Below are 57,671 nucleotides of genomic sequence, written 5' to 3' on the forward strand. Positions count from 1 at the left end.
TGCAGCGCCAGTTTATACGGTTTTTGTCGCGATGTCACTGTGGATTGGAATTGGTGCAGCGACCCGTTATTCCGCAATGATGGGAGCTAAACGACCTGATAAGGCGCGTGTTATTTTTTCACATGCCATTGTCTCTATATTTATTTTAACGCTGATTGTCGGGCTTACTGCCTTTGTTTTTAGGACGGAACTTGCGTATTTATTGGGCGCGAATGCCGACACATTTCAGTACACTGCAGGTTATATGAAGGTCATGTTGCTATTTGGATTCATCTTCACTGTTGAAAATGCATTCAGTATTTTGGTGCGAAATGACGGTGGACCGAACTTATCAATGATTGCACTTGTTGCTACGGCAGTCGTCAATATCGGATTGAATTATGTGTTTTTATTCATACTTGATTATGGTGTAGAGGGTGCTGCAGCGGCAACGGTCATTGGTGCATTTGTGGGGCTTGTCATATTGAGCACGCATTTTTTCAGAAAGAAAAGTAATTTGCGTTTTGTTCGCTTTAAGTTCAATCGAAAGCTTTTTCTATTAATATTAGTGATTGGATTTCCGAGTTTTCTTGCGGAAGTTGGATTTTCGGTCTTTACAATCTCGCATAATATTACGTTTGAATACCTCGCTGGAACCGCAGGCGTGTCTGCATTTACGATATTGAATTATGTTCACAGTGTTATGTTGCTGTTATTTTTAGGTATGGGTGCGGCGATTCAACCGCTGATTAGCTATTACCGTGGGGCAGGTAGCGAAATCAAGATGAAAAAGACTGTTCGTATGGCTATTGGGACAGCACTCGGGGCCGGCATCTTCTTTCTGCTTGTCGGCCAATTTGCAGCCGCTCCAATTGCAAGTTTGTTCGGCGATTTTCCAGAAGAAGTAATGAAAATTGCGGTTCCGGGTATTAAACTGTTCTTTATCGCCTATCTTTTTATGGGCACAAACTTTGTCATGATGACGTATTATCAATCCATCGGACAGATCCGAATGGCAACGTGGATTACTGCAGCAAGGGAAATTGTTGTTTTGCTAATCTTGCTCGCCATCATGCCACGACTATTTGGATTAACAGGTGTCTGGCTCGCTATACCAATATCGGAATTCATCGTTCTGATGACAATTTATTATTACCACAAAAAATGGAACAATTGAGATGTGACTTTATAAGGAATGTTGTAAGAGAAATAACCTATATATGTTGAATTAAAGAATCCTATTGAATCTGCCGTGGCGCTCAATAATAAGAGAGGTGTAATTCGGGGTGTGGATTGTAGAACGCTTAGCGCTTCGGCGACCCCTTTGCCGCGCCTGCGCTAGGATATTCATTATCGAGAGAAATATGATTTTGAGATGTATATGCCAAGATTATAATGTGTTTATTTTTTGCTACTAATTCTATTCAAGAAAGACACATTCCAGATTGCAGTTTTCATCACAGCTAATGAAATGCTCTTTCTCACATAGACCATCCAGCGCAGGCGCGTCTTCGTGGTAGCCGGAGCAATAAGACTAAGGAGGGATGCAGTTCAATCCCTCCCAAGTGGTCTCCTTTCTGGCTTATCGCGGGAGGCATCCACAAAGCGTCGAAGCGGTATTAGTGGGAATCCTAATTCATTCCAATTACTAGGGATTTTTCAGTGGCCTCCTAAAATCCCTTGTAAAGCGCATACGCCGTATTCATTTGTTTAACATATCTAGAAGGTATTGGGGGATAAATATAAAAAAAGTAGTGCAGACTAAGTGATTGGTCTGTACTACTTTTTTGTTGTAAGAAGAACAATTTCTTTAGGGTTATTTTTTCTAGTGAGTACATATAATTTATTTTATTAAATTATAAACTGGTATAGACAACTATACCGATTGAGTGTATAGTGAAAATTAAGAATACTAGACATGTTGAACAAATAATACCTATATAAACCAGCGAAGGCGCTGTAAGCGGCGGATTTGAATGGGATTTATTTCTATTTATACAGGATATTCAAAAGGGATGAGGAATTTGATGAAGACATTGTTGATTTCAAATATTACAATTGCCAATGCAACAAAGGATGGTATATCGGGAGACATTTATATAGAAAATGGCGAAATTATAGAAATCGCTACTTCTATAAATAAAGTTGCAGATATACGAATCGATGCGGCGGGTAAGGATTGGATTGTTGTGCCTGGTTTTATTGACATTCACATTCACGGTTCTTCAGGTTTTGATGTAATGGATGCGACGCCGGAAGCATTAAATGGTTTGGCGAGCGCGCTTCCCCGTGAAGGGACGACGAGTTTTTTAGCAACAACAATGACGCAGTCGGATGAAGCGATAGCAGGGGCGTTACGCAATGCGGGTTTATTCAATGCGGATGAAAGGCAAGCTGAAATGTTGGGGGTTCATTTGGAAGGGCCTTTTATTTCAGCTATACGAGCGGGTGCACAACCGGTTGAGCATATTACAACACCGTCTTTTGCCCTTTTTGAACAATGGCAAGAGCTGAGTGGTAACCGCATTAAAATTGTAACTGTTGCTCCTGAGGTGGAAAACGGTCTTGCTTTCATTGAAAAGGTAACGACGAGTGGTGTGATTGCATCTATTGGACATACGGATGCAACATCGGATATCGTTCGTAATGCGGTTGAGGAGGGTGCTACTCATGTGACTCATTTATACAACCAAATGAGTCCGTTACATCATAGAGAACCAGGGGTTGTTGGAGCTGCTTTTTTAGAGGATTCACTTCTCGTTGAAATTATCGTCGATTGCATTCATAGTCATCCGAAATCGGTTGAACTCGCTTATCGTCAAAAGACTTCCAATCGAATTATTCTTATTACGGATGCAATGCGTGCGAAAGGGCTTCCACCTGGCATTTATGATTTAGGAGGCCAAGATGTAGAAGTATCACACAAAGATGCGCGGCTTCGCGATGGAACGCTTGCAGGAAGCATATTAACGATGGAACAAGCGGCGCAGAATATGAAGGCTATTACAAATTGTTCATTAGCTGAATTAGTTGCAATGACCTCAACAAATGCTGCCGAACAACTTGGCCTATCCAATAAAGGCAGGATTGAGCCTGGAAAAGATGCGGATCTTACCATCATCGATGGGGAGTGGAATGTCCAGATGACTATTTGTAGGGGGGAAATTGCTTATACTAAGGAGGTAATGGGATGAAGGTAGTCGTATGTTCTAATTATGATGAAGTAAGCGTAAAGGCCGCACAATTGGTAGAAGCACAAATTCTTGGAAATGATCACTCGGTGCTTGGACTTGCAACAGGATCAACGCCACTAGGGCTTTATGAACGATTAGTTGAAGGTGTTAAATTACGTGGGATATCGTATAAAAATGTGTGCACGATTAATCTAGATGAATACCTAGGTCTAGATAAAGGGCATCCGGAAAGTTACCGCACATTTATGACTGAAAACTTATTTGATAAGATTGACATTGTAATTGGAAATACGTATATTCCGGATGGGACATCTGATTCAGCAGAAGAATGTCTGCGTTATGAACAAGTAATTGATAGCGTAGGGCCGATTGATCTGCAGGTATTGGGGATAGGAAGAAATGGGCATATCGGCTTTAACGAACCGGGAACGGATTCAAACAGTCTGACACATGTCGTTGAACTTGTTGCATCTACCCGAGAAAGTAACGCACGCTTCTTTACTTCCATTGATGAAGTTCCAACACATGCGATTACAACGGGCATCAAATCGATATTAAAAAGTAAGGAAATTATTTTACTGGCATCCGGAAAAGATAAAGCAGAAGCTGTGAGAACATTATTAAATAAAGATGTGACTGAAAGTTTTCCAGCATCAATTTTATGGAATCACGATAATGTTACACTTATTGTTGATAGGGATGCATATGAACTGGTTAAATCATAAGGGAAGTGAGTATTATGCTAGATAAACAGTCACCGATACCCATGTACGTCCAAATCGAGGACTATTTGAAAAATCAAATTCTGCAAGGGGATTTTGTAATTGGAGAGGCAATCCCTTCCGAACGTGAACTGACGGATACGTTTGACGTAAGTCGCATGACTGTCCGCCAATCCATAACGAATCTAGTAAATGAGGGGCTCCTTTATCGTGAAAAGGGGCGCGGAACATATGTAGCGACACCCAAGATTGAACAGCCTCTTAGTGGTCTTACAAGCTTTACGGAAGATATGCTGTCACGTGGGATGAAACCTAGTAACAAACTTATTAGTTTTGAAAAAATGATACCTGAAATAGATATTATGCATGAGTTACAGTTGGCTAAAGATGAAGAAGTATTCGTCGTTAAGCGAATTAGGTATGCGGACGACAAACCGATGGCGATCGAAAGGTCATATCTTCCTGTTAAGCTCGTCCCAAATCTTGAATTGAATGACATAGAAGGATCACTGTATTCGTTTATAGAGAAGGATAAACGGCTAATAATTAGCCATGCCTCGCAACGCATGGAAGCTGTGTTAGTGAAAAAGGAAGATGCAGAGTTCCTTCAAATTTTTATGCCTTCAGCAGTTTTGTTGATAGAACGAATCAGTTATTTAACGAACGATGTTCCGATTGAAATTGTTCGAAGTACATATCGGGCAGATCGTTATAAATTTATCAGCGAGATTCGGAGATGATTGAATGAATGCGTATTTCAAGGAAATCGAATCATTGATGAAAAAAGTTATTCAAGAAGAACAGCAATCTGTTGAAAAGATTGCAGCAGAGATAATGAAACGCCTTTCGCGTGGTGGTATTGTTCAGTTATTCGGCTCAGGTCATTCTCACTTAATAGCGGAGGAGCCGTTTTTCCGTGCGGGCGGTTTAGTACCAGTACGACCAATTATTGTCGAGACTTTGATGCTTCATAATGGGGCTTCACAGGCATCTACGAATGAAAAAGACCCTGAATTTACCCAAACATTTGCGGGTCAGCTAGACATTCGTTCTGAAGATGTAGTCATTATTATTTCAACTTCTGGACGAAATGTGGTACCAATAGATGTGGCGTATATTGCAAAAGAGTCCGGGGCTTATGTTGTTTCTCTCCAGTCTCTTTACTACAATGCGTCTGAACAGCCATCTAAACACCATTCAGGAAATAGACTTGAAGATGTTGCGGAAGCAGTTTTGAATACGCATGTAACGGTTGGGGATGGGCTTCTGCTATCGGAGGGAACACCTTATGCACCGGCTTCTGGCGTCATTGGGAATATGCTTCTTCATGCGACATTCAGTCGTGTGATTGGTATGATGATTGAAAGTGGGATAGAACCTCCAATATTTAAAAGCGCAAATTTGGATGGAAGCTCAGCACATAATGAGCAAATGATTGCTACTTATGGCAAGCGAATTAAGTTTTAACTTGATTCGACTAATCTATTAAAAGGGAGAGTTTAAAATGATTGAGAAAAATTACAAAGTTACTAGCAACGAGGGACTTCACGCCCGTCCATCATCCGTATTAGTTTCAGCGGTGACACCATTTACGTCAGATGTGAAACTTGCATACATGGAAAAGACAGTGAACTTGAAATCGATTATGGGTGTTATGTCACTGGGAATTTCAGCTGGGGCAGACATTAAAATCATCGCTGATGGTGAGGATGAAGAAGCATTAATGGCTAAAGTGGATGAAGTAATAAAATCAGAAGGAATCGGTGAGTGATTTCAACGATTTAAGGCATTCCACTTTTGCATGCTTTTAGCGTTTTGAATGCATCTATATATTGAACTACTAAAAACTATATAAACTAAGCGAAGGCGCCTTACAAGGGGTAGCCGAAGCGAAGTCAATGGGATTATTTATTTCGTCAAATATAAAACAAAGATGTTTCAAGTCCTTGTGAAAGCGTCACCGAGCTCTAGTCGGGTGACGCTTTACTGTTTTACGGGATAGCTCATCGACTTTTTTTACCTAATTGACCAATTATCAATGTTAAAACAGAAATCGCTGTGATATAGTGGGAAATGATGAAAGAAGGTGTGCGTATTGAGAAAGAAATACGGAAGACTCAGGAAAAAAGAAAATGTTATCGTCTTTCCAGGAACATTTGAAAAGCTTGTTGAAAATGGCCATGTAGCCGTCGAACAGGAGAACTATGAGTTAGCGGTGGAAGCATTTGACCAAGCTATTGTATATGAACCTGACAATCCGGAATTTCTGGGACCATACGCGGTTGCCCTTTATGAGACAAAAGACTTTCAACGTGCAAAAGAAATTGCAGCAAGGCTCCTTCATAGCGGAACCGCCGATTACGTCGATGCAATGGAGCTGTATTTGACAATTAGCATTCAACTGCAGGAGTACGATGAAGTTGAAATGACAATTGATGCGCTAATTGATGAAGGAATCGTTCCGCCTGATATGCTGAACAAATTCAATTATCTGCGGGAATTGAATGGTCGTTTGTCTGACCGCTATGCACAGGACGAGCCCAGCTATCGAATGGAATTATTCACACTAGACGAATTCATGAAGATGGATGCTTTGGCACAACAGTATGCACTGGCTTCACTTGAAGGTAGTGATTTAACTGATTTAGTCCCTTTACTTGCGATAATTGTAGCGCGGGACGATGTGGCACCATTAGCAATTACGTTCGCATTAACGCTACTGCATCAGACAGGGCACTCTGATGAACTTACAGTGCGGAAATTCGGCTGGGAGAAGCGTATTGTTCCAGCAGCTATGACATTACCTGGGCAAGATGATTTAACGAAACAAGTTCTTGAAGAAGTGGATCGTCGGTTACTGCAGGATCCATCTAGATTAGAAATGGCTCAAGGTCTCATTGAGAAATTTGCAATTACTGCTTTCCCTTTCGGCTGGGGGACTCATCAAGCAGAAGAAGTCGCAACAGCCTATGTAAACTACATAGAAAGTCTGTTTTCAGGTGAGCAGTTACCCGAGACAGCACTGAACTTACTTATTCAACAGATTGACAACGATTCGGACCTTTAACAAAGTGTGAAATCTGTTGAAAGATGAAGAGACTATGATATACTGAAATGGTTGTCAATGGAGTATATACGGAACAAAAGATATTGGCCAAAACGATTCGGAGGTATTTAATTATGTCAGTTAAATGGGAAAAGCAAGAAGGGAACACAGGGATTCTAACAGTAGAAGTACCTGCAGAAGCAGTAACGGTAGGTCTTGATAAAGCATTCAAGAAAGTTGTGAAAACAATACAAGCACCAGGATTCCGTAAAGGGAAAATGCCACGTCAAATGTTTGAAAAAATGTATGGCGTAGAATCACTTTACAATGAAGCACTTGATTTCATCCTTCCAGAAGCATATTCAAATGCTCTTGACGAAGCAGGCGTTGAACCAATCGATCGTCCTGAAATTGACATCGAGCAAATGGAAAAAGGAAAAGACCTTATTTTCAAAGCGGTTGTTACATTGAAACCAGAAGTGAAACTTGGCGATTATAAAGGCCTTGAAGTAACACGTCAGGAAACAACAGTTACTGACGAAGAAATCGAAGAGCAACTGAAAGATCGTCAACAAAAATTCGCTGAATTAGCTATTAAAGAAGATGGCGCAGTTGAAAATGGCGACACAGTGAAAATCGATTTCGAAGGTTCTGTTGATGGAGAAGTTTTCGACGGCGGAAAATCTGAAGGGTACGACCTTGAAATCGGTTCAGGTTCATTTATCCCTGGATTCGAAGAACAATTGGTTGGCATGAAACAAGACGAAGAAAAAGACGTCGAAGTGAATTTCCCTGAAGAATACCATGCAGCAGAACTTGCTGGTAAACCAGCGATTTTCAAAGTGAAAATTCATGAAATCAAGTCAAAAGAAGTTCCAGCACTTGATGACGAACTTGCAAAAGAAATTGATGAAGAAGTAGAAAGTCTTGAAGCATTACGTACGAAGCTGAAAGAAACTACTTTGGAAGAGAAGAAATCGGCATCTGAAGTAGCACTTCGCGACGATCTTGTCGAAGCGGCTGCGAGAAATATGGAAGTCGAAATTCCTGAAGTAATGATCAATTCTGAAATTGAACGTATGATGGAAGAGTTCGGACAACGTCTTCAATCACAAGGTATGAACCTTGAGCTTTACTTCCAGTTCTCTGGACAAGATGAAGAAGCACTTCGTTCACAAATGAAAGACGATGCACAAAACCGTGTTCGCGTTTCACTTGTACTTGAAGCGATTGGTAAAGCTGAAAACATCGTAGTTGAAGAAGCTGATATTAACGCAGAACTTGAAAAAATGTCCGCGCAATTCGGTATGGATGTTGAGCAAATTAAAACAACACTTGGTGGAACTTCTGTTCTTGAAAATGACCTTCGTTTCAATAAAACAGTTGAATTCCTTGTTGAAAATGCAAAGATTACTGAATAATAAAGTGAAATAAGGACAAGGTACGGAAGACCGTACCTTGTTTTTCATAGAAAGACATAGAATTACCTTCTTGAATAGGGAAGAATTCTAATTAGTTGATAAAAACGGGGGAATCTTGTAAGATTGTCACTTGAATAGGGGTGAGCATAATGTTCAAATTTAACGATGAAAAAGATAACTTGAACTGTTCTTTTTGCGGGAAATCCCAGGAACAGGTTCGTAAGTTAGTCGCTGGTCAAGGCGTCTATATTTGTGATGAATGTGTTGAACTTTGTGCTGAAATCGTTGAAGAGGAAGTCGGACTTGAAGAAGGTTTCGAGCTTAAAGACGTTCCGAAGCCGAAAGAAATACAAAGTATACTCGATGAATACCTTATTGGACAGGACCGTGCAAAGAAATCACTTTCAGTTGCTGTCTATAATCACTATAAACGTGTTAATTCGAACAGTAAGATTGATGATGTCGAGCTATCGAAATCCAATATCGTCTTAATCGGACCAACAGGGAGCGGTAAAACATTACTTGCTCAAACGCTTGCTAGAATCCTCGATGTACCTTTCGCGATTGCAGATGCTACATCTTTGACGGAAGCGGGATATGTTGGTGAAGACGTAGAAAATATTCTATTGAAACTGATTCAGGCTGCAGATTATGATGTAGATCGTGCGGAAAAAGGGATCATCTATATTGATGAAATCGATAAAGTCGCGCGTAAATCCGAAAATGCGTCCATTACACGTGACGTGTCAGGGGAAGGTGTCCAACAGGCACTTCTTAAAATTCTTGAAGGGACAGTTGCGAGCGTGCCACCACAAGGCGGACGTAAACATCCACATCAAGAATTTATCCAAATCGACACGACGAATATTCTCTTTATTGTTGGGGGAGCATTCGACGGAATTGAAGAAATCATTAAACGCCGCATCGGACAAAAAGTAATTGGTTTCGGTGCTGAGCCGAACTTGGTTATTGAAGAGGAGTCTTACCTTGCTAAACTGATTCCGGAAGATCTTCAACGTTTTGGTCTGATACCAGAGTTCGTAGGTCGTTTACCTGTTCTTGCAAGTTTGGAGCAGTTGAGCGAAGATACGCTGTATCAGATTTTGACGCTTCCGAAAAATGCGATTGTAAAACAATACCAAAAAATGTTTGGGCTGGACAATGTTGAACTGCGATTCGAAGATGATGCCTTGCTTGAAATTGCAAAAGAGGCAATCACACGAAAAACAGGTGCTCGTGGTCTGCGTTCAATCATTGAGAATATCATGCTCGACGTAATGTATGAACTGCCTTCACTTGAAGAAGTGACTGAGTGTGTCATTACTAAAGACTCCGTCTTGGGGCAATCAAATCCAATTCTTTTAACAGCGGACGGTACCCGAGTTCATCTGGATAATGAGAAAGACTCGGCGTAACGCCTGAAGGATGAAGCTGACTCCGATGACGCGCGTGAAAATGCGCTCTTCGGATGTCAGCTTTTTTTAAATATTTGATTGAACTAAAAGTTGGATATACATAATTAATGGAGGTGACTTCCGCATGTTAACTAATGAATTGAACAATATACCATTGTTGCCGCTGCGTGGGCTGCTCGTATACCCTACGATGATTTTACATATTGATGTTGGAAGAGAGCGCTCCGTATTTGCCATTGAACACGCAATCGCACAGGATAACCTTATTTTTCTTGCTACGCAGAAAGATATAAGTATAGAAAATCCGGAACCGGAGGATCTGTATAAAGTAGGGACATTGGCGTTTGTTAAATCGATGACACAACTACCAAACGGGACGTATCGTATACTTATTGAAGGAATTGAACGTGCAGAATGGTCGGATTATGAGGAAGCGGATCTTTATCCCGTGGTTAAAGTAATTGGTTATCCAGATGATGAGGAAATTGATGCTGAATCAGAAGCGCTAATGAGAACGCTACTTACATATTTCAAAAAGTACTCAAAAATCTCGAAAAAAGTGACAGAAGAAACATATGATTCTGTCGCTTCAATTATAGAACCGGGAAGACTGGCAGATACGGTCGCTTCTCATTTACCGCTGAAATTGGTTGCAAAGCAAGAAGTACTTGAAATAAAAGATGTCAATGAACGCCTTGAATGGCTTATGAGTAGACTTTATAATGAGCAAGAAGTGCTGAACCTTGAAAAGAAAATTAATGAACGTGTCAGGGAAGCCATGGAGCGAACGCAAAAAGAGTTTTATTTGCGTGAGCAGATGAAGGCGATTCAGACTGAACTCGGTGATAAAGACGGTAAAGGTCTAGAAGTAATAGACTTGACTGAAAAAATTGAGAGTTCCGGTATGCCGGCAGGTGTTAGAGAAGCCGCGTTGCGTGAACTCGACAGATATGAAAAACTACCATCTGCTGCAGCTGAAAGCGGAATCATCCGTAATTATATCGAGTGGCTCGTTACGTTGCCATGGTCCGATGCATCAACAGATCAGCTTGACATTAATCGCTCGGAAGAAATCTTAAATCGCGACCACGATGGACTAGAAGCTGTTAAAGAACGTATACTTGAATATTTGGCAGTTCGTCAATTAACGAATTCATTACGGGGACCAATCCTTTGTCTTGCGGGTCCACCAGGTGTCGGAAAAACGTCTTTAGCTAGGTCTATTGCAGAATCTCTAGGTAGGAAGTTTGTTCGAATCTCACTTGGCGGAGTGCGTGACGAGTCGGAAATTCGTGGTCATAGACGGACATATGTGGGCGCAATGCCTGGGCGAATTATTCAAGGTATGAAAAAAGCTGGCAAGATTAACCCCGTGTTCTTACTGGATGAAATCGATAAGATGTCGAATGACTTCCGTGGGGATCCATCGTCCGCGATGCTTGAGGTGCTTGACCCAGAACAAAACAATAAATTTAGTGATCATTACATCGAAGAGCCTTATAACTTATCGAATGTTTTGTTCATTGCGACTGCCAATGATTTAAGTGCAATTCCGGGACCACTTCGTGACCGGATGGAAATCATTTCAATTGCCGGTTACACAGAAATTGAGAAGCACGCTATTGCGAAAAATCACTTGATCCCGAAACAGTTGAAAGAGCACGGACTGACAAAATCGCAGGTTCGTATCAATGATCCTGCGATTCAGGACATTGTAAGGTATTATACACGCGAGGCAGGTGTACGTGGCCTAGAACGACAAATTGCTGGTATTTGCCGTAAAGCTGCGAAACTGATTGTCACGGGAGAGAAGAAAAGTATAACGGTTAGTTCTAAAACACTTGAATCTCTTATTGGTAAAAAGAAATACAGGTATGGACAGGCGGAGACAGTGAATCAAATAGGCGTCGCGACAGGACTTGCTTATACGCAAGTTGGTGGAGATACATTGCAGATTGAGGTTTCTTTATCGCCAGGAAAAGGTAAACTTATACTGACGGGTAAACTTGGAGATGTTATGAAAGAGTCTGCCCAAACTGCATTGTCCTACGTGCGTTCGAAAACGGTGGAATTCGGTATTGATCCAGATTTCCATGAAAAGTGTGATATTCATATCCATGTACCTGAAGGTGCGATCCCTAAAGATGGTCCTTCAGCCGGTGTGACGATTGCTACATCACTGGTCTCTGCATTGACTTCACGGCCAGTACGCCGTGAGGTCGGGATGACTGGTGAAATTACACTGCGCGGTAGAGTTTTACCGATTGGTGGCGTGAAAGAAAAAACATTAAGTGCCCATCGAGCTGGCTTGACGACGATTATCTTGCCAAAAGAAAATGAGCGCGACATCGAAGATATTCCAGAAAGCGTCCGAGAGGAACTGACATTTAAACTCGTTTCTGACGCAGAAGAGGTCCTCGAAATTGCATTGGAGGAGACTTCCAAATGAAAGTCCATAACGTAGAAATGATAATGAGTGCTGTACGCCCCGAACAATATCCGGCGGAAGGGTATCCGGAATTTGCGTTAGCAGGCCGGTCGAACGTCGGTAAATCATCTTTCATAAACAAGATGATTGGTAGAAAAAGCCTTGCTCGAACTTCTTCGAAGCCAGGTAAGACACAAACATTAAACTTTTATAAAATTGAAGAGCAATTATTTTTCGTCGATGTACCGGGATACGGGTATGCAAAAGTATCCAAGTCTTCTCGTGAAACATGGGGGAAATTCATTCAACAATATATGACTGAACGGGAGCCACTTCGAGCTGTCATTCAAATTGTAGATTTACGCCACGCTCCAAGTGCTGATGATTGTGCAATGTACGATTTCCTTGTAGAGAATAATATGCCTGCAATCATCATTGCGACGAAAGCGGACAAGATTCCAAAAGGGAAATGGGAAAAGCATAAAAAAGTCGTTCGTGAAACGCTTGCAATGCGACCATACGATGCATTAATTGTCTTTTCATCTGAAAAGGGAATCGGAATGGACGAAGCATGGAAAGAGATTGAAAGCAGAATGTAATTGTAGAATTGGAAAATCCGGAAGACGAGATATACATCGTTTTCCGTTTTTTTATAGTGTGCTGGCGCACAGTTTAGTAATTCAGTCGTATACTATAATAATTTGTTCTTCAGTTTTCTTATCCAGTCGTATAGTTTAGCCAATCTGTCGTATAGTATTAGTAATCGGTAATGCAGTTCCAATAAATTTGATTTAGGATTGCACATTAATTGCATGTGAAATCGAAGGCTGTTAGGATTAGATTATAATCATTATAAATAGTTACGTTTAACCGTTCGTAGTCATAGGTTGTTCACAATTTCCAACAAGAAAAGTGATAACTATATGGTATAATGGGAAGCGTGAAATAGAACGTGAGAGGTGTGAACACCTGATGCATACAATCGTAATCGGTGTCAATCACCGGACAGCACCTGTTGAAATAAGAGAGAAATTATCTTTTATTGAAACAGAACTGCCGCAGGCGATGCAAACATTGCAACAGCAAAAAAGTATATTAGAAAATATTATTATATCAACTTGTAATCGAACTGAAATTTATGCAGTTGTTGATCAGTTGCATACGGGTCGTTATTACGTGAAGAATTTCTTGGCTGAGTGGTTCGATTTGCCACTTGAGTCTTTCTCTTCTCATTTAATTATCATGGAAAATGATGGTGCGATTGAGCATCTGATGCGCGTATCGGCAGGCATCGATTCTATGGTACTTGGTGAGACACAGATTTTAGGTCAAGTGAGGGACAGTTTCCTTGAAGGCCAAACAATTGGTACAACAGGTACTGTTTTCAATGAGCTATTTAAACAAGCCGTAACGCTTGCGAAAAAAGCACACACTGAAACTGCAATTGGCGATAACGCTGTCTCAGTTTCCTATGCTGCTGTAGAACTCGGTAAAAAGATCTTCGGTACATTGGACCAAAAGCATGTGGCCATTCTTGGAGCAGGCGAAATGGGTGAACTTGCCGTTAAGAACTTGCACGGAAGCGGTGCAAGCAAAGTGACTGTTGTTAACAGGACACTGTCGAAAGCGGAAGTCCTTGCCGATAAATTCGGAGGTGTTGCGAAGTCGATGCAAGAACTGCAATGTACACTTCTTGAAGCAGATGTACTGATTAGTTCAACAGGTGCAAACGACTTCGTTATCGATTTTGAACTTATGCAGTTAGTAGGTCGGTTGCGTAAAGGAAGACCAATATTTATGGTAGATATCGCAGTACCGCGGGATCTGGATCCACGTATCGGCGATCTTCCAAATGTTTTCCTTTACGATATCGATGATTTACAAGGAATTGTGGAAGCGAATCTCGCGGAAAGAAAGCGAGCAGCCGAAGAAATTGGCCTTATGATTGAGCAGGAACTTGTCGTATTTAAAGAATGGGTTGCTACACTTGGAGTGGTTCCGATTATATCGGCACTTCGTCAAAAAGCGAATCGCATCCAATCGGAGACAATGGCGAGTATTGAAAACAAAATGCCAAATTTAACTGAACGTGAAAAGAAAGTATTAAGCAAGCATACGAAATCTATCGTTAATCAATTATTGAAAGATCCTATTCTACAGGCGAAAGAGCTGTCAATGGATCCGAAAGCATCCGAAAAGCTGGAATTGTTCCAGCAAATATTCGGTATTGATGAAGATGTAGTAAATGAGAAAGAAACGCTTGCAAAACAGGCGAAACAACGGTTAAAAGTCAGAGCTGAAAGACATGCGACGGCACAACCGGATTTGACATTTTGAACGTTTGTCAAAGGGGCGTTTCCGCATCAGTGTGATACACTATAGATGCAGAAACGCCCCTATTAGTTCGGAAAGGCAGAGAGGTTATCATGGCTGAAATGATGATGGCGAGACTGCATGAAGTAATGGTCGTACTCTATGCAGTAAGCCTTGTTTTTTATTTTATAGATTACTTGAATAAGGATACGTTTGCACACCGAAGCGCTTTTTGGATTTTAACCGTCGTCTACTTTCTACAAACATTCTTTCTTGTGATGTATATAATCGAATGGCAAAGGTTCCCTGTACTCACTCTTTTTGAGGGGATTTACTTTTACGCTTGGTTGTTGATTACTTTATCAATTGTCATGCATCTGTTTTACAAAGTTGGTCACGCCGTCTTTTTCTTAAATGTGATTGGATTCATATTTATGACAATTCATACATTTGGACCTGAACAAATTGAACAGTCGCCGATAGGGGAAGCGCTTATTTCAGAGCTGCTATTCATCCATATTACATTCGCGATTTTGTCTTATGCAGCGTTTGCGATGTCATTCGTTTTTTCGATACTCTATCTTCTTGTTTATAAAGTTTTAAAGAAGAAGAAATGGTCAAAACAATTTAATAGGCTTCCTTCTCTTCATCAAACAGAGATAGGCATGAAGGCGTCTCTTTATACAGGTATTCCGTTTCTGCTCGTCAGTTTAATTCTCGGCATGCAGTGGGCGATAGTTGCACTCGATGTATGGTCCTTTTTTGATATGAAGATTATTGGTTCATTTATCCTTCTTGCCATTTACGGTTCTGTATTATTCTTGAAGCGAAGTGGCAAGCTAACAGGAAACGACTTTGCATGGGCGAACGTATTTGCATTCCTTTTTGTTATCATCAATTTTTTTCTTGGAAGTAAGTTATCCGGGTTCCATTTTTGGTTATAACTTAATACAGCTTGGTTTCAAACCCCGGCTGTATTAAGTTAAAGCCTCTGGCGGATGCTACAGATTTTTTGGGGATTTATTATCAAGCAAACTCGAAAAAATCTGAACACAAATACGCCAAGGTGTATTCGATTAAGAAAGGTTGGATTAATTAATATGAGAAAAATAATCGTAGGTTCAAGAAGAAGTAAACTTGCATTGACACAAACAAACTGGTTTATAGACCAGATGAAAGCTGCCGGTGCTCCATTTGAATTCGAAGTGAAAGAAATCGTTACAAAAGGAGATCAAATCCTAGATGTAATGCTATCGAAAGTTGGCGGTAAAGGGCTTTTCGTGAAAGAGATTGAGCAGGCATTATTTGATAAAGAAATCGATTTCGCAGTACATAGCATGAAAGACATGCCAGCTGTTCTTCCAGAAGGACTTGTTATCGGTTGTATTCCTCCGCGTGAAGATGCGCGCGATGCATTCATTTCGAATGGTCATGTGAAATTCATGGACTTACCAGTAGGTGCTAAAGTTGGAACGTCTAGTTTACGTCGTAGTTCACAATTACTGCTTCTGCGTCCCGATCTTGACATCCAATGGATTCGTGGCAATATCGATACACGTCTGAAAAAAATGGTTGACGGTGAATACGATGCGATTCTTCTTGCGGCTGCCGGCATGAAGCGAATGGGCTGGAGCGCGGATGTGACTACGGAATATATGTCCGTTGAAGATTGTATTCCAGCAGTAGGACAAGGGGCACTAGCAATTGAATGCCGTTTTGATGATAAAGAGTTACTTGCAGAACTTGCGAAATTAACGGATGAAAAAACATGGAAAGAAGTTGAAGCAGAGCGTACTTTCCTAACTGAAATGGATGGTTCGTGCCAAGTTCCGATTGCCGGATTTGCGCAATATAACGGTAGCGAAGTCGAATTGACGGGCTATATTGCTTCTCCAGACGCAACACAAGTGTTTAAAAAGACTTTCTCAAGCACGGATCCCGTTGAAGCGGGTATGGAAGTTGCAAAAATATTGCGTGCCGAAGGGGCTTCAGAAGTGATTGAGAAAGTGAAGGCGGATATGGATGCGTGATCGTCAACCGCTGTTAGCTGAAACGGTCATCTTTACAGGGACTCCGAAGTCTAAAGATGTCTTTGAATTGGTAAAGCGCTACGGAGGGACGCCTGTTTCATTGCCGCTTATCCAAGTGGCGGAGTTAGTGGAACAGACAGATGAACTTCGTTTGACCGCTTGTCCGATGTATGATTGGTTAATATTCACAAGTCAAAGTGCGGTTGCGGCGTTTGGTGCAAAACTCAATCGTCATGGTGTTTCTTCGGAATCAATTCCAGCGAAAATAGCAGCCGTAGGCACTCGAACTGCAGAAGCGCTTGAAAAAATTGGTTTTACAGTCGATTTCATCCCAACCGTGTTCAGTGCAGATACATTCGTAAAGGAATTTAATCCTGCTGAAACAGATATTCGACGTATTCTTTTTCTACGCGGATCAATTGCAGGCGTCACCATCAAAGAGGAAATTCCTTTTGAAGTGGATGAATGGACAGTTTATGCGACAGAGCGTGCAAATGATTCCATCGATTCACTAGTAGATTTATTGCAACAACAACAGCATTTGAGCGTTTTATTCGCAAGTCCTTCGGCGGTTGAAGTTTTTGCTGAAGAAGTGGCTCCGCGGACAGGTTGGAACGGCTTTACAATCGGGGCTATCGGACATGTGACGGAAAAAGCATTGCTAGAAGTTGGTGCGGTCGTTCATGTTAGACCCGATACATACACACTTATGGATCTCGTCGAGAAATTGGCGGGGCGAAAGGAAGGGTAATTTTGGATACTTTACAATTCAGACGCAACAGACGTTTGCGCACATCAACTACATTGCGTTCTATGGTGAGAGAAACTGTTCTGAGGAAAGAGGACTTCATCTATCCGATTTTTGTTATAGATGGGGAAGACATCAATAATCCAATCGCTTCTATGCCGGGTGTGTTCCAGAAATCACTCGACCATTTTACAATTGAACTCGATGAAGTTGTGTCACTTGGAATTCCATCAATTATTTTATTTGGTCTTCCGGCAACTAAGGACGAATTGGGGTCGGAAGCTTATTCTGATCAAGGGATTGTCCAAAAAGCCACTCGTTTAGCGAAAGAACGTTATCCTGAACTTGTCGTCATTGCGGATACTTGCCTGTGCCAATATACAGATCACGGACATTGCGGTGTTCTAGAAGACGGTAACGTATTAAACGACCCATCATTGGAACTGTTGACGCGTACTGCAGTAAGCCAGGCGAAGGCAGGCGCGGACATCATTGCGCCGTCGAATATGATGGACGGTTTTGTAGCAGCTATTCGCCAAGGGTTAGACGCAACTGGTTTTGAGCATATCCCGATTATGTCATATGCAGTGAAATATGCATCCGCTTATTACGGACCATTCCGTGACGCTGCGGAATCTACTCCTCAATCAGGCGATCGCAAAACGTATCAGATGGATCCAGCAAACCGCATAGAAGCAATGCGTGAAGCGGAATCAGATGTTGCAGAAGGTGCTGACTTCCTAATCGTTAAACCGGCGCTTTCGTATCTCGATATCATGCGTGATGTCAAAGACAATTTTACATTGCCAGTAGTTGCATACAATGTGAGCGGCGAGTATGCAATGGTTAAAGCAGCAGCGCAAAATGGTTGGATTGATGAAAAAGCAATCGTTCTTGAAACGTTGACAAGTATGAAGCGTGCGGGTGCGGATCTCGTTATGACGTACCATGCGAAAGATGCGGCACGCTGGCTGGAGGAGAAATAATTGGGTAGAAATTATGAAAAGTCGAAACAAGCATTTGCTGAAGCGGTAAATCTTATGCCAGGAGGAGTTAACTCTCCTGTTCGTGCATTCAAATCTGTCAATATGGACCCGATTTTCATGAAGAGCGGAAAAGGCGCTATTCTTACAGACATCGATGGCAATGAATATATCGATTATGTACTATCTTGGGGTCCGCTTATTCTCGGTCATTCTGATCAAGACGTAGTTGAAGGCATTAAGCGCGTTGCAGAAACTGGAGCAAGCTTTGGTGCACCAACGTTAGCGGAAAATGAACTTGCGAAACTTGTTATTGAACGCGTTCCTTCAATTGAAATGATTCGTATGGTGTCATCCGGTACGGAAGCAACGATGAGCGCACTACGTTTGGCGCGCGGATATACTGGTCGCAATAAGATTTTGAAATTTGAAGGCTGTTACCACGGTCACGCTGACTCACTGCTCATTAAAGCGGGTTCTGGCGTTGCGACACTTGGCCTACCAGATAGCCCAGGTGTGCCTGAATCGGTTGCGAAAAACACAATCACTGTTCCTTATAACGATTTAGAAAGCATTAAAGTCGCAATTCAAGAATTTGGTGACGACTTAGCGGCAATTATTGTTGAGCCTGTCGCGGGTAATATGGGTGTTGTCCCACCTGAACCAGGTTTCCTTGAAGGATTGCGTGAGTTGACAGAGAAAAACGGCACGCTTCTTATTTTTGATGAAGTAATGACGGGCTTCCGTGTTGGCTATAATTGCGCACAAGGTTATTACGGTGTGACGCCGGATATTACATGTCTCGGAAAAGTAATTGGCGGCGGCCTTCCAGTTGGTGCATATGGAGGGAAACGTGAAATTATGGAAAACATGGCTCCTGCAGGAACGATTTATCAGGCAGGAACTTTATCAGGTAATCCACTGGCGATGACTGCAGGTATTGAAACGTTGAAAAAACTAACGCCTGCATCTTATGAACACTTCATTAAACTTGGTGATCAGCTAGAAGCCGGTTTCCGTTCGGCGGCTGAAAAGTTTGATATCCCGCACACGGTAAACCGTGCAGGCTCGATGATCGGCTTTTTCTTCACCAACGAAAAAGTGTCGAATTACGACAAAGCGAAAACGGCTGACCTTGAATTATTTGCTGATTACTATCGCTTAATGGCTGAAGAGGGTATCTTCCTTCCACCATCTCAGTTTGAAGGCATGTTCCTATCAACTGCGCATACAGAAGCGCATATTGAGAAGACAATTGAAGCGTTCCATACGGTGTTTGCTAAACTTCGTGCGTAAAAAAAGCTTAGTCAATTCAAATGCGAATTCGATAGTTGTGTTTGTTTTAATAATAAAGACAATATCCTCCGACTAGTTTACTGGTCGGAGGATATTTGCGTTCGATCTATTTAATCTTCTATTGTAACCATGCCGCGCATACAATTGTTTGTGAAGGAATAGAAGGAGGGAACAGGTATGGAGAAAAAACAGTGGTCAATGGAGGAAAGTTTCTATTTCCCAGAACATGCTGGCGTACCGACGGGTGTACAGTCAGTCACAGTGACGCCAAGGTATACTGAAGAGCGTACAGAAGACTCAGTCCGGTTGACAGGCATTTATCATATTGCGGCGAATGTCGAATTCGGTGAAGGGCTAAGGGCGGAGGAATGGGACGATTCATTTATCCTCATTGACGATGTCGAAGTGGATGGCAAAGATGGTTATTTTGAATACGCGGTACCGCTTAATATTGACTTGCCTTCAGTAGCAGAAAGCCCACTTGAGATTGTAACAACGCAAGCAACAGGTAAATCAGACGGACAAGGTACTTATGGGGTCGTCTGGAATGTAGAATGTACGTACACAGAAGCGGTTGCAATAGTGGAAGAGCCTGAGGAAGTGCAAGTGCAAGTAGCGGTTACGGTTGCAGCGCCCATTGTAGCAGCAATTGACAGCACTCCGTTAGACGAGATGGACGAAGTGCTGTCGTTCATTGCGGAGCTTACGGATGGCATATCGACGACAGCCTACCGTTCAAATGATGTTTTTGTAAAGAACGAAAGCTAAACCACACAGGAAACAGAACAGTAGAAAGTCGCCTGTCGTCGGTATGATCAATAATCGTACCAACTGAAAAAGGCAAATAGGGATAATGATTCCTTTACAGTAAAATCGACATCTTCGAAGCCAAGGAGGAAGTAGGTAAGGGTTATATCCTCTACGCATAACACAATCCTTTCGTTATATACTTGACGAGCAACCGGTTATTCCGTTACAATTATTGCAATTGCATATGGATGCGATGATTGGGATAGTACGTGAATGGATTAGACTAAAGAGAGGGTTCGAGTGCTGAAAGGACCTGTCGATTATTTACCGAATGTAACCCATGAGCAGTTTCCGTGAAAGTATGTTCAAAAAGAAAAGTATTTTTGAGCGTAGTAGCGGAAGCCGGTTTGAAGCCGTTATCGAAGTTTGAGGTGCACAGCTCTTTTGTGTGCACGAATAAAGGTGGTACCGCGAACAGCTCCTTCGTCCTTTAAGGCGATAGGAGTTTTTTTGTACCCAAAAATAAAGGAGGAAACAACATGTCAACTGAAAACAACACGTCGATGCCGACGAAATATGATCCACAGACTATTGAAGCAGGTCGTTACGAATGGTGGCTGAAAGGGAAGTACTTTGAAGCACAACCTGAAAGCGATAAAACACCTTATACAATTGTTATTCCACCGCCGAACGTCACAGGTAAACTTCACCTAGGCCACGCATGGGATACAACGCTACAAGACATCATGACGCGTATGAAACGTATGCAAGGCTATGATGCACTATGGCTTCCAGGAATGGACCATGCGGGAATCGCGACACAGGCTCGTGTTGAAGCAAAACTTCGTGAAGAAGGAACGACACGTTATGATTTAGGCCGCGAAAAATTCGTTGAAGAAACATGGAAATGGAAAGACGAGTACGCAGGACATATTCGTGCGCAATGGGCGAAACTTGGTTTGGGCCTTGATTATACACGTGAACGATTTACCCTGGATGAAGGACTTTCGAAAGCTGTACAGGAAGTTTTCGTTAAACTCTACAACAAAGGGCTTATCTACCGTGGCGAATACATTATCAACTGGGATCCAGCAACGAAAACAGCTATATCTGATATCGAAGTCATCCATAAAGACATACAGGGTGCTTTCTATCATATGCGTTACCCACTAGCAGACGGAACGGGCAGTATCGAAATTGCGACAACTCGACCTGAAACAATGCTTGGGGACACTGCGGTTGCAGTCCATCCTGAAGATGAGCGCTACAAGCATTTAATCGGAAAAACGGTTACATTACCAATCGTTGGCCGTGAAATCCCGATTATTGCAGATGATTATGTCGATATGGAATTTGGAAGTGGTGCCGTGAAAATTACACCTGCACATGACCCGAATGACTTTGAAATCGGTAACCGTCACAATCTTCCACGTGTTCTTGTGATGAATGAAGACGGTTCAATGAATAAGCTTGCTGGTAAATACGAAGGAATGGATCGCTTCGAATGCCGTAAAGAAATCGTTAAAGACTTGCAGGAGATGGCTGTTCTATTCAACATTGAAGAACATAATCATTCTGTCGGTCACTCTGAACGCAGTGGTGCTGTCGTTGAACCGTATTTATCAACACAATGGTTCGTTAAAATGCAGCCACTTGCTAATGAAGCGATTAAATTACAAGAAGCAGAAGACAAAGTAAACTTTGTCCCGGACCGTTTCGAAAAAACGTATTTAACATGGATGGAAAATGTCCATGACTGGTGTATCTCGCGTCAACTTTGGTGGGGCCACCGCATCCCAGCTTGGTACCACAACGAAACGGGCGAAATACATGTCGGTCATGAAGCGCCTGCTGACAGTGAAAACTGGAGCCAGGACAATGACGTTCTTGATACATGGTTCTCATCTGCGCTTTGGCCGTTCTCAACAATGGGCTGGCCGGATCTCGACAATGAAGAATTTAAACGTTATTACCCAACAGATGCACTCGTAACGGGCTATGACATCATTTTCTTCTGGGTATCACGGATGATCTTCCAAGGCATCGAATTTACAGAACAGCGTCCATTTAAAGACGTCTTAATTCACGGACTCGTACGTGCAGAAGATGGTCGTAAAATGTCTAAATCACTTGGTAACGGCGTCGACCCAATGGATGTTATTGAAAAATACGGAGCGGATGCACTGCGCTACTTCTTGTCAACCGGTTCATCGCCAGGGCAGGACCTTCGCTACTCAACTGAAAAAGTTGAAGCCATCTGGAACTTTGCCAATAAAATCTGGAATGCATCCCGTTTCGCACTTATGAACATGGATGGCATGACTTACGAAGAAATAGATTTGACTGGTGAAAAATCCGTTGCAGATGCATGGATTCTGACAAGGTTGAATGAAACAATCGACCAAGTGACGAAACTTGCAGATCGTTATGAGTTCGGTGAAGTCGGCCGTGCACTTTATAACTTCATCTGGGATGATTTCTGTGACTGGTACATCGAAATGGCGAAACTGCCATTATACGGTGAAGATGAAACAGCGAAGAAAATGACACGCTCAGTACTGGCATACGTACTCGATAATACAATGCGTCTATTACACCCATTCATGCCGTTTATTACAGAAGAAATCTGGCAGAACCTACCGCATGAAGGCGAGTCAATCACAATCGCTGCATGGCCGGTTGCAGATCCTGATCTTACTGATAAAACGCGTGCAACAGATATGAAACTGCTGATGGATATCATCCGCGCAGTACGTAATATCCGTGCAGAAGTAAATACACCATTAAGCAAAAAAGTACCACTCTATATTTCAGCTAAAGACGATGCAACTGTAGCCGTGTTGGAAGCAAATCGCAGCTACATCGAACGATTCTGTAACCCTGAGACATTAACGCTAGGCAACAACATCACAGCACCAGGCAAATCGATGTCAGCTGTCGTTACAGGAGCAGAACTGTTCTTACCACTTGAAGGTCTTTTGAACATTGACGAAGAGCTCGCACGTCTGACAAAAGAACTTGCGAAATGGCAAGGTGAAGTAAAACGCGTTCAAGGCAAACTTTCCAACGAACGCTTCATGTCAAAAGCTCCTGAAGCAGTAGTTGCTGAAGAGCGAGCTAAAGAAAGTGACTATCTAGAAAAATACGCGGCAGTAGAGCGTCGTATGCAGGAATTGAAGGAAATCTGATAAACGTGAAACACCCCATCACAATATTGATTGTGATGGGGTGTTTTTATGTAAGGTTAACTTTGATTGATAATAACAGGATGTGGTAAAATAGATGTATATTAGAGAGTGGTAGAGTTGTAATTATCTAACCTTATAGGTTTAACGGATTAGTAGAGTTCGTATTATGGAAATATAAACTAATTATAAATGGAGTGGGAGTGCATGTGAAAAAGCAATTTCAAAATGATAATGGAATGAGGTTGGTTGAAATACTAACAACACTCACTAGCGTTCTCCTATACCCTGAAAACAATGATTTTTTCATTTTCCAACTATCTATTTAACATAATAGTTACCTGACACTAAGCTCACTTTACTTGTTGAGTAGTTAAAAGAGACTATAGACTTAATAGATTTAGTAGAAACGGATTTCTATCATAAAAATAAGGTATTTGGTATGGTGACATGCCGTACAATATGAAACTCTTGTAATACAACAAAGTGAGGAGATCCGTTATGAGAGTAAACAACGAAAAAGGAATAACGCTAGTAGAAATCTTGGCTGCTTTAGTGATTCTGGGTATTGTGTTTATAAGCTTTATGACGATTTTCCCTCAGATGAATAATATTAATAATAGGACAGAGACAAAGCTGGTCACGATGAACATCGCTAAGCAAGAATTAGCAAAGTTAAAGGGTCCACCTTCTCGATTAAATCCTGATAAAAAGATTCAAAATAGTGTGGGTCCTAACTTTTTCGAAACATATGATTTGTCTGAAGGTAACTATAATATCCTAGTGGATTGCTATAATACAGAGTCCCAGACTTGCAGTGGGACGGGCGAGACTGCAAGAAAACCTAAACTATACAAAATTCATATCACAGTAGAAAAAGATGGCAAATTAAACAGTGAAACGTTTGGTTATCTAGAGTTAGAGTAGAGGAGGGGTTGTCATGCTGAAAAATGAAGATGGAATGACTTTAGTGGAAGTACTTGCTACCCTTATCCTTATGACATTAATCACAGGTATTATTTGGACGACCGTTTCAATCGCTACTAAGTTTAATGTATCAGAAACTTCTAGTCTGCGATTACAGCAGGAAGCAAATTATATTATTGCTGAGTTACAACAAGTTCATCGGTATTGCTACTCCTATAGATTGACTATAATTCGAGATGAAGTCAAAGTCGCAGAGTGTATAAATGATACGGGAGAAAGTATACCGGAATATGACAAGATAATCAGTAATCAATTTAAATACCGGTTTGAAGACAGTGGAGAATCTCCTTATATTAATAAGTTATATATCACTCCTAAAGATAATTTAGAGCTTTTTGATTTTGTGGTCATCGATCCTGTGAAAAGAAATAAAGTAGAAAAGGCTGTTAAAGTACCTACTACAATCTCCCGTTTTCTAACTGATGTTGTGCAGCCAAACAAAGCGGAAGAAGGGAGCTGACTATATGAATAATCAAAGCAATGAAAGAGGTTATGCGTTAGTTATTGTTTTATTTGCTATTGTCTTTATCACAGTGATAACGGCCGTTTTTTTGCGTGGTGCGCTGAGCAACGCAATCCAAGAAAAAACTCTCGATGAAAACAATCTTGTTGTTGTGTCTGCTGAATCAGGTACAGAATATTATACGTGGGAATTAAAACAAGTTTATGATATGGATTTATTAGAGGCTAAATTTACTAACTTAGTAAATGAAGCGATTGCGGCAAATGAGTCGCCAATTGATTATGATAGGATTCAACGTAAAATCGCATTAGATTTTAAACCAGAGTTAACGAAGCGAGCGGATTCATTAATAGGTGAGGGAGCAACAAATCTGTTTAGTGACTACAAACACAAATTAATTGCGGCAAATGTTGAGCAGACAGAACCAAATGGGGACATTTGGTTTACAGTGAAAGGTACTGTAGAAGGGGAACTACCGAAAAATAATCAACAACAAAGACAACAGAAAGAGAAAGAATTGGATTTTGAACTAACCTTTATATTTCCTAAAGTTCAGCTAGCAGATGGTAGTACTCCGTTCGATCCAGGTGGTGCAATATCACCGGGTGGAAGTCTTGTCACAATGCCGGCGTTAAAGGAACCTAAGAAGCCAGCCAGCCCGGTTGCAATAGTAGCAATAAGTAAGCAACCGACTAACTGTGCATCCTCTAGTACTAAAATCGATAACCAGAAATGTAATACTTCAGGTATTAGTGAAGCTAGTTATGATATCAATAAATCCAGTGTATTTGTTGATAATATACTTAAGTCATGGGGCAACGTTAGTTTAAAAAATTCTTTTTTGAATATACGCAAGGACTTTACACCAGCAGAATCTAAAATTGAAGATACAGAGTTAGTTGTTGGAGGTAAGATTGAAGCTTATAGAGCTGTGGTCATCAATAAATCTAAAATACAGGCAAATGAATATAATAACAGTGGTGGTACTGGTTTACTAACTAATTCACAAATGAACATAACCACTTCGTTAGAATTCCAAACAGCAAATACTGAAAACTCCATCATAAGTGCGAATTCTTACAAGGCGAATGCACAAGCTAATTTCAATAAAACGGATGTAAAAATCATTACTACTTACAATTCGGGCGGTGCACAATTTACAAACTCTAATTTAGAGGTAGGCTCTAAGTTAGATACCGGCGGTGGGCTTTTCTACGTTGAAGGTTCCAATGTTAAGATTGTTGGAGATGCTCATACCGCAAACGGGTCGACGATTAAGAACTCTGTATTGAATATAGGTGGTTATTTCTTGCATACATCCAAACCGCTAGATGCTGAAAACTCCGACATCTTTGTAGGTGGCAAGGTAACTGCTACAAACGGAACAAATTTAGACCAAGTAAATATGAATGTTTTAGGAGACTACGTATCTAACACAGCATTTAAATTAGCCGAGACAAATTTAAACATTGCGGGTAATCTTTCTTTAAGCAATGGTGGTACGCTGAAAAATAGTTTAATGATCGCTAGCAGGATTACTGCGAGTACACCATTAGTGTTGAACGATTCTGTCGTAAGTGCTGGATATTTACAGTCTGATATTATGACACTCAATAACTCTAAAGTGTGTGCAAAAGATTTTAATGTAAGAAGTTTGATGATGGATGATGCTAGTAAAATATACTATTCAAATACTTCTAATCATACAAAGAACAATATTATCAAACTCTCGTCCGTGGATTTTGAAAAAACTTGCGGTATGAAGAGTTCGACAACACCTGAAGACTCAAAACAACCTGGGAAGATTGATTGGAAACCTCCTGTCCTTGATAAGGTAATATATTAATATTTATGTAGACTAATGTGAAGTTTTTTATAACAACTCATTTCTCTATATCCACTAGCGTTGCACAGAATCCGATATAAACAATAACTTTATACCCGTCTGATTCAAAAATAAAAAAAGGGCAGTTCAACTTAAAGATCAACCAGTTCCCTTTTTTGCGATATTTTTATTGGTGCTAAATTTTTATCTTTTTTCTCTTTTTTATTTCTTTTCGCTAAATTTCAGGTACCCACTAGCGTTTCATCGCCGTAAAAATACTTACAAATAATAGTGTTAGACCTCCAAGGTGTTTGGAAAATGCAAAAGGGAGCATAGGCCAAAACTTAGTCTTTCATAAATTTCCGGTGCCAATCTCACCCGTATAACGAAAAAATCAAGCGAAAAAGCGGTATTAGAGGAACATTCCATTTTTTAGTGCCGACTATATAGCTTTGGAATTCTATCAGTATTTAAGGTAACTATATATATTAAACATACGACCACAAGTGAAAACTGAGCGAAGTGGATTTGAAGGGAATCTGTATATCAACTTCATCCCTGGTGCCAGTCACACATAAAATTAATACCACTCCCTTAATTAAAATAACAAAAAGAAAATCAGACATCTATGCAGATGTCTGATTTTCTTTTTGTTTACTCAAGTTGTTGGTCTTGAGTTCCCCAAAAATACTTGTCACAAACTATTCTCCGGAAAGCTTCTCTTTAATATATCCCATCAATTTCTCCGCTACCGAAAACTCATGTGTATTATACAATGACCGCGCCCCAACCGGATCCTCAATCTCATTCAACAGCCATCTCCCATCAGGCAACAACAAGAAATCAATTCCCACATAGTCGCTTTTTATTGCTTGGGAAATAGTTTGCGCATCTTTTTCCTGCCAGCTAGAAAGTATGTATTTTTCGACGGAGCCACCAAGCGTGTAGTTTGATTTGAATGTCCCATGACCAGTGCGTTTTACGGCTCCGACAACTTCATTGCCAATCATAAATACGCGTATATCTCGGGCACCGGATTCGATGAAGGGTTGGACAATTAGTTTTCGGTCGTGGAATTTGGTGAAAAACAACTTTGCGTCCGCAGTTGATGTACAAAGAAAAACTTCATTCCCACCATGGCCATCGACCGTTTTCAACACGCAAGGATACGAATTAATTTCTTCGATAGAACGAATTCTTCGCGTAGGCACAGCTGGAACGCCGAGCAGGGTAGCAAGTTCAAATGTCCGCAATTTATCGTTTGCAATTCGGTTCACTTCTGCTCGGTTGAATACTCGAAAACCTTTTAGTTCAAAAGTAGTAGCGCGTTCAGGATTGCGATCTCTGAAAAGAATGAAATCTGCATCTGAATTTGGTTTTTCATCTTCAACTAGCAATTGCAGTTCAATTCCAATTTTCTCAGATTCGATTATCAAATCATCAATAAACGCATGATTTCTAACTGATTCTGCCTTTGAATAATAAACATAGCCCTTCAACCTAGCTTCCTCAAAATATAGGCGATCATCGCATCTGCAACATTGATCCCAGTCACATTGTAAATATTACGGATGTGGGCGGCCGCATTGACCTCACAGACGAGGGGTTCTTCGTTGTCACCGAACAATAAGTCGACACCGGCAAACTCTGCACCGACTGCGTGGGCAGCTTGTATCGCTAACGCTTTCTGTTGGTCTGTTAGTTCGATTACTGTTGCCACACCGCCATTCGTTATATTCGCCCGGAAATCAGTTTCAGAGTGACGGTGCATTGCTGCTACAATCTCGTCCCCGACGATGTTCACCCGAATATCACGACCTCTGCTTGTTGCGATGAATTTCTGAAATACATAGTCGATACCGCGCAATTCATCCGTCTTTTCATAAAATTGCTCTTCTGTTTCAATCAAATACACTTTCATGCCGAATGAACCATGACCTTCTTTAATGACCATTGGCAGTCCTAGACGTTCCAACACTTGTTCATAGTAACCTGAATCTTTGATTGTGAAATTCGGATACACTTTCGGTGCAATAATTGTTTCGGGCATCGCAATGCCCTGCTTCGAAAGTTCGAGATATTGTATGGCTTTATTATCACATGTTTCAATGACATCGGGATCGTTGAAAACAGGGATTCCTGAGTTTTTCAAGAAATTAGCGAGTAGAATATCTTTATCTAGAAAGATAACAAAATCGGGACGATTCTCTAAAACCGTATCCAAATTCATCATCACTTCATAGTTCTTCTTGAGTTCAGTGCAAACACCCGCGCGTTCCGCAGCTTCTTTCATCAGTTCAGCTTGATCCTTAAATTTATCGCTTGTTAAACTTCCATTATAAATAACCCAACAACTTTGCATTAGGAACCCTCCGGGAATGATATACTTTTTCTAACTAGATTCTAACATACGGAGGGATAGTTTTGATTCCAAAAATGAATGTATATAAAAAACGATGGGGAATTGATAGTGATGACTCTATTAAGCCTGGTCTTGAGGCAGTGCAGGAAGCGCTTGTAAAAATGGGTAGTCCCGAAAAACAATTGCAAGTTATCCATATAACAGGGACGAATGGGAAAGGTTCTACGATTGCATTTATGGAAGCAATTTTGAAAGAGCATGGATTGTCGACAGGTGTTTTTTCGTCGCCAGCAATTATCGACATACATGATCAAATACGTATTAATGGGGAAGTGATAACGGAAGAGGAATTAGATAAATCATTTCAGGCGATGAAGGAAGCAGGATTGAGCGGGTTCCTGACAGATTTTGAATTGCTAACTGTAGCAGCATTTACAACGTTTAGACGACTTGCGCCCGATTATGTTTTACTAGAAACAGGAATGGGTGGACTGCTAGACAGTACGAATGTCGTGACACCACTTGTTTCGGTTATTACTTCAATAGCACTTGATCATACTGCGTTTCTAGGGACGACTGTTGCGGAAGTGGCAAGGCATAAGGGGGGCATTATAAAAAAGGGAATTCCTGTTGTAACAGGGCTGTTACTTGAAGAGGAAGCACTCAAAGTTGTCCGTACTATTTCAAGTCAGCAAGGTAGCGCCCTTTTTATGTACGGTGAGCGTTTTGATATGAAGGATGATTTGTTTAACGGAACTGAAACGTTCCAGTTGGCTGGACGAAAAATGAAAGGGCTGCACCAAGGTGTAAATGCCGCGGTTGCGATTCAATCACTTCTTGTGGCTGGCATTCAGCTTGCTGAAGAAGCGGTCTCTTGGGCAGTTGCTATCACGCAACTCGCACATCGTTTCCAGGAAATATCACCAGGGGTCTTCGTGGATGGGGCACATAATCCTGCAGCTGCAAAGGCGTTAGCAGCCACAATTCGTTCGGAGTTCCCGGGGGAGAAAGTGGACTTCATTATTGGGATGCTAAAAGGGAAAGACATCGAGAAAACGCTGAATGAGCTCATCCAAGTTGCGGCATCATTCACATTCCTGACGTTTCCACATCCTCAAGCGGCCACCGGCGAGCAATTAATGAAATATTGCCACCATGAAGTAAAAAAGGTGACAACCGCTGAAAGCAATACTATAATACTATCTAATGTAAGAAATAAGAAGAAAATAGTAACAGGTTCACTATACCTGTTGGGTAGTCTAATGGACTATTAAAAGAATTGATTACTCGAAAAACTTTTTTTGGGTAATAGTGACAAATGTATTATGGTCTGATAAACTTTTGAAGACTTCTACCTTTTCTGACTTATTTATTTGGGAGTGGATAATGTAATGAAGGTTGCAAATAGGTCCACTATGCATTATTTTATTTTGTGGTTATTGACCGTTCCAACTGGATTGATTTATGTTTTTTTAAATTATCCTCCAGTGCAAGTAAACTGGATGTACGTGGCGGTTTTTATAGTATTCGGATTTCTCACTACCTATTTCCCGATATTATGGAACGGTATACCGATATTCCTAGTACTTTGGGTGACTGTGCCTGCTTTTTTAATGTATGGACTGTTTATTGAAATGATAGTCATGCAAATTTCAATCCTTGCAATCCTTTTGTCATTACCGAGTAAGTTACCATTGAAACAGCGTTTTTTTATTAACTCGATGCTTTTTACTTTTTTATCGATTATTGCCGCGATCTTTTTTGATATAGTGGGTGGGGAAATCGGCTCAATCGAATTTTGGCCAGTTATCGTTGCGGTGTTCTGCTATCAATTCATTCATACAGCATTCAACAATATAGTGCTGAGATTATATGCACTGTACAAAAAAAATAACTCGCCTTTCTTTTCGAAAGATCTATTGGTCGACTATGCGATGATCCTGGTTGTTCTACCCTTATCACTCACGTTCTATTATTTATTGCAACTAGTTGGGGGAGGTTCCTTTTTTTTAATGGGAATTCCTTTTTTCTTTATCTCATTAATTGTCCGTCTTTATAATAATTCGGAAAAAATTAATAGTGATTTGCGGCAAGCGGGGGATATTGGTAACGGCCTTTCGGAATTATTAACGGAAAAGGCTGTAATTGACCAATTCGTCATGGAAGTGTCGGACATGTTTGATGCAGAGTATACGTATCTTTTTGACCATCAGGATGGTTGGCTAGAGCTCCTCCGTTCCTATGAACATGATAAATTCATTGATATCGATTTTGCCCTTTTATCTGCGGGACAAGGAATTGCGGGATCAGTTCTTGAACAAAACAAGCCAATCATCTATTCGGAAAGGAAAGAGTGGGAATCGATTTCAAAAGATTATTCGCCTAATGGAATGCAAAGTATACTTTGTGTCCCAATTTCACGGAACCAGAAAATCGAGGCAGTTTTGTTTTTGGCCTCAGAAAAGAAGGCATTCTTTGATGGCTATCAATTGAAAATCTTAGACTTACTATGTTCCTATTTCACTGTTTCGGTGGAAAAAGCACGCTATATGCAAGAAGCAGTTACAAAAAATGAGCGTTGTGCGTTAACTGGACTTTATAACTATAGGTATCTGGAGGAACGGTTAACGTATGAGATGGACAGGCTTAAAAACAACGCAATAAAAAATCTTTCAGTCGTTATGCTTGATATTGATCATTTTAAACAAGTGAATGATACGTATGGGCATCAAAGTGGGAACGATATTTTAGGTATGCTTGCAAAGAGACTTGAAGCTGAACTCCCTATTGGTGGGACAGTTGGCCGCTATGGAGGAGAGGAATTCGTTTACATTTTGCCTGGTATTGCAAAAAAGGAAGCTGTGGAATTCGCTGAAAGTCTACGCGCTGAAATTGGTGAACATGATTTTACGATCGTTCCAGATCTAGTTGAGGATAAGCATCCGCTAGTCGTCCGTATTACATCGAGTATCGGTGTTTCATCGGCTCCAATTGATACGGATGAAGTGCTGACGCTTTTGCGCAATGCGGATCGTGCACTTTATTTAGGAGCCAAACAGGCAGGGCGAAATAGGGTTGCTGAATATGTGAAATGAATTAATGAAAGGTAGTGCCAGGGGAAATGGAGATATCTAAAAGGTTTCAGATTAGCACTTTAATAGCGTGGATTGTTATCGTTCCTCCTGGCATCTTTCTTGCATTCACTTTATTTCCATCAATAAAAATAGAATGGTTAAATTTGAGCATATTGTTTGCACTGCTATTCGTGACGATGACAATGCCTTTACAACTGAAAAACATAACAGTTTCCTTTGAACGCTGGATTACCTTCACCATTTTTTTTCAATACGGAGTATTCGCAGAGTTGGTTTTTACACAGATTGCAATGCTTATCCTAGTGTTTAGCCAAAAGTCAGATTTACCCCATATGCATCGTTTTTTTGTTAATTCCCTAATTTTTACACTCATCTCACTAGCGAGTGGAACTCTATTTCATTATGCGGGTGGTGAAGTTGGTTCGGCGGATTTCTTGAACATCTGCTTATTTGGACTTATTTATGCGATTAGTTATTCGCTGATTAATAGTGTTTTGATGCAAGTTTATTTATATTTCGAACTTGGCATTTATTCTTTTAAAGAAAAATTTGTAGTATGGGATTTTGCTTCTACAATGTTGTTGTTTCCGTTCAGCATATCCCTGTATTTTCTAAATAAACAATTTGATAATAATGCAATACTTTTGATTGGCATCCCATTCCTTCTCGTATTATTAATCGCAAGGTTGTATCATCGGTCTGATAATTTAAATGACAAACTGTCTTCTGCGGGCATTATTGGGCGTGAACTTGCTGAGCGACTGGGCTTTGAAGATGTGATTCGGACATTCATTGGAAAGCTAAAAGATGTGGTTCCTTATGATAATGCTTATGTTCTAGATCTTCGAAATGGGGAGCATTTAATCACGTTGATGGCTTCTGAAAATGGGATTATTACAAAAGATATGACTGGACTTTCATTCAATCTAGAAAAAACTGTAGACGATGGATTGGATATGGACAATCCGAAAATTTTTGCGACCCAAAAAGAAGCAATGGCGCTAAATAACTTCAAATTCCACCAACCAATGGAAAGTGTCATGACCGCTCCAATCAAGCGAAATCAGAAAACAGAAGGATTTCTAATCCTAACTTCCAAGCGGAAAAATGTATTTCGAGCGATGGAAATGAAAATCGTTGACGTTTTGACCGGATACTTTGCAATTTCATTAGTAAAGGCGCGCTATTACGAAAAGACTGTTGAGCAAAGTGTACGATGTGGTTTGACCAGCTTGCATAACTACCGCTACCTCGATACAAAGTTGGACGAAGAAATCCAACGATTCCAAATTGGGACTATCAATTCGCTTGCGGTTTTAATGCTAGATATCGATCATTTCAAATCGATTAATGATACACATGGACATCAGAGTGGAAATGACCTTCTTAAGGCACTAGCTAGACTGCTTGAATCATTTGTTCCGATTGACGCAACCCTTTCACGATACGGAGGGGAAGAATTCGTCATCGTCTTGCCGAATTATGGGGAAAGTGAAACGGGTGAACTCGCAGAAAAAATTCGTGAAGAAGTGGAATCATCTATATTTCGTATCATTCCAGATCTTTCTAAAGACCGCGAGCCTGTCGATGTCTGTATGACTGTTAGCATTGGCGTTGCTAATGTAACTAAAGACGCAAAAGATGCAAAAGAGCTTTTGCGTAATGCCGACCGAGCATTGTATATAGGCGGCAAGCAAGCAGGAAGAAATAAAGTAGGGGTTTATGGAAGGGAATACATTGAAACATTATGATGCTAAATCGTATATTGTCCTAATTTTATAAAAATAATTTATAAAATAAGACCGGGAAACTGGTCTTTTTTATATATCTTTATTCCTGTTTGACAATCTTTCCAGTGACAAAAGGTGAAAAATCTATGATAATAGTAATAGGGAAATCAATAAGTAAACATGGTAACTCTACTACAATTATATTGTTCTAATTTAAAAGAAACTATCAATTATTAACTGAGTAAGGGGAGACCCCATATTGGAATATATCATTCTACTAGTAGCTGCTATTTTAGGCCTTCCTATAGTAATGTATTTAGTTCGTCGGAAAAGAATAAGTAATCGGATTTTATTGGGAACGATGGCTGGATTATTTATAGCTGTTATTGGTCTCCTGATGCAAGGCGCATTTGATCCACTCTATGTCCTAGTTGTGATGTTCGGACTCGCATTCTCTGTTTCAGTTTTGTTGGACAAGCGGTCTGAACCGGAAACAGTAAGCGTTTCTGAGCGCCCCGTGGTAAAAGATATCCCGCGTGAAATTATCAACACTAACCATATCAATGCGAATGAAGAAATAGCTGCGTCAGTTAACAAGGAAGTTGATTTTGCGATGGAACCGATTGAGGATGATTTGAATCAATGGATGAGCGCAAATCGGGAAGAAATTGAAAGTGAGCAGAGTGAATTCAACGATAGAGAGGAGCGTTCTGATGGGAAGTAAAGGATTCTTAACTACCTTTATCATAGTCTTGACGTCGACGCTCGTTTTTTACGGGTTTTCTTCTGTTGGTGCCCTTGCATTTACTAATACGTCATCAAAGGACTTTGGGGATCAAACCTTTGTCGGTCCTTTCGATATCTCAAGACAAAAAGAAAAAGCGGTGAAAGAAAAACTCGAAGAAGATTTCATAACACTTCAAACCGATTTTGCTGTCGATTTAACTTATCAGGATATCACTATTGCATTGCCTGCTGAAGTGGTTACTTTCGACGTCGAAAAAACGGTTGAACAATCGAATTCTGGTAAAGAAAATCCGATTGTCGCAACAGTTTCAGTCGATGGGCTTCGAACGATTCTGGCACAGCAGTTTTCTTCAATCCTGTTTAGTGAAGATAGTCTTCAATCGATTGCAATTGGCATTGAACGGGAGTTAGAAACAGGCATTATGCCACTTACTGTTCATATTACGGATTACTCGGACTTCACGGAACTAGAAATTGCAACATCGTTGATTGTCGTAACAGAGCCCTCGACTTCATTCATGAATGTAATCAATGCATTAAATGGTACAGAAATTGCTTCTTTTGCAACATTTTCTTTACTAGACTTCATTAAAAGTAATGAAATTGGTGTCGTGTCTGATGAGGAACTAACAGTGCTTGCGTCTGTTCTCTATTCGACAATTTTGCAGACGAACTTTGTTATCGATGAACGCAATATAGGAAGTATGTTAGCTCCATTAGCAGAACCGGGATTCGAAGCAGCAATCAATGAGCGGCTGGGACTAAATTTCATCTTCACCAATCCAAATAAGACGGCTTTTCAGTTCCATGTTAAATATGCCAATGGAACAATTGTTTCGTCAATTATCGGTATGCCTTTACTCTATTCCTACTCACCATTTGTCGGGCAACTAGAATCATTCGAGCCAAAAACAGTTCAGCAATTTAGCGCATTTGTTCCAAATGGACAAGTACATGTAGCCGACGAAGGCAGAAAAGGAATGGAAGTGGAAGTCCACCGAACGATTTCATACGAAGGCTCGGTAGTAGTGGATGAAATGGTTTCATCTGATTTTTATGCTCCAATGCCTAAAATCGAACTTCATCCACTGAAAAAAGATTCGCAACAAATACCTGGAAATAGCAATGATGGAACAGTCAATTCGCCGGACAATCAAAACTCTGCCGATTTCCAAAATGGGGAGTCTAACGTTGATAAAAATCCTACACAATTACAAGACGAAGACGAGATAGAAGTTCAGTATGATAAAGGTGGAAATATAATTGAGTAAGCGTGAGAACAGAATGGGGGAATAGCATGTCGACTACACGTAAAAGACTGGGTGACTTGCTTGTAGAGTCTGGTCTCATCACAAATGATCAATTGCAAACAGCATTGAGTGAAAAACCGCGCGATCAGAAACTTGGCGACTCGCTCCTTCAATACGGTTTTATCACGGAACAGCAACTGATTGAAGTATTGGAATTCCAACTGGGCATTCCGCACGTCAATCTGTTTAGATACCCTTTTGATCCGAAACTGTTTAATGTTGTACCAAAAGAATTTGCTAAACGTAATTTGCTTGTTCCGTTGAAAGCCGAGGGGGACAGGCTTTTTGTCGCAATGTCTGATCCGATGGATTATATTACAGTCGATAATTTGCGGTTGTCTACTGGATTCCATATTGAAACTGCGATTGCGTCAAAAGATGATATAATGCGGACTATTTCAAAGTATTACGATGAGGAGTCATTTGATGAGCTTTTCATCGAACAGACAACTGAACAGATAGAACAACAAGATGAGTTGACGGATCTGGATTCTCCAATCGTTCGGCTTGTCAATCAACTCATGTCTTCAGCTATCACTCAAAAGGCCAGTGACATTCATTTCGACCCCCAAGAGCATCAAGTCGCTATACGCTTCCGGATTGACGGTCTGTTGAAATCGGAACGGTTTTTACCGAAGCATATGCAAGCGATGATTAGTGCACGTATTAAAATTATGGCAAATCTAGATATTACAGAACACCGGATACCACAAGATGGCCGCATCAAGACGAATGTAGATTTTCGACCGATTGATCTTCGTGTCTCCACACTACCGACAGTCTACGGTGAGAAAATCGTCATGCGTATTTTGGACCTTAGTAGTTCTTTGAACGATCTGACGAAACTTGGTTTCAATAAGTTGAATCTAGACCGGTTCCTTGAACAAATCGAAAAACCTAATGGAATTGTCCTCATTTCAGGACCTACTGGATCGGGGAAATCGTCAACGCTTTATGCTGCGCTTAATAAATTGAACAAAGAAGAAGTGAATATAATTACAGTAGAAGACCCGGTTGAGTACCAGCTAGAAGGGGTAAACCAAATACAAGTTAACCCGAATGTCGGATTAACATTCGCGGCAGGCCTAAGGTCGATATTGAGACAAGACCCAGATATCGTTATGGTCGGGGAAATACGTGACCGTGAAACAGTTGAAATTGCCATTAGGGCATCATTAACTGGTCATTTAGTTCTTAGTACAATCCATACGAATGATTCGATTGCTACGATTACAAGGATGTTAGATATGGGTGTCGAACCGTTTCTCGTAACTTCATCGCTAAATGCTGTTATCGCTCAACGGCTCATCCGCCGTGTTTGTCGAGATTGTGGACGGGAAATGGCTGCATCTAGCCGCGAAGTAGAGATTTTTGCGAAGCGGGGTATTCCGATTGAAAAAGTGATAAGAGGTTCCGGCTGTGCGGTATGCAATATGACTGGGTATCGCGGACGGATTGCAATTCACGAAGTGCTCGTTTTGAATGATGAAATGCGAGACGTTATTAATAGAGGCGGAACGACCGCGGATTTGAGAGAAATTGCAATTCGCAATAAGACAATGTTTTTGATGGATGATGGTTTATTAAAAGTAAAACAAGGAATTACGACGACAGAAGAAGTATTGCGCGTCGCATTGATTGATTGATTGATTGAATAGGGGTTTTGTAAATGAACAGGAAGATTGATGAGCTGCTAAAGACGGCGTTTAAGTTAAATGCTTCAGACATTCATTTAACGGTAGGCGTGCCTCCGATATTCAGGGTTCACGGGGATTTAAAACGCTATGGCGATGTGTTGGTTGATAAAGAATTTACTGAATCAGTCGCACAATTGACGATTCCAGGCAAGATGTACCCAGACTTTGTGGAGCATGGCCAAATCGATTATTCCTATGAAGTCCCGGGAGCGGCTCGTTTTCGTGTCAACGCATTTCAGCAACGCGGTTCTATATCACTTGCTTTTCGGACGATACCAACGATAATACCGACAATCGATGACTTGCAATTGCCAGAAACGTTAAAAGTGTTGGCGGAGACGCAGCAAGGACTCATCCTTGTGACAGGGCCGACGGGATCGGGTAAATCGACGACACTTGCAGCGATGATCAAATATATGAATGAAACAATGCACAAACACATCATTACGTTGGAAGATCCGATTGAGTATATGCATGCGCATGGTACATCGATTATTGATCAGCGGGAAATAGGATTTGACACTGCTTCATTTACATCGGGGTTACGTGCTGCGTTGCGGCAGGATCCGGATGTCATCCTTGTTGGGGAAATGCGAGATTTGGAAACAATATCGACTGCAATCACTGCAGCCGAAACGGGTCACCTTGTTCTGGCTACGCTTCATACATGGAGTGCGGCATCGACTATTGACCGGATTATTGACGTATTTCCACATGGTCAGCAGTCGCAAATTCGTGTCCAACTTGCTGGCGTTTTAACATCCGTTATTTCACAGCGATTACTCCAGACAGCTGACCGCAAAGGACGACGTGCTGCTACGGAAGTAATGATTAATAATCCAGCTATTGCTAACTTGATACGGACAGAGAAAGTCCATCAGATTCCAACTGTCATTCAAACAAACCGTGCGGCAGGTATGCATATGATGGCATCTTCCGTCCGCACCTTCCTCGATCAAGGGATCATTTCATATGATACCGCCACGCCGCATTTAGAAGGTGATGAGTAACGATGGCTCGTTTCAAGTATGAAGGACGCGATGCTAAAGCAATCCGGACAGGTGTCATTGTGGCAGTGGACAAGCGGGAAGCTGCTATAAAATTAAAAAGTCAGGGAATCCGTGTGACGAACTTAACTGTGCAAGCAGAAACTGCGCTGACAAAAGAAATCGTCATCGGAAAACCGGTGAAACGAGAACATTTAATTATGTTCCTCCGTCAATTTTCAACGCTTCTTAGGGCGGGTGTTACAATCATTGATGCTATTCGGATTCTCGCGCTACAAGTTGAATCGAAACCGTTTCAAAAGATACTTATAACGGTAAACGATGATTTACGTGGGGGCGGTTCATTATCAGGGGCATTCACAAAACACCCGAAAGCGTTCGAACCAATCGTCGTCAATATGATTCGGGCAGGCGAAATGTCCGGTACGATTGATGATTCACTTGATCTTCTGGCTGATCATTTTGAAAAATCACATCAGCTCAAGCAAAAGGTTGTGTCTGCGATGTCTTATCCATTAGTCGTCGCAATTTTGGCAATTGGAGTTGTCATCTTTTTATTGACGACCATCGTTCCTATGTTTGTCGATATGTTTGCCAGTTTCGGAGGAGAGTTACCTTGGATTACGCGCTTCGTTATGAACGCGAGTACTTTTGTGACCACTTACTGGTACTTGCTGGTTTTATTCGCGGTGATTGTCGTCGGTGGGATTTGGATGATGAAAAGAAATAAAGAAGGTAAGCTTTTGTTAGATACATTTCTTTTAAGACTACCAATATTTGGTGACATCATGAAGAAATCTGTTTTGGCAACCATGACGCGGACGTTAAGTTCGTTGTTTGCGAGTTCTGTTCCAATTTTACAAGCGATGTCCATGACCGAAAAGATAGTAGAAAATGAAGTCATTTCTAGGGTGATTGCAAAGTCAAGAGAGTCATTGGAACGGGGCGGTTCGTTGACGGAGCCGATGAATGGGCACTGGGCGTTTCCACCGCTGATTCCCCATATGATTGCAATTGGTGAGCAAACAGGGTCTTTAGACGCGATGTTGGCGAAAGTTGCCGATTTTTACGAGAAAGAAGTGGAAGCTGCGACGGATCGGTTGAAAGCCTTGATAGAACCTTTGATGATTGTGCTGTTGGCTGGATTAGTCGGGACTATAGTCTTGGCTATAATGATGCCGATGTTCGAAATGTTTAATAACATAGACGGAATGTAAGGGTTAATTTCAATAATTAGTAAAAAAGACGTATAAATTATCGATATAGTAGTTTCATATTTTGTAGAATTAGGTATAATTAAGATGTAAGTAGAATAAGAAGATGAAAAAAGGGAGGAAACAGACATGAAGAAACTTTTGAAAAAACGTTTGAACAATGAAAAAGGATTAACGCTAGTCGAGTTATTGGCTGTTATTGTTATTTTGGGGATTATTGCGGCGATTGCGATTCCTTCGATTGGTGGGATTATTGATAACTCTAGAGTGAAAGCAATAAAAGCTGATGCTCAAAATATTCTTTCTGCAGGTAATCTGTATTTTGTGGAAAATTCAGATAAAACTGCCGTAACTCTAGAAGAATTAAAAACTGGAAAATTCATTGATGATGCAGGTTCATTCAAGGATGCAGCAGATGTTAACATTAAAAAGGCAGCAGGAGGAAACACATTTACTGGGACAGGCAAAAACGGTAAAAAACAGTTAGTAATTACTGATAAGACCATGACGGGCATTACTGCAATTGAAAACAATGCTGCTACAGATGTTCCAACTTAATTATTAATAATTATATTGTTTAGGAGCTGTTCCAATGCCCATGTCCATATTCACCCGCCGCAAGCGCACAGAATCCATGACAATTGAAGAAAATGCAGTCCGGTTTGTTCGGCTGAAATCGGTTGATCCGCTCGTTATCGATGTTGCGGAGGAAGTTTCCCTTCCTCCGAACGTCGTTGTGGAGGGGAAGATTGTCGATTCCGAAACGCTTGCGACGATATTGGACGGGGCGATTGAACAGTGGGGAATCTCCAAACGATCCGTCCAATTCCTCGCCCCGGATCAATATGTTATTATCCGCAAAGTCCCATACCCCGACGATGTCATGACGGACGAATTGAAGGGCCATTTCTTCATTGAGATTGGTTCAACACTCTATCTCCCGTTCGATGATCCTGTCTTCGATGTCGTCCCTTACTTACCCAATACCGAAACGAACGAAGCGATTATCATTGCCTCAAAAGAAAGTGTACTAAACCGTTACGAAGAGGTTTTGAAAGACGTGAAATTAAATCCGATAACGGCTGATATCACACCACTTGCCTTATATCGTCTTGCGTATAAACAGCACTCATTCACGGGTAAAGAACATGTTCTTTTAGCTGATTTGAAAGATGGTAAACTGACGGTATCTATTTTCCATGAGCATTTCCCACTCTTTATGCGACCAGTTGATTTGGAAAACTCGACGGATTTATCCGTTGTGACAGATATGACTGTTAAAGTGGGCAATGTCACGCCATCGACCATTGTTATGGAGTTAGAAAAACTCATTAATTTTTATCGCTATAATATGTGGAACGGTGCCGCTTCCATCACGCATCTTCTCGTGAATGGGGAGTACTCCCAAATGGATACCCTCCTTTCCGGAATCAGAGAACGGCTGAACGTCAAAGCAGATGTATTGGTTAAGAAGCCTTTACAACTTGCGACCGGGGAAGAGCTGCCAGCGCGCTTCAACAGAACAATCGGGTTGGCATTGAAAGAGGTGTAGTCATGTTAGTCGATATTAATCTATTACCTGAAAAAGAGAAGGAGCGGTCGACGCTCCTCATCGCTGCACTGGCTATTCTAGGTGCAGCTGTTCTTTTTTGGTTGGCATTATTCATGCTTTCTAATAGTCTAGCAAAAGAGACGGAAACGCTTGAGCAGCAGCTGATAGTTCTACAGCAAAATCAAGAGGAAATCCGTTCTGAGCTTCAGAAAACCGACTCAGGTGACGAGAAAAGGTTGCTCGCATCGACTGTAGATTGGGCAGAGAACTATCAGTTTGATACAGTTCCTCTTTTACATGAACTTATAAATTTATTGCCAGAACGAGGATTCTTCCAAACGTTTGATTTTACGGGTCCCAATTTGGCAACTGTTATAGTCCAATTCGACACAAAACCAGACAGTGCATATTATTACACGCGATTAAAATCATCACAGGTCATATCAGAGATTCATCTTGATTCTGTGAAAGTTGAAAATGTATCGACTGAAGAAACTAATCCAGCAACTGATGTTCTGCCGCGTTTTATTGCTACCTATTCAATCTTATTTACTGATCAACGGATTGCGGTCGAGGGGACAGCTGGAGTTGACGAGGCACAAAGTTCGGATGAGGGAGATGATACGGGTGACTAATTTGACGAAACGCCAAAAAGAAATAGTCCTAGTCATCCTCTCCGTTTTGTTATTCATTTCACTTGCAGCCTATTCTTATTTCAAAGTGTATGTACCTGTTAAAGATACGAATGAGCAGATGAAGCTCACGACTTCCAATGAGCGGGACGTGTTGTTTGCTCTTCGTAAGCAGTCCGCGGCTAAGGGGCAAACTGATACGACCAGTTCGCAGCCATTGCAGCGTAAAGTACCGTCAATGCCATTAGAAGATGCCGTACTTCTCCAAATCGGCAAAGCGGAAATAAAATCTAGCACCCTAGTACAAGACATAACATTTGCGCAAGGCGAATTTATCATAGAAAATCCTGTTGAAAATGTTGAGAATATTAACCAGTTGTTGACTGAAGTGGTGCTTCAATCCGATTCGTACACGGGGATTGAAAAATTCGTCGATGAAATTGAGAAGATGGAGCGCGTTTTTATCGTTGATTCCATCAGTATCAATGTACCTGTTGAAATTCGTGACCAGCAATTAGACGAGGGGCTGATAGAGATGACGGTGGCGTTTTCCGCTTTTTATCGTCCTGATTTAGTAGGTTTACAGCACGAGGTCCCGAAAATAGATGCACCTCCGCCTAGTGAGAAAATCGATCCGACACCTTTCAATGATGGCGTGGAAGCAGGGGATACCAAATGACGATTGTAATCACAAGCCTGTTTTTCATCTATGGAATCGTTTTTGGCTCATTCTTCAACGTTGTGGGTCTAAGAGTTCCTAAAAAGGAATCAATTGTGTCACCGCCTTCCCATTGCACGACATGTGACCGAAAACTGGGAGTTCTTGACCTCGTTCCGGTCTTTTCCTATATCTTCCTAAAGGGGAAGTGCAGAAGATGCGGTTCAAAAATCAGCCCTATTTATCCGTTCATGGAATTTGTGACAGGTGTGTTGTTCGCTTTATCATTTTATATGCTCGGTTTCAGTTCAGAACTGGTCGTCGCAATTTTATTCATGTCGCTTCTTGTCATCATTACAGTGTCGGACATCGCGTATATGCTTATCCCTAATAAGGTATTGTTGCCGTTCGCTATAGTGCTTATCGGACTGCGGTTAATCATTCCCCTTGAACCTTGGTGGGATAGCTTCCTTGGGGCTATAGTGGGCTTTGGAGTACTCTATCTCATCGCAGTTGTGTCGAAAGGTGGAATGGGTGGCGGGGATATCAAGTTGTTTTTCGTTATCGGTCTTGTGCTGGGTACGACGAATACACTTGTGACACTGTTTTTGGCGGCGTTCATCGGGTCTATTGTTGGGCTTATCGTGTTAAAACGGACAGGGCAAGGACGAAAAACACCAATCCCATTCGGTCCCTCGATTGCAGTGGCTGCTGTCATCTCTTATTTCTGGGGAGCTGATTTTGTCGCTTGGTATGGCAATCTATTCTATTAAGTCGATAAATTTATTGGAACAAGGCGACATACGTCTTGTTCTTTTTCATGTCCACTCTGATACCGTTAACTATAAAAGTACCTTGGTTAGGGCAGACTTATGCCCCAAGCAACTAGGCGCTAGATAAACTTAAAACGGGGTGGTCAGCAATGAAATTCGGAAAACGTTATTCGAAAGGGACAGTTTTCATGGCGATGCTTCACGGTGTCCTCATAGGTGTCGCAGCTGTTGCAGTGATTGGTCTACTACTTGCTGGGACCAAAGGGAAAGACGATGTAAAGACCAGTGGCAAAGAATTAGCCGCATCGGGTCCAGCACCTGTTGAAAATTCAGCAAAGCCTGATGAAGAGCCGTTACAATTATTTGCAAAACAGCATGGGGCATTCTCGTCCTCGGAATCTGCAACTCTATTTATTGCAGAAGATCCAACTCTATCGAAAGCGGCCGTTATAAAGGCGGCCGATAAATACTTAGTTTGGACCGCTGTTGGATTGACGGAAAATGAGATTGATTCTAGTGAGTCTGAAGGTACTTATCGGAAAACATTCAGGGCAGATACCTCATCCTGCGGGGCAATCGGTGCAGGGAAATTGCGTGAGGTCCTCATGCAAACAGAAATAGCCAAAATTAATAATTTGGACGAAACTACAAAGGAGGGGAAAGATGATGATAAGACAAAAGGTTTTTACAAGAATATTACCACCATTACAACATTTACGAAGGATTTACGTGTCGTTAGATTGCTTCTTCTTTCCCAGTATTCACATACAGAAAACTGCGTTAAAATCACTTTTTGAGGCTTGAAAAGGGGACGGATTTGAGTTGTGAGGATTTTGAGACAATTTTCACAAATCCTTTTATCCAGTATGATTGGCTAAAGGGGGAATTACTAATGAAATTTACAGTTGTTAAACCAGTTATTCTAGCTTCAGCATCTCCGCGCAGGAAAGAAATTCTAAGTTTGCTTGGCTTCCCGTTTACAGTCGTGCCAAGCAATGTGGCTGAGGATTTAGCTGTAGAAAATGACGACTTTGAAGGCTATGCACGGCAACTTGCCGCGATGAAAACGCAGGCAGTAGCGAATGATAAGCCCAATTGTATTGTAATCGGAGCGGATACGATTGTTGTGCATGAAGGCAAATTATATTCGAAACCTGAAAGTAAAGAACAAGCGCAAGTATTTTTAAAAGAGCTTTCAGGGAAAACGCATTCAGTTATAACAGGCGTTGGAGTATTTATGGATGATAAAATATGTACATTTTCCGTCCAGACAAAAGTTACTTTTCGTGAACTTGATGATATGTTGATTAACGCATATGTGAAATCCGGAGATCCAATGGACAAGGCTGGCGGATACGGTATTCAGACGGCTGGCGCATTATTGGTGGATAAAATTGATGGTGATTACTACAATGTTATGGGATTGCCAATTGCGAAGTTAACTGAGTATATGCGGAAGTTGGGCTTTATGGAATTGAATGGTGGTGTATCATTCATTGACAATTGATCTTCAGCCCAAAATGATGATTCGCGATGTACATATTGCGGACAGGCCACGTGAACGACTCATCAGACAAGGTGCGGAAAGTTTGTCCAATCAAGAGCTGATTGCGATATTGTTACGCACAGGTACAAAACAGGAATCTGTTCTTGTTCTTGCTAACCGAATCTTATCCTCATTCGATAAAATCCAAGACTTGAAAGACGCTACGATTGAAGAACTGATGCTGGTAAAAGGAGTCGGTAAGGCGAAGGCTGTCCAAATTCTTGCTGCCGCAGAGATTGGCAAGCGGATGTATCGTAAGCATTCAGAGGGACGATACACGATAAGATCCCCGGAAGATGCAGCTGCCTATTTAATGACGGATATGGCCTCACTCAATCAAGAGCATTTCGTAGTGCTCTTTTTGAATGTTAAAAATGAGGTCCTTCATAAACAGACTATTTTTATCGGTAGCCTCAACTCCAGCATAGTTCATCCGCGTGAAATTTTTCGCGAAGCAGTAAAGCGGTCTGCCGCGTCAATTGTAGTTGCGCATAATCATCCGAGTGGAAACCCCTCACCATCTCCAGAAGATATCGAAGTAACGAAAAGATTAATTGAAGCGGGTTCGATTATGGGCATCGAAGTTCTCGACCACGTTATCATTGGAGATCACCAGTTTTTAAGCCTGAAAGAGAAGGGATATATGTAAATTTATTCTGAAATAATGCTTCGAATGGCACGAAAAATGAATAAGGGTACATGTGACGCTGTGAATTTGCTCTTCTATCCGTTATACTATGGTGTATGATTTCATGAATGCCGTAATTAACGGTTTAGCAGAAAGGAAGAACACAATTGTTTGGATTTGGATCTAGAGATGTCGGGATTGACCTCGGCACAGCAAATACATTAGTTTTCATTAAAGGAAAAGGCATTGTCCTCAGAGAGCCTTCAGTAGTAGCGAAAAATACACATACTGGTGAAATTGTAGCAGTCGGTAGCGCTGCGAGAAATATGATTGGTCGTACACCTGGATCTATCGTGGCAACACGCCCGATGAAAGACGGCGTCATTGCTGATTTTGAAATTACGACAGCAATGATTGAGCATTACATGAAAGAGGCAACGAAAACGTCGGGCGGAGCATGGAAAAAGCCAAACGTCCTAATTTGTGTACCTTACGGAATTACTTCCGTTGAACAGCGTGCGGTTATCGATGCTTCACGTCAAGCCGGTGCAAAAGAAGCGTTCACAATTGAAGAACCGTTTGCGGCTGCAATCGGCGCAAATCTACCTGTTTGGGAACCTACTGGTAGTATGGTCGTCGATATAGGTGGCGGTACAACAGAAGTTGCGGTCATTTCACTTGGCGGCATCGTAACAAGCGAGTCAATCCGTGTCGGTGGCGACACAATGGATGGCGCGATTATTAGCTATATCCGCAAAATGTATAATTTGACTATCGGTGAACGGACTGCAGAAGCTATTAAAATTGAAATTGGTTCTGCAAAAGTAATCGGCGATACACAGAAGATGGAAATTCGTGGACGTGATCTTTTGACTGGTCTGCCGAAAACAATCGAAATTTCTTCTGATGAAATCGCAGAAGCATTGCGTGAGTCAATTGCACAAATCATTGATGGTGTGAAGAAGACGCTTGAAACAACACCTCCGGAATTATCTTCGGATGTTATGGAACGCGGAATTGTGCTAACAGGTGGTGGTGCATTGCTCCAGAATCTTGATAAAGTCATTTCTGATGAAACACAAATGCCTGTTTTCATAGCTGAAGATCCACTTGATTGTGTTGCAATCGGTACAGGTAAAGCACTTGATAATTTTGAATTGATCAAAAAAATGCAAGGTAGATAAGTAAGGGAGGACATGGGCAATGCCGCGATTTTTTTCAAATAAACGTTTGATATTACTGCTCGTGGGCGTCATTATCCTTGTGGCATTAATTTCATTCTCCCTCAAAGACCGGCAGAATGCCTCCCTTCCAGAACAAGTTGTGAAAGATGTCGTCGGCTTCGGGCAGTCACTATTCTCGAAGCCGGCGCTTTACATAACAAACGTTATTGGGAATATTGATGGGATTTTGAATACATATGAAGAAAACAAACATTTAAAAGTAAGATTAAGCGAATACGCCTCTGGACAAGCCGAGCTGGCGGATGTGAAAGCAGAAAATGAACGCCTGCTCGAAATTGTCGGCAAAAAAGATGAATTGCGTATTTATGATCCGGTCCAGGCGACGGTCATTTCGCGGAACCCTGACCAGTGGGAAGAGAAAATCATCATAGACAAGGGCGAAAATCAAGGTATTGAAAAGAATATGGCGGTCATTACAGCGGATGGCCTAGTTGGAAAAGTTGTACTTGTTACAAAGTTTACATCCACAGTCGAGCTATTGTCGACGGAGAATCGTAATTTCCGTGTTGCTGCAGTTGTTGCAGGTGAAAAGACTTACGGACTTATCGAGGGGTACGACATTAAACGCAGTGAGCTTATTATGAAACGTATTGACTCTAGTTTCGAAGTCAAAGTCGGTCAGAAAGTCATAACATCCGGTCTTGGTGGTATTTTTCCGAAAGGGCTTTTAATTGGAGAAGTAACAGAAGTATCGACAGATGATTATGGACTGACGAAGTTGGCATATATCCGGCCGGCAGCGGACTTTTCGTTGTTGGACCATGTTATCATTGCTAAGCGCTCATCCATTGTTCAGGGGACAGACGGGGACAGCTCTGCGGATACTGAGGGGGAGGATGGATCATGATCCGATCCGTCATCCCTCTTATTGCCGTATTGTTGTTTTTCCTAGAGCCTGTATTCAGTCTGTTTTCACCGGTGAACATTGGTAGTGATAGCTATACGCTTGTTCCGCGGTTTGTTATCGTGTACCTTATTTTTATAGCTGTCTATTACAGTAGAAAACATGCAATCATTTACGGAATTGTGCTTGGACTCTTGTATGATATGTACCATATTGATATTATTGGATTATATGCATTTCTCTATCCTTTGATCTGCTTTATTGCAACACTAATTATTCGCCAAATCCACCGCCATATTGTTACGGTGATGTTCTTGGCCTTACTTCTGATTATCGTGCTCGAAGTACTATCATACTTTTTTGCTAGTCTCGTTTCATTGACATCTATTGGATTGGATGAATTCATTACAGGGAGACTTATTCCAACGATAATTGCCAACTCCATATTCGTTGGTATGTTCGGTTGGTTTTTCAAAACACTTATTTATAAAAGAGTAGTAGAGCGACAGGGCGAAACTTTGTAAAAGAAAATGCGGGGTGACGCAAATGACGAAACAGCAATATGTAACAATAAAAGGGACAAAAGACGGTCTTGTTCTTCGGCTTGACGACAAATGCGCTTATTCGGACATGATTGCCGAGCTCCGCAGAAAAGTGGAGGAAGACGGCTTGGAAGGACTTGCGGAAGTGCAGGTTCATACGGGTAGTCGCTACTGCAATGAAGAAGAATTGCGAGAGATAATGAACGCGATTCATGATTCTCCAAATTTACGTGTATCAAAAATCCAAAGTGATGTTATCACGATGGAAGAATGCAATAGAAAAGTACTTGAAAATCAATCTGAAACCTACATCGGCATCGTGCGATCGGGTCAAGTTGTGCAGGCAGAAGGGGATCTCGTTGTCATTGGTGACGTGAATCCCAATGGCCGCGTCGTCGCTGCGGGCAGCATTTATGTACTTGGTAGACTGAAGGGGATCGCTCATGCAGGATCGAGCGGCAATACGAAGGCTGTGATCGCGGCTTCTTGGCTTGAAGCAACACATCTTATAATCGCGGACAAAATGGAAACGATGACGGATGAGTTAACGATTTTGTCGGAACAACCGGAAATGGAATGTGCTTATTTGCATCCGAACGGCTTCATTGCCATCGACCGTCTGCAGGAACTCCGGATTCTTCGGCCTGGTCTGTCATCATTCAAAGGAGGAAGCTAGTTTGGGAGAAGCAATCGTAATAACATCTGGTAAAGGTGGTGTCGGCAAGACGACGACATCCGCAAATCTTGGAACTGCACTGGCTCTCCAAGGTAAAAAAGTGTGTCTGATTGACACTGATATCGGCCTCCGTAATCTTGACGTCATTCTCGGCCTTGAAAACCGTATCATCTATGATTTAGTGGATGTTATTGAAGGACGCTGCAAAGTTCAACAGGCACTCGTGAAGGATAAACGTTTCGAGGACGGTCTCTTTTTATTACCGGCTGCTCAGACTACTGATAAAAACGCAATCAATCCTGAACAGATGAAAAACTTGGTTACTGAACTGAAACGGGATTATGATTATATATTGATTGACTGTCCGGCTGGAATCGAACAAGGTTTCAAAAATGCCATTGCTGGTGCTGACCGTGCCATTGTCGTTACGACTCCTGAAATTTCGGCCGTTCGTGACGCCGATCGAATCATTGGTTTGCTTGAACAGGAAGACATAGAACCCCCGAAACTGATCATCAACCGCATCAGACGGCATCTCATGAATAGCGGAGATGCACTTGATGTCAACGATATTACGACACACTTGTCTATCGACTTGCTCGGCATCATCCTAGACGATGAGAACGTCATCACCTCCTCAAACAAAGGGGAGCCCGTCGTCATGGATCCAGCGAATCCTGCAGCAATTGGCTATCGTAACATTGCGCGCCGTATCCTCGGCGAATCAGTTCCGCTTATGTCTCTTACCACGGGAAAACCTGGATTCTTCGGTAAACTTAAATCGATATTTGTGAAATAACCCTAAAACCCCTTGCACATATTTTTTGTGTTGGGGGTTTTTTGTGAATTTTAGGTGGTGAAAATGGAAGAGTTGAAATTACAATTCGAAAGTTCCGATTAAACGTGGATTGTAGCAATTAGGTTTCAAGAGTTGAAGTTAAGCATTGAGAGTTGCAATTAGCGATAGTAAATGAATTGGGTTCCGCGATTGAAGTTAGAAATCGATACTTTTTCAATGAGAAATTCAAAATAGGAGGAGATTTTGATTGATAATTAAAAAACGAGGTATTCCAGGGGCTTTTGCAGGGCTAGCATCGCTTGTTTCACGTATATCGGAATCCGATGAAATGTTTAAAAGAATTAAGTCTGATTATAAAAATAGTCGAGCGGGATTTGCGGGTGAATTGAAAGTTGATAATTATTTGAAAGAGCTTGAACTAAAGATGCCCTATTACGTTTTGCAGAATCTGAATATCAAGGTTGGAAAAAAGGAAGTTCAAATTGATACATTACTTATACATCCTAATTTCATTTTAGTAATAGAAATAAAAAATATGCGGGGGGAATTTTATTTTGATCCCGTTAATAAACATTTTTATAGGCTGAACGACGAAGGGGAAAAAGGAAGGAATGAGGAACCCGGAAGCGCAGCTAAGTCGGTCGACAACTATTATCAATTCATTTCTTCGTAATATAGGGGTCGAGATGTCCGCCAATGGACTTATCGTATTCGTTAGCCGTGCGGGGATCGTTATGCAAGCATCGGAAAACTGGAAAACGATTCCGATTGATTCACTGGTGGAATATATCGAATTTTTAGAGAGTCGTACTAAACGTGTGATCGCGAATGAAATATGCAAGCGTTTGGCATTTGAGCTTTTGACCGAAGATAGACTAGAAAAACCATTTAGTATCGTTGACTATTATAATATTTCGGTTGATAAAGTGAAGAAAGGGGTCAGATGTCCAAAGTGTGATTACATTCCAATGCTAAGAAAGCATTCGCGATGGTGTTGTGGGAAATGCGGAAAGGAATCACGTGATGCTCATCTCAATACCCTACAGGAATATCGTTTATTATTTGGACCGGAAATTACGAGTAGAAGTGCGATTGAATTCATGCAGCACGACTCCATTTACTTTGCGATACGTGTTCTTAATAATAATGCTGAAATAAAAAAAGCGAAGACAAGGTATAGATTATTTCAAATTAGAGATGAAAAACATCTATTATCGGAATTTATTCGGGAAGAGTTGAAAAAATAGTTGTTGAAATAGGAGGTTTGCAATTAGGTTTGACTAGTTGCAATTAGAATTCGAAAGTTGCAATTGAAATCCCGGAGTTGCAGTTAAAACTCGCTAGTTGCAATTAGAACCAAAAAGTTGCAACCAAAGAGAGGTAACGGGTATTTGCTGCCCAACTTTTCTCGCAGAAATAGAACTATACGGACCCCACTTTCGATAAATTCCGTTCAACCGCCCATAATATTCCCCCCACCTACGTCATATACTAAAAAAAACGGGTGGTGTGACCGGTTGAAATGGAGAACGAAGTGGATGATGGCAATTGTGTTGACGCTCGGGGTGATTGGTGTGGCGAAGTTGGAGGATGCGGGTGTGATACGGGAACCTGTTACGCAGTATGTCACGTCTGGCAAGGACTTTATAGCGATGAAAAAATGGGTGGCAACAATAATTAAAGATCCGGCTGCTGACCAAATCGCGGTCATGGCAGATCCCCATCAGGAAGACCCTTTTTCCGCGTATGAATCAATGCAGCCATATAAAGAGGGTGTGATTGTATCCTATACACAACCGTTAACGATTGATGCGCAAGAGAACGGGCTTGTCATTTTTACAGGTTTCACCCGCGAATCGGGGAAAACCGTTACGGTGTTATATGATAGTGGGGATGAAGTGACGTATGGTTACGTTGGAAAAGTTGTCAAACTGCCGTATACAGCTGTGAAAAAAGGGGACACGCTGGCGCTAATGGATGAGGGGGCGATTTATCTGAAGGTAAAGCGTGATGGTGTGAAAATGGATGCGTCGCTTTTGCCGACATATCTTTCGGGCGGGGAACAATGAAATTTAAGCTTCATCCTGTTCTTTTGCCTTTTTTTCTATTTTTAATCATGACCGGCAGCATTTCGATCTATGCCATTATCTTTATTTCGCTTCTGATTCATGAAGCTGGGCACCTCCTTGCTGCCTATCTTACTGGAATGCGCATACGATCTTGTACAATCATGCCTTACGGTGGCGAAATCGTTATTTGGAATAAACATATGGCACCAAGAAGAGATCGTCTCCTCGTCGCGCTCAGCGGTCCTTTAGCAACGTTGCTCCTATTATTAATGGCGATTTGGATTCCATTTCCGGGTGACGACCAAGTTATCCGGATTCAAGTTGCATTGCTAGTGCTTAACTTACTTCCCATTCTACCGCTTGATGGTGGACAGGCAATATGTGCGCTGCTCGAAACAGAAGGTTCCGTTTATCGCACACGCTCGCTCGTTTTGCTGCATTCAATTCTACTTCTTTGCGCTAGTATTATCCTATTATCAATTGATATACCTAAGACATTGCCCTACATTCTCCTGGCAACGTTCCTCTTGCTTCAAAACATTTCCGCTTTTCGGTTCCGAAAATATGAAAAAGCATTTGCAGAAATAAAATTAAATAGGTTGACGTAATTAAATATACGTGGTAATATTCAAATGTTATTGTTTGTAGCACCCGTGCTACAACCGCGCTGATAAGGTACAAGTATCCGTACGGATCACCTTGGAAGGCGAGTCTGTAATTATAGAGGAGGTGCAAGTATGTACGCAATTATTGAAACTGGTGGAAAACAGATCAAAGTTGAAAAAGGCCAGGAAATCTACATTGAAAAAGTAGCTGGTGAAGCTGACGAAGTTGTCACTTTCAACAGAGTTCTATTCGTAGGTGGAGAAGACGTGAAAGTAGGCGTTCCATTCGTGGAAGGCGCTACAGTTACAGGAACTGTTGTTAAACAGGGCCGTGCTAAAAAAATCACTGTTTTCAAATACAAGCCGAAAAAGAACTATCACAAAAAACAAGGTCATCGTCAGCCATACACTAAAATCGTCATTGACGGTATTAACCTGTAAGCCGGCATGATCAAGATCATCATCAAGAAACAATCATCCGGTCGTATCAACTCTTTTGAGATGACAGGCCACGCTAATTTTGCAGAATACGGAAAAGACCTTGTCTGTGCAGCTGCATCTGCAGTATCATTTGGTGCTGTCAATGCAATTATTGCACTTACAGGCAAAACCCCTGAGATTCAACAAGGATCTGACGGTGGCTATTTGAAAGTCAGTTTTCCTGAAACTGAAGAAAACGATCACGATACACAGTTGATTGTAAAGGCGATGATTGTTTCATTGCAGACGATTGAAAATGACTATGGGCAACATATAAAAATTATTCTTAAATAGTAGGAGGTGGCATACATGCTACGTTTAGATCTCCAGTTTTTCGCATCGAAAAAAGGGGTAGGTTCTACTCGGAACGGTCGTGACTCTCACTCGAAACGTCTTGGCGCAAAACGCGCGGACGGACAGTTTGTTACTGGCGGCTCAATCCTTTATCGTCAGCGCGGAACGAAAATTCATCCAGGTGAAAACGTCGGTCTCGGTGGTGACGATACTCTTTTCGCAAAAGTTGACGGCGTCGTTCGTTTCGAACGTTTTGGTCGTGACAAAAAGAAAGTTAGCGTATACCCTGAAGTTCAGGAAGCTTAATATACGTACGACAGAAAGGACTGCATACGAATATGCAGTCCTTTTTCTTTTTTTCCGAGAGAAGAAAATGTGTTTTTTCTACTTAGATTGTTGTCTGGGCGCCAGCTGCTCGCATCGCTTCAGTGGAAAGGGATTAGAACTGCATCCCTCTTACTTGATGAAAAAGCAAAGAGTGCCTTTATGTTCAAGCCTTCCAGCGCTTTTAGCGTCTAAACGGCGTCTTGCGCATTTCTAGGCAACAGATGCTATACTATATACATGAAAATTGTTGGCGGTGAATGGGAATGGGGAACAGTAAACTTACCACGGCGGAAGCGCTGAAATTTGCAAGACATGATTTTTTAAATGAACTTCAATTAGTCTTGCTCTATATCGATCTTGATAAACTACCGGAAGCAAAACAAAAGATCTTGGAAGCAACCAATCGTATGCGTGAAGTGGCATTATTAGAAAGGCTCGGACTTCCAGCCGTTGAGATATGGCTCACTACGTTCGACTGGCTATATGGTGCTTTTACAAAAACGATGACGTGTACAATAGCATCCGGAATCCGGGAAGCTGATGATGCGGCAGTTGTAACTTATTTAGAACGAATGTTTAGTGAAGCTGAAAAAACATTGGACCCGACTTCTGAGTACGAAACGCAGATCGATGTGCAGGCAACAGCCGAAAGTTGGTCAATTACGATTACTGTGCATGCCCACATGAAAAAAAATCTGTTAGAACCGGTGGCACTCGGAAACATTACAGTTGAAGAGACACTTTCGCAAAATCAATGGACGTTCACAATTAGTGGACAATAGGAGGAAAATAAATGTTTGTCGATCACGTAAAGATTTATGTAAAAGGCGGCGACGGTGGTGATGGAATGGTTGCTTTCCGTCGAGAAAAATATATCGCATATGGCGGTCCAGCCGGTGGTGATGGAGGACAAGGTGCTAACGTTGTTTTCATCGTGGATGAAGGATTGCGTACACTGATGGATTTCCGTTACCAGCGTCATTTCAAGGCGCCACGCGGTGAGCATGGTGGCAGTAAAAATATGCACGGGAAGAACGCAACTGATGTAGTTGTCAAAGTCCCACCTGGTACGATTGTGACAGACGCAGAGGACGGTTCAATCATCGCTGACCTCGTTGAGCACGGTCAGACAGCAATCATTGCTAAGGGCGGTCGTGGAGGACGTGGGAATAGCCGGTTCGCAACTCCGTCAAACCCTGCACCTGAACTATCTGAAAAAGGTGAGCCGGGCGCTAATAAAGAAATTAACCTGGAATTGAAAGTGCTAGCGGATGCAGGACTAGTTGGCTTCCCAAGTGTAGGGAAATCGACGTTATTATCTGTTGTTTCCGCTGCAAAACCGAAAATTGCAGATTATCATTTTACGACACTTGTTCCGAATTTGGGCATGGTTGAAACGGATGATCACCGCGGCTTCGTGCTAGCTGACCTTCCGGGATTGATTGAAGGAGCGCACCAAGGTATTGGTCTCGGTCATCAGTTCTTACGCCATATCGAACGGACACGCGTCATCATCCATGTTGTTGATATGTCCGGCCTTGAAGGACGTGAACCATTCGAGGACTTCTTGACAATTAATGAGGAGTTAGAACAATACAACTTACGTTTAACAGAACGTCCGCAAATCATTGTTGCAAATAAAATGGACATGCCTGAAGCGGAAGAGAATCTAAAAGTCTTCAAGGAAAAACTGAATGACAGCAATGCACTCATCTTCCCAATTTCAGCACTCACAAGAACTGGACTTGACGGATTGCTACATGCGGTTGCAAATCTCCTTGAAACGACACCGGAATTCCCGATGCATGAAATTGAGGACGAAGACAAAGAGAACTCAGTTCTGTACAAATATGATGGAGAAGCAGAGTTGTTTAAAGTGGCGCGTGATGATGATGGCGCATTCGTATTGTCGGGCTATACAATTGAGCGTCTGTTCAAAATGACTGACTTCAACTTTGACCAATCCGTACGTAAATTCGCGAGACAATTGCGTGCTATGGGTGTAGATGATGAACTCCGTAAACGTGGCGCGAAAGATGGAGATACTGTGCGACTTCTTGACTTCGAATTTGACTTCGTAGATTAATCAGGTGGAATGAATGACTAAAAAATGACAAAAGCTACGCACGAAGGGGGATATCCTATGAAGCAGTTGGGGGAAGGTCAGTTTTATCTTGTAAGGGAAGACGTACTGACAGAATCGATGCTGAAAATGTTAGAAGCGAAAAGGCTTTTGGCAAGCGGAGAGGAATCGACGATACAAGATGCCACGAAGAGGGTAGGATTATCCCGTAGTGCATTTTATAAATACCGTGACACTGTTTATCCGTTCGAATCAATTGCACGTGAGCGTATCCTAACGATTTTCATTCAGCTGGAAGACCGGAAAGGATCGCTTGCGACATTGTTGCAGATTGTCTCTGAGTCAAAATGTAATGTCTTGACAATTCATCAGACCATTCCTGTTCAAGCACGGGCTAATATTACTTTGTCACTCGATGTAACAGAAATGATCATAAAAATGGAAGAGTTCCTGCAACGGTTGAAAGCACCTGACTTTGTCGATTCAGTTGTCTTAATCAGTTCAGGTGCACTCTGATGGGAGGATACTAGTATGGGAAATGAAAGATATACGCCGACTGTCGCTTATTTAGGGCCGGAAGCATCATTCACGCACGTTGCGGCAAGCACTCTTTTTGGAAATTCGGGATTGATACCTCAACCTACGATACCGGATTGTATAGAGGCTGTGGCGGAAGGGCGTGTCGCCTATGCGATTGTCCCGCTTGAAAATGCGTTGGAAGGATCCGTTCCGATGACCATCGATTACTTGTTCCATGGAGCAGATTTGTTCATCAATGCTGAAATATCGATACCAATCGAACAGCATCTTATGGTCAATAAAAAGCAAGTTCCTTTTATCACTGAAATCGAATCCATCAATTCCCATCCCCATGCCCTTGCGCAATGCCATAAATATTTGCAATACCATTACCGTCGTGTCCCGCTTATCCAGACGACCTCCACGGCGGCAGCTGCCAAATATATTTCCGAAAACCCGGAAGTGAAGGTTGCGGCAATCGGAAATAAGTTGGCGGCTGAAAAATATGGTCTACATATCGCAGAGGAGAATATTCACGATTTTCATTTTAACCATACGCGATTCGTCGTATTATCCCTGCGAAAAGAAAGTTTGGAAACAAATGGCCATTCTGCAAATCTAAAAACGACATTAATGGTAAAATTACCAGAAGATGACCGTTCAGGTGTGCTGCACCAGGTTTTATCCGTTTTTGCATGGCGCAGACTCAATTTAAGTAAAATTGAATCAAGGCCATTAAAAACAGGACTTGGCAATTACTTCTTCATTATCGATGTAATGGAATCCGAAGACCACCCGATGATGAAAGGTGCGATGGAAGAACTCAGCGCACTGAATTGTACTGCTCGTTCATTCGGTTCATATTTCATATACGACCAACTACCGTCACGTCATTCAATATGACCGTGGTGGTTTTTTTATTGGGAAATAAATCACTACTTATATAAACAGAGCGAAGGCGCCTTACAGGGGTAGCCGAAGCCCTAAGACTGGCGGCGCAGCCGCTTGGCTTAGGGTGGGAGGCATCCCCAAGCGCCGAAGCGGATTCAATGGGATTCTTTATTTCAACATATACAGTGTCCAACCCCGGCTTTTCTTTAGAATAAATAACCCACATCCGCATATACATGGCAAGAGAGGATATCTCGTTAAAGATGAGCGTCACACAGACGGGCGTCCGTTCATACGATGGATTGACGGAAGGGGGAAATTTTTAAGTGGAAGTCCATATTGTTGTAAAAGGGGATACGCTATGGAAGATTGCGCGCCAATACGGTATCCCGTTTGAAGATTTAAAGCGGGTGAATGCGCATCTTGCTAATCCAGATTATATTGTTCCTGGAATGAAAATTTTCTTGCCAAAAAGACAGCATAATGCTGAACATCCTGAAAAAGGGAAAGGGCCGGTGACGCCGCATCCTCCAAAGGGTACAAAACCGTCGCCGCCAATACC

Annotated in this window: 57 protein-coding genes and 2 other annotated features (2 of these 59 only partly in view); of the genes, 54 read left to right on the plus strand and 3 right to left on the minus strand. The window is 41.6% G+C overall.

Annotated features, from left to right (window positions below; all coding sequences use genetic code 11):
- From ACP8HG_RS03340 to ACP8HG_RS03445, 22 genes are all read left to right on the plus strand, one after another.
- Nucleotides 1-1,156, plus strand: the 3' portion of a protein-coding gene (locus tag ACP8HG_RS03340; protein ID WP_187047443.1) for an MATE family efflux transporter. It extends 173 nt beyond the left edge of the window; only the last 1,156 of its 1,329 coding nucleotides appear in the window; the start codon falls outside the window, past its left edge; its stop codon occupies nt 1,154-1,156.
- 847 nt (nt 1,157-2,003) lie between these two features.
- Entirely contained in the window at nt 2,004-3,173 is a 1,170-nt protein-coding gene (gene nagA / locus ACP8HG_RS03345; protein WP_422397652.1) for an N-acetylglucosamine-6-phosphate deacetylase, read from the plus strand.
- The gene (gene nagB, locus ACP8HG_RS03350) at nt 3,170-3,898 is read left to right on the plus strand and encodes a glucosamine-6-phosphate deaminase (RefSeq protein WP_338652797.1); all 729 of its coding nucleotides are present in this window, start codon (nt 3,170-3,172) and stop codon (nt 3,896-3,898) included. The genes nagA and nagB overlap by 4 nt, the downstream gene beginning before the upstream one ends.
- Nucleotides 3,899-3,912: 14 nt before the next feature.
- Complete coding sequence (locus ACP8HG_RS03355) at nt 3,913-4,635, plus strand: GntR family transcriptional regulator (RefSeq protein ID WP_067208044.1); 723 nt, start codon at nt 3,913-3,915, stop codon at nt 4,633-4,635.
- Between the two features lie 4 nt (nt 4,636-4,639).
- Nucleotides 4,640-5,362, plus strand: coding sequence for an SIS domain-containing protein (locus tag ACP8HG_RS03360; RefSeq protein WP_338652795.1), 723 nt, complete (start codon nt 4,640-4,642; stop codon nt 5,360-5,362).
- Between the two features lie 37 nt (nt 5,363-5,399).
- A complete protein-coding gene (locus ACP8HG_RS03365; RefSeq protein WP_304627122.1) occupies nt 5,400-5,666 on the plus strand; it encodes a phosphocarrier protein HPr in 267 nt (88 codons plus the stop codon).
- A 324-nt stretch (nt 5,667-5,990) separates the two neighbouring features.
- Nucleotides 5,991-6,962 (plus strand): tetratricopeptide repeat protein, encoded by a 972-nt coding sequence (locus ACP8HG_RS03370; RefSeq protein ID WP_067208052.1) that lies wholly within the window; start codon nt 5,991-5,993, stop codon nt 6,960-6,962.
- Between the two features lie 113 nt (nt 6,963-7,075).
- Nucleotides 7,076-8,362, plus strand: coding sequence for a trigger factor (gene tig / locus ACP8HG_RS03375; protein WP_067208055.1), 1,287 nt, complete (start codon nt 7,076-7,078; stop codon nt 8,360-8,362).
- A gap of 149 nt (nt 8,363-8,511) precedes the next feature.
- Nucleotides 8,512-9,777 carry an ATP-dependent protease ATP-binding subunit ClpX gene (gene clpX, locus ACP8HG_RS03380; RefSeq protein ID WP_067208057.1) on the plus strand — a complete coding sequence of 422 codons (1,266 nt, stop codon included), beginning with the start codon at nt 8,512-8,514 and terminating at the stop codon, nt 9,775-9,777.
- 124 nt (nt 9,778-9,901) lie between these two features.
- A complete protein-coding gene (gene lon / locus ACP8HG_RS03385) occupies nt 9,902-12,226 on the plus strand; it encodes an endopeptidase La (RefSeq protein WP_338652793.1) in 2,325 nt (774 codons plus the stop codon).
- Nucleotides 12,223-12,804 (plus strand): ribosome biogenesis GTP-binding protein YihA/YsxC, encoded by a 582-nt coding sequence (gene yihA, locus ACP8HG_RS03390; RefSeq protein WP_067208063.1) that lies wholly within the window; start codon nt 12,223-12,225, stop codon nt 12,802-12,804. The genes lon and yihA overlap by 4 nt, the downstream gene beginning before the upstream one ends.
- Nucleotides 12,805-13,177: 373 nt before the next feature.
- The gene (hemA, locus tag ACP8HG_RS03395) at nt 13,178-14,542 is read left to right on the plus strand and encodes a glutamyl-tRNA reductase (RefSeq protein ID WP_187047445.1); all 1,365 of its coding nucleotides are present in this window, start codon (nt 13,178-13,180) and stop codon (nt 14,540-14,542) included.
- An 89-nt stretch (nt 14,543-14,631) separates the two neighbouring features.
- A complete protein-coding gene (locus ACP8HG_RS03400; RefSeq protein WP_067208068.1) occupies nt 14,632-15,462 on the plus strand; it encodes a cytochrome c biogenesis protein in 831 nt (276 codons plus the stop codon).
- A 156-nt stretch (nt 15,463-15,618) separates the two neighbouring features.
- A complete protein-coding gene (gene hemC, locus ACP8HG_RS03405; RefSeq protein ID WP_067208071.1) occupies nt 15,619-16,548 on the plus strand; it encodes a hydroxymethylbilane synthase in 930 nt (309 codons plus the stop codon).
- Nucleotides 16,541-17,299, plus strand: coding sequence for a uroporphyrinogen-III synthase (locus ACP8HG_RS03410; protein ID WP_067208073.1), 759 nt, complete (start codon nt 16,541-16,543; stop codon nt 17,297-17,299). Before hemC ends, ACP8HG_RS03410 begins: the two co-directional genes overlap by 8 nt.
- A 2-nt stretch (nt 17,300-17,301) precedes the next feature.
- Nucleotides 17,302-18,282 (plus strand): porphobilinogen synthase, encoded by a 981-nt coding sequence (gene hemB / locus ACP8HG_RS03415; protein ID WP_082786533.1) that lies wholly within the window; start codon nt 17,302-17,304, stop codon nt 18,280-18,282.
- Nucleotides 18,283-19,575, plus strand: coding sequence for a glutamate-1-semialdehyde 2,1-aminomutase (hemL, locus tag ACP8HG_RS03420; protein WP_082786534.1), 1,293 nt, complete (start codon nt 18,283-18,285; stop codon nt 19,573-19,575).
- Nucleotides 19,576-19,752: 177 nt separating this feature from the next.
- The gene (locus ACP8HG_RS03425) at nt 19,753-20,343 is read left to right on the plus strand and encodes a hypothetical protein (RefSeq protein ID WP_354314571.1); all 591 of its coding nucleotides are present in this window, start codon (nt 19,753-19,755) and stop codon (nt 20,341-20,343) included.
- A 226-nt stretch (nt 20,344-20,569) separates the two neighbouring features.
- Nucleotides 20,570-20,819, plus strand: a binding site (T-box leader).
- Between the two features lie 45 nt (nt 20,820-20,864).
- Complete coding sequence (locus tag ACP8HG_RS03430; RefSeq protein WP_354314569.1) at nt 20,865-23,513, plus strand: valine--tRNA ligase; 2,649 nt, start codon at nt 20,865-20,867, stop codon at nt 23,511-23,513.
- A gap of 498 nt (nt 23,514-24,011) precedes the next feature.
- Nucleotides 24,012-24,437 (plus strand): type IV pilus modification PilV family protein, encoded by a 426-nt coding sequence (locus tag ACP8HG_RS03435; protein WP_438298177.1) that lies wholly within the window; start codon nt 24,012-24,014, stop codon nt 24,435-24,437.
- Nucleotides 24,438-24,450: 13 nt separating this feature from the next.
- Nucleotides 24,451-24,957: a hypothetical protein gene (locus ACP8HG_RS03440; RefSeq protein WP_438298178.1), complete on the plus strand. Its 507-nt coding sequence runs from the start codon at nt 24,451-24,453 to the stop codon at nt 24,955-24,957.
- Between the two features lie 4 nt (nt 24,958-24,961).
- Complete coding sequence (locus ACP8HG_RS03445; RefSeq protein ID WP_438298179.1) at nt 24,962-26,806, plus strand: hypothetical protein; 1,845 nt, start codon at nt 24,962-24,964, stop codon at nt 26,804-26,806.
- Nucleotides 26,807-27,486: 680 nt separating this feature from the next.
- On the opposite strand, the gene ACP8HG_RS03450 is transcribed toward ACP8HG_RS03445, so the two are convergent.
- Together ACP8HG_RS03450 and ACP8HG_RS03455 are read right to left on the minus strand one after the other, a co-directional pair.
- Nucleotides 27,487-28,284, minus strand: coding sequence for an ATP-grasp domain-containing protein (locus ACP8HG_RS03450; protein WP_438298180.1), 798 nt, complete (start codon nt 28,282-28,284; stop codon nt 27,487-27,489).
- The gene (locus ACP8HG_RS03455) at nt 28,281-29,147 is read right to left on the minus strand and encodes an ATP-grasp domain-containing protein (RefSeq protein WP_067208090.1); all 867 of its coding nucleotides are present in this window, start codon (nt 29,145-29,147) and stop codon (nt 28,281-28,283) included. The genes ACP8HG_RS03450 and ACP8HG_RS03455 overlap by 4 nt, the downstream gene beginning before the upstream one ends.
- Nucleotides 29,148-29,209: 62 nt before the next feature.
- Between ACP8HG_RS03455 and ACP8HG_RS03460 the strand changes: the two genes are divergently transcribed.
- The 32 genes from ACP8HG_RS03460 to pheA all read left to right on the plus strand — a co-directional run bounded on the left by ACP8HG_RS03460 (nt 29,210) and on the right by pheA (nt 57,121).
- Nucleotides 29,210-30,421, plus strand: coding sequence for a bifunctional folylpolyglutamate synthase/dihydrofolate synthase (locus ACP8HG_RS03460; RefSeq protein ID WP_438298181.1), 1,212 nt, complete (start codon nt 29,210-29,212; stop codon nt 30,419-30,421).
- Between the two features lie 141 nt (nt 30,422-30,562).
- The gene (locus ACP8HG_RS03465) at nt 30,563-32,242 is read left to right on the plus strand and encodes a sensor domain-containing diguanylate cyclase (RefSeq protein ID WP_438298182.1); all 1,680 of its coding nucleotides are present in this window, start codon (nt 30,563-30,565) and stop codon (nt 32,240-32,242) included.
- Between the two features lie 26 nt (nt 32,243-32,268).
- Nucleotides 32,269-33,993 (plus strand): sensor domain-containing diguanylate cyclase, encoded by a 1,725-nt coding sequence (locus ACP8HG_RS03470; protein WP_438298183.1) that lies wholly within the window; start codon nt 32,269-32,271, stop codon nt 33,991-33,993.
- A gap of 238 nt (nt 33,994-34,231) precedes the next feature.
- The gene (locus tag ACP8HG_RS03475) at nt 34,232-34,696 is read left to right on the plus strand and encodes a hypothetical protein (protein WP_438298184.1); all 465 of its coding nucleotides are present in this window, start codon (nt 34,232-34,234) and stop codon (nt 34,694-34,696) included.
- A complete protein-coding gene (locus ACP8HG_RS03480) occupies nt 34,686-35,990 on the plus strand; it encodes a hypothetical protein (protein ID WP_438298185.1) in 1,305 nt (434 codons plus the stop codon). Before ACP8HG_RS03475 ends, ACP8HG_RS03480 begins: the two co-directional genes overlap by 11 nt.
- A gap of 26 nt (nt 35,991-36,016) precedes the next feature.
- Entirely contained in the window at nt 36,017-37,675 is a 1,659-nt protein-coding gene (locus ACP8HG_RS03485; RefSeq protein WP_438298186.1) for a GspE/PulE family protein, read from the plus strand.
- A gap of 23 nt (nt 37,676-37,698) precedes the next feature.
- Complete coding sequence (locus tag ACP8HG_RS03490; RefSeq protein ID WP_438298187.1) at nt 37,699-38,736, plus strand: type IV pilus twitching motility protein PilT; 1,038 nt, start codon at nt 37,699-37,701, stop codon at nt 38,734-38,736.
- Nucleotides 38,737-38,738: 2 nt separating this feature from the next.
- On the plus strand, nt 38,739-39,950 hold the full coding sequence (locus ACP8HG_RS03495; RefSeq protein ID WP_438298188.1) for a type II secretion system F family protein: 1,212 nt from the start codon (nt 38,739-38,741) through the stop codon (nt 39,948-39,950).
- 126 nt (nt 39,951-40,076) lie between these two features.
- On the plus strand, nt 40,077-40,505 hold the full coding sequence (locus ACP8HG_RS03500; RefSeq protein WP_438298189.1) for a prepilin-type N-terminal cleavage/methylation domain-containing protein: 429 nt from the start codon (nt 40,077-40,079) through the stop codon (nt 40,503-40,505).
- Between the two features lie 34 nt (nt 40,506-40,539).
- Entirely contained in the window at nt 40,540-41,499 is a 960-nt protein-coding gene (gene pilM / locus ACP8HG_RS03505) for a type IV pilus biogenesis protein PilM (RefSeq protein WP_438298190.1), read from the plus strand.
- Between the two features lie 2 nt (nt 41,500-41,501).
- On the plus strand, nt 41,502-42,134 hold the full coding sequence (locus ACP8HG_RS03510; RefSeq protein ID WP_438298191.1) for a PilN domain-containing protein: 633 nt from the start codon (nt 41,502-41,504) through the stop codon (nt 42,132-42,134).
- Nucleotides 42,127-42,810, plus strand: coding sequence for a hypothetical protein (locus ACP8HG_RS03515; protein WP_438298192.1), 684 nt, complete (start codon nt 42,127-42,129; stop codon nt 42,808-42,810). Before ACP8HG_RS03510 ends, ACP8HG_RS03515 begins: the two co-directional genes overlap by 8 nt.
- Nucleotides 42,807-43,562, plus strand: coding sequence for a prepilin peptidase (locus ACP8HG_RS03520; protein WP_438298193.1), 756 nt, complete (start codon nt 42,807-42,809; stop codon nt 43,560-43,562). Before ACP8HG_RS03515 ends, ACP8HG_RS03520 begins: the two co-directional genes overlap by 4 nt.
- Before the next feature lie 149 nt (nt 43,563-43,711).
- Complete coding sequence (locus ACP8HG_RS03525; protein WP_067208126.1) at nt 43,712-44,359, plus strand: hypothetical protein; 648 nt, start codon at nt 43,712-43,714, stop codon at nt 44,357-44,359.
- A 95-nt stretch (nt 44,360-44,454) separates the two neighbouring features.
- Entirely contained in the window at nt 44,455-45,069 is a 615-nt protein-coding gene (locus ACP8HG_RS03530; protein WP_399631843.1) for a Maf family protein, read from the plus strand.
- A gap of 16 nt (nt 45,070-45,085) precedes the next feature.
- A complete protein-coding gene (gene radC, locus ACP8HG_RS03535; protein ID WP_082786810.1) occupies nt 45,086-45,757 on the plus strand; it encodes a RadC family protein in 672 nt (223 codons plus the stop codon).
- Between the two features lie 146 nt (nt 45,758-45,903).
- Nucleotides 45,904-46,920 carry a rod shape-determining protein gene (locus ACP8HG_RS03540; RefSeq protein ID WP_067208132.1) on the plus strand — a complete coding sequence of 339 codons (1,017 nt, stop codon included), beginning with the start codon at nt 45,904-45,906 and terminating at the stop codon, nt 46,918-46,920.
- A gap of 19 nt (nt 46,921-46,939) precedes the next feature.
- Nucleotides 46,940-47,827: a rod shape-determining protein MreC gene (mreC, locus tag ACP8HG_RS03545; RefSeq protein WP_438298194.1), complete on the plus strand. Its 888-nt coding sequence runs from the start codon at nt 46,940-46,942 to the stop codon at nt 47,825-47,827.
- On the plus strand, nt 47,824-48,348 hold the full coding sequence (gene mreD, locus ACP8HG_RS03550; RefSeq protein ID WP_067208137.1) for a rod shape-determining protein MreD: 525 nt from the start codon (nt 47,824-47,826) through the stop codon (nt 48,346-48,348). The genes mreC and mreD overlap by 4 nt, the downstream gene beginning before the upstream one ends.
- Before the next feature lie 22 nt (nt 48,349-48,370).
- Nucleotides 48,371-49,042, plus strand: coding sequence for a septum site-determining protein MinC (minC, locus tag ACP8HG_RS03555; protein WP_067208140.1), 672 nt, complete (start codon nt 48,371-48,373; stop codon nt 49,040-49,042).
- Between the two features lies 1 nt (nt 49,043).
- Nucleotides 49,044-49,841, plus strand: a complete 798-nt coding sequence (gene minD, locus ACP8HG_RS03560; protein WP_067208143.1) for a septum site-determining protein MinD — start codon at nt 49,044-49,046, stop codon at nt 49,839-49,841.
- 247 nt (nt 49,842-50,088) lie between these two features.
- Nucleotides 50,089-50,514 (plus strand): nuclease-related domain-containing protein, encoded by a 426-nt coding sequence (locus ACP8HG_RS03565; protein ID WP_438298195.1) that lies wholly within the window; start codon nt 50,089-50,091, stop codon nt 50,512-50,514.
- Nucleotides 50,453-51,088 (plus strand): hypothetical protein, encoded by a 636-nt coding sequence (locus ACP8HG_RS03570; protein ID WP_438298196.1) that lies wholly within the window; start codon nt 50,453-50,455, stop codon nt 51,086-51,088. Before ACP8HG_RS03565 ends, ACP8HG_RS03570 begins: the two co-directional genes overlap by 62 nt.
- Before the next feature lie 270 nt (nt 51,089-51,358).
- Nucleotides 51,359-51,910: a hypothetical protein gene (locus tag ACP8HG_RS03575; protein ID WP_156475998.1), complete on the plus strand. Its 552-nt coding sequence runs from the start codon at nt 51,359-51,361 to the stop codon at nt 51,908-51,910.
- The gene (locus ACP8HG_RS03580; protein WP_067208151.1) at nt 51,907-52,518 is read left to right on the plus strand and encodes a M50 family metallopeptidase; all 612 of its coding nucleotides are present in this window, start codon (nt 51,907-51,909) and stop codon (nt 52,516-52,518) included. Before ACP8HG_RS03575 ends, ACP8HG_RS03580 begins: the two co-directional genes overlap by 4 nt.
- A gap of 42 nt (nt 52,519-52,560) precedes the next feature.
- Nucleotides 52,561-52,634 (plus strand) — a sequence feature (ribosomal protein L21 leader region).
- Between the two features lie 13 nt (nt 52,635-52,647).
- The gene (gene rplU, locus ACP8HG_RS03585) at nt 52,648-52,956 is read left to right on the plus strand and encodes a 50S ribosomal protein L21 (RefSeq protein WP_067208153.1); all 309 of its coding nucleotides are present in this window, start codon (nt 52,648-52,650) and stop codon (nt 52,954-52,956) included.
- A gap of 6 nt (nt 52,957-52,962) precedes the next feature.
- Nucleotides 52,963-53,289, plus strand: coding sequence for a ribosomal-processing cysteine protease Prp (locus ACP8HG_RS03590; protein WP_067208156.1), 327 nt, complete (start codon nt 52,963-52,965; stop codon nt 53,287-53,289).
- A gap of 15 nt (nt 53,290-53,304) precedes the next feature.
- Nucleotides 53,305-53,595: a 50S ribosomal protein L27 gene (gene rpmA, locus ACP8HG_RS03595; protein ID WP_067208159.1), complete on the plus strand. Its 291-nt coding sequence runs from the start codon at nt 53,305-53,307 to the stop codon at nt 53,593-53,595.
- Nucleotides 53,596-53,879: 284 nt separating this feature from the next.
- Nucleotides 53,880-54,398: a Spo0B domain-containing protein gene (locus tag ACP8HG_RS03600; protein ID WP_067208162.1), complete on the plus strand. Its 519-nt coding sequence runs from the start codon at nt 53,880-53,882 to the stop codon at nt 54,396-54,398.
- A gap of 11 nt (nt 54,399-54,409) precedes the next feature.
- Complete coding sequence (obgE, locus tag ACP8HG_RS03605; protein ID WP_067208165.1) at nt 54,410-55,702, plus strand: GTPase ObgE; 1,293 nt, start codon at nt 54,410-54,412, stop codon at nt 55,700-55,702.
- Between the two features lie 57 nt (nt 55,703-55,759).
- Nucleotides 55,760-56,215 (plus strand): ACT domain-containing protein, encoded by a 456-nt coding sequence (locus ACP8HG_RS03610; RefSeq protein WP_067208168.1) that lies wholly within the window; start codon nt 55,760-55,762, stop codon nt 56,213-56,215.
- 15 nt (nt 56,216-56,230) lie between these two features.
- Nucleotides 56,231-57,121, plus strand: a complete 891-nt coding sequence (gene pheA / locus ACP8HG_RS03615; RefSeq protein ID WP_067208171.1) for a prephenate dehydratase — start codon at nt 56,231-56,233, stop codon at nt 57,119-57,121.
- 424 nt (nt 57,122-57,545) lie between these two features.
- On the opposite strand, the gene ACP8HG_RS03620 is transcribed toward pheA, so the two are convergent.
- Nucleotides 57,546-57,671 carry the final stretch of a hypothetical protein gene (locus ACP8HG_RS03620; RefSeq protein WP_338656960.1) on the minus strand. It continues 216 nt past the right edge of the window, so 126 of the gene's 342 nt are visible here — the last part of the coding sequence; the start codon falls outside the window, past its right edge; it ends in the stop codon at nt 57,546-57,548.

Origin of the sequence: Sporosarcina sp. FA15, assembly GCF_051550195.1 — a bacterium.
GTDB classification, from domain to species: domain Bacteria; phylum Bacillota; class Bacilli; order Bacillales_A; family Planococcaceae; genus Sporosarcina; species Sporosarcina psychrophila.

Bases quoted from the DNA above. Each gene is read 5' to 3' on its own strand.
- nagB (WP_338652797.1), top strand. From the start codon at position 3,170: ATGAAGGTAGTCGTATGTTCTAATTATGATGAAGTAAGCGTAAAGGCC.
- ACP8HG_RS03355 (WP_067208044.1), top strand. From the start codon at position 3,913: ATGCTAGATAAACAGTCACCGATACCCATGTACGTCCAAATCGAGGAC.
- ACP8HG_RS03360 (WP_338652795.1), top strand. From the start codon at position 4,640: ATGAATGCGTATTTCAAGGAAATCGAATCATTGATGAAAAAAGTTATT.
- ACP8HG_RS03365 (WP_304627122.1), top strand. From the start codon at position 5,400: ATGATTGAGAAAAATTACAAAGTTACTAGCAACGAGGGACTTCACGCC.
- tig (WP_067208055.1), top strand. From the start codon at position 7,076: ATGTCAGTTAAATGGGAAAAGCAAGAAGGGAACACAGGGATTCTAACA.
- clpX (WP_067208057.1), top strand. From the start codon at position 8,512: ATGTTCAAATTTAACGATGAAAAAGATAACTTGAACTGTTCTTTTTGC.
- lon (WP_338652793.1), top strand. From the start codon at position 9,902: ATGTTAACTAATGAATTGAACAATATACCATTGTTGCCGCTGCGTGGG.
- yihA (WP_067208063.1), top strand. From the start codon at position 12,223: ATGAAAGTCCATAACGTAGAAATGATAATGAGTGCTGTACGCCCCGAA.
- hemA (WP_187047445.1), top strand. From the start codon at position 13,178: ATGCATACAATCGTAATCGGTGTCAATCACCGGACAGCACCTGTTGAA.
- ACP8HG_RS03400 (WP_067208068.1), top strand. From the start codon at position 14,632: ATGGCTGAAATGATGATGGCGAGACTGCATGAAGTAATGGTCGTACTC.
- hemC (WP_067208071.1), top strand. From the start codon at position 15,619: ATGAGAAAAATAATCGTAGGTTCAAGAAGAAGTAAACTTGCATTGACA.
- ACP8HG_RS03410 (WP_067208073.1), top strand. From the start codon at position 16,541: ATGCGTGATCGTCAACCGCTGTTAGCTGAAACGGTCATCTTTACAGGG.
- ACP8HG_RS03425 (WP_354314571.1), top strand. From the start codon at position 19,753: ATGGAGAAAAAACAGTGGTCAATGGAGGAAAGTTTCTATTTCCCAGAA.
- ACP8HG_RS03430 (WP_354314569.1), top strand. From the start codon at position 20,865: ATGTCAACTGAAAACAACACGTCGATGCCGACGAAATATGATCCACAG.
- ACP8HG_RS03435 (WP_438298177.1), top strand. From the start codon at position 24,012: ATGAGAGTAAACAACGAAAAAGGAATAACGCTAGTAGAAATCTTGGCT.
- ACP8HG_RS03440 (WP_438298178.1), top strand. From the start codon at position 24,451: ATGCTGAAAAATGAAGATGGAATGACTTTAGTGGAAGTACTTGCTACC.
- ACP8HG_RS03445 (WP_438298179.1), top strand. From the start codon at position 24,962: ATGAATAATCAAAGCAATGAAAGAGGTTATGCGTTAGTTATTGTTTTA.
- ACP8HG_RS03455 (WP_067208090.1), bottom strand. From the start codon at position 29,147: ATGCAAAGTTGTTGGGTTATTTATAATGGAAGTTTAACAAGCGATAAA.
- ACP8HG_RS03465 (WP_438298182.1), top strand. From the start codon at position 30,563: ATGCATTATTTTATTTTGTGGTTATTGACCGTTCCAACTGGATTGATT.
- ACP8HG_RS03470 (WP_438298183.1), top strand. From the start codon at position 32,269: ATGGAGATATCTAAAAGGTTTCAGATTAGCACTTTAATAGCGTGGATT.
- ACP8HG_RS03480 (WP_438298185.1), top strand. From the start codon at position 34,686: ATGGGAAGTAAAGGATTCTTAACTACCTTTATCATAGTCTTGACGTCG.
- ACP8HG_RS03485 (WP_438298186.1), top strand. From the start codon at position 36,017: ATGTCGACTACACGTAAAAGACTGGGTGACTTGCTTGTAGAGTCTGGT.
- ACP8HG_RS03490 (WP_438298187.1), top strand. From the start codon at position 37,699: ATGAACAGGAAGATTGATGAGCTGCTAAAGACGGCGTTTAAGTTAAAT.
- ACP8HG_RS03495 (WP_438298188.1), top strand. From the start codon at position 38,739: ATGGCTCGTTTCAAGTATGAAGGACGCGATGCTAAAGCAATCCGGACA.
- ACP8HG_RS03500 (WP_438298189.1), top strand. From the start codon at position 40,077: ATGAAGAAACTTTTGAAAAAACGTTTGAACAATGAAAAAGGATTAACG.
- pilM (WP_438298190.1), top strand. From the start codon at position 40,540: ATGCCCATGTCCATATTCACCCGCCGCAAGCGCACAGAATCCATGACA.
- ACP8HG_RS03510 (WP_438298191.1), top strand. From the start codon at position 41,502: ATGTTAGTCGATATTAATCTATTACCTGAAAAAGAGAAGGAGCGGTCG.
- ACP8HG_RS03520 (WP_438298193.1), top strand. From the start codon at position 42,807: ATGACGATTGTAATCACAAGCCTGTTTTTCATCTATGGAATCGTTTTT.
- ACP8HG_RS03525 (WP_067208126.1), top strand. From the start codon at position 43,712: ATGAAATTCGGAAAACGTTATTCGAAAGGGACAGTTTTCATGGCGATG.
- ACP8HG_RS03530 (WP_399631843.1), top strand. From the start codon at position 44,455: ATGAAATTTACAGTTGTTAAACCAGTTATTCTAGCTTCAGCATCTCCG.
- radC (WP_082786810.1), top strand. From the start codon at position 45,086: ATGATTCGCGATGTACATATTGCGGACAGGCCACGTGAACGACTCATC.
- mreC (WP_438298194.1), top strand. From the start codon at position 46,940: ATGCCGCGATTTTTTTCAAATAAACGTTTGATATTACTGCTCGTGGGC.
- mreD (WP_067208137.1), top strand. From the start codon at position 47,824: ATGATCCGATCCGTCATCCCTCTTATTGCCGTATTGTTGTTTTTCCTA.
- minC (WP_067208140.1), top strand. From the start codon at position 48,371: ATGACGAAACAGCAATATGTAACAATAAAAGGGACAAAAGACGGTCTT.
- ACP8HG_RS03570 (WP_438298196.1), top strand. From the start codon at position 50,453: ATGAGGAACCCGGAAGCGCAGCTAAGTCGGTCGACAACTATTATCAAT.
- ACP8HG_RS03580 (WP_067208151.1), top strand. From the start codon at position 51,907: ATGAAATTTAAGCTTCATCCTGTTCTTTTGCCTTTTTTTCTATTTTTA.
- rplU (WP_067208153.1), top strand. From the start codon at position 52,648: ATGTACGCAATTATTGAAACTGGTGGAAAACAGATCAAAGTTGAAAAA.
- ACP8HG_RS03590 (WP_067208156.1), top strand. From the start codon at position 52,963: ATGATCAAGATCATCATCAAGAAACAATCATCCGGTCGTATCAACTCT.
- rpmA (WP_067208159.1), top strand. From the start codon at position 53,305: ATGCTACGTTTAGATCTCCAGTTTTTCGCATCGAAAAAAGGGGTAGGT.
- ACP8HG_RS03600 (WP_067208162.1), top strand. From the start codon at position 53,880: ATGGGGAACAGTAAACTTACCACGGCGGAAGCGCTGAAATTTGCAAGA.
- obgE (WP_067208165.1), top strand. From the start codon at position 54,410: ATGTTTGTCGATCACGTAAAGATTTATGTAAAAGGCGGCGACGGTGGT.
- ACP8HG_RS03610 (WP_067208168.1), top strand. From the start codon at position 55,760: ATGAAGCAGTTGGGGGAAGGTCAGTTTTATCTTGTAAGGGAAGACGTA.
- pheA (WP_067208171.1), top strand. From the start codon at position 56,231: ATGGGAAATGAAAGATATACGCCGACTGTCGCTTATTTAGGGCCGGAA.